The organism is Paraburkholderia sp. BR10141 (genome assembly GCF_056155635.1).
Map to the genome: position 1 here is coordinate 1 of NZ_JBMIQH010000035.1, position 57,671 is coordinate 57,671.

Consider the following 57,671-nt stretch of genomic DNA (forward strand, 5'->3'; position numbering starts at 1 on the left):
TCAAGAAACGGCTGAAAGAATCGATCCAGTTCCGTCTGTCAGTCGCGCTCTCGGTCGCGATCCTGGTCGTCGCGACCGCAGCGGCGGCCTTTTCGTTCTCGTCGGCGTACTTCGAGGCGCATGAATTCCAGGACGACGTGCTGCGTCAGATCGCGACGCTGCTCGATCGTCAAAGCGCGCCGATGTCTGCTTCGCCGACCGGCAGCGCCACACACACGCCCGAAAGCGACGAAGCACCACGCGTGATCGTCGAACCGCTGAAACGCGACGGGGCGCCGCTTGTTGCCGGCGACCGGCGACTCGCCGGTGCGGCGACGCTGCCGGACGGTTTCCATACGCTCGATGCGGACGGACGGGCGCTGCGCGTGCTGATTTACACGCTCGCGAACGGCGAGCGCATCGCGGTTGCCCAGGATGCGGGCGTGCGGGATGACACCGCGCGAGAAGGCGCATGGCGGACGGCGATGCCGCTCATCATCCTGCTGCCGATTCTGCTGCTGGTCGTCGCCGATCTCGTACGCAAGATGCTGCGGCCGGTCGCGTCGCTGTCGGCCGAAATCGACGCGCGCAGCGAGCACGACCTGCAGCCAGTCGAGACCGATCATCTGCCGGTCGAGGTGCGGCCGTTCGTCGTGGCGATCAACCGGATGCTCGGACGTGTGGCGCAGTCGGTCGATGCGCAGCGCCGCTTCGTCGCCGACGCGGCGCACGAGCTTCGCTCACCACTCACGGCGATGTCGCTGCAGGCGGAGCGGCTCGGCGAAACGGATCTGCCGGTCGACGCACGCACGCGCCTGACCACGCTGCGCGGCGGCCTTGAGCGCAGCCGCAATCTGATCGAGCAGTTGCTCGCACTCGCACGGATACAGGCGAAGACAGCGCGGCCCATGGAACCGGTGTCGGTCCACGCGACCTGGCGGCGTGTGCTCGAAGACCTGATGCCACTTGCTGAAGCGAGGCATATTGATATCGGCGTCGAAGATGGGCCGGATGTGCGAGTGAGCGTCGACAGCATCGAGCTGACGACACTGATCAAGAATCTCGTCGACAACGCGATTCGCTACACGCCAGACAGGGGACGAGTCAATCTGGCCGTCCGGGAGACAGGAAGTCAGGCGCTGTTGACCGTTACCGACAACGGCCCGGGCATCTCGCCGCACGAGCGTGCTCGTGTGTTCGATCCGTTTTATCGCATCCCGGGTAACGAGCAGATCGGCTCAGGGCTCGGACTGGCAATCGTCCGGACGATTGCCGAGCGGATGGGTGCCGAAGTGAGTCTGGCGCCCACCGACACCCATACGCAACGCGGCTTGCGCGTGTCAGTGCGGATTCCACCGCAGTCTCGCTGATCTCGCTGTGAGCGCACATCTTCCCGTCTCCGTCAGTCCATACTTGGGCTGTCGTCAAGATTCGGAAGTTTACGTACACCAACGGCGAAACCGTCATATTTGAGACTGAGGCGTCGAGGCAAGGATGTCAATTCATGCCGAAAATGATCTTACCCACGAACCGTGGATACCTTGAATTCGGCCTTGGTCAATGTTTCAAAGGGCAGCGGTGCCTCGTAGCCGATCGTTGAGTGGCGCCGCTGGCGGTTGTAGAACACCTCCATATATTCGAACAGACTGGCTCGTGCCTGATCGCGGGTCTTGAAGTCACAGTGCATGACCAGCTCTGCTTTCAATGTGTGGAAGAAGCTCTCCATCGGTGCGTTATTCCAGCAGTTGCCCTTGCGGCTCACACTTTGGCGAATCGCGTGCCTGCTGAGCAAAGCTCGGTATTCGACCGCTGAGTAGGTTGTTCCCTGATCGGAATGCAGGATACCTGGCGCGGGTCCGCAGTTGCTTATTGCCATCTGAAGAGCATCCATCGCGAGCTGGCAATCGAGTGTCCTGCTCATTGCCCAGCCCACCACAGCACGCGAGTGCAGGTCCAGAATTGCGGCCAGATAGAGCCAGCCCTCACGCGTCGGGATGTAGGTGACGTCGCTCAGCCAGCAGGCGTCCGGCCGGTCTGCCGAGAAGGTGCGACTCACGAGATCCGGTGAGGCCTTTCTGGTGTTTCGGGAATCAGTGGTGACGCGATACCGCTGGATGGCTTTCGGCATGATCTGCGCCTGTCGCCTCAATTTGGCTACCGTATTGAAGCAGCACACAACCCTTGTGCGCACAGCTCGGCATGCATACGTGGCGCGCCAGACGTGTGACGGCTTGCAACATGAATGGAGCGGAACTTCGAAGTCAGCAGCATTTGCCTCTGGCTGCGCTCGCTCGGCGCCCGGGTGCGCCAGGCGTAGTAACCGCTAGTCGATACGTTCAGCGCCCGACACATCGCCTTCACCGGGTAGCTATGCAAATGCGTAGCAATGAACTGATGCTTCACGTCGATCCCCGCGCGGAGTAGATGGCCGCTTTTTTCAAAAGCTCGTTCTCTTCCAGGAGCCGGGCGTTCTCATGTCTGAACTTTGCGACATCTTCCTCCTGAGCCGGCGCACGTTTCGGGGCGCCGATGCGCTCCTCTTCCTCGAACTCGAGCCGCCAGTTGCGCAACTGGTTCACACGAATTCCCAACTCACGCGCAATCTGCGCTTTGGGTTTCTCGCCAAGTGACGCCAGCCTAACGGACTTCAGCTTGAATTCACGGCTATACCGTTTGTATTGCTTGCGTTCCATGACACACCTCGCAGAGCTAGCATGCACCTTTCAAGGTGTCCACTGAACGTGGGTAAGATCAAAACGGCCACAGCCGGCCATTTAACATACCAGCGCGAATCTTCGACATTCGCGCGAACGCCGTATCACCGGGGGAAGAATTGAAGAAAGGCTTTGCGTTGCGCCTAACGGCCTTAGCAGGTGTTGTCTACGCGCTTGGCGGATGCGCCAACGTACCCTCTGAACCCAATACCGCTGCCGATTTGCAAGGCTCGCACGATGTCATCGATCCTTGATCACCTGTTCCAGATTCTGCACTCGCATGGCGACGTGAAAGCAGTCGAGTACCTTATCGCCACAATCGCCAAAGTCGAGCTGGGCGCGGCGCACGGTGTCGCCGCCGTCGGCCAGGAAAGTTACTGGCTGGTCCGCACCGACACCCTCCTGGGCGAGAAACGTCAGCATCCGATCGGCGGGCGCGTGCTCGAGTGTATGAACGTATGCGAAGTTGTGTCCGCCGCCGTCATTGTGCAGTGATTTTCCGACGATCACTCCGAACCAGCCGTCCTGCCGGCTGCTGTGTCCGGCCAGCCGAATATATCCGCGTCGATACCCACTGCGCGTACTGAACTGCATTGCGGAATAGCGTCGTTCCGCGCGCTATTTAGCGAAGGCTGACCATCGGCTCAAATTGACAGGGCTCGCGCATCCGCCATTCGAAATCGCGGCACTCTACGGCTCACTAACGGACAATGACGACGTCAAGGTGCAGAGCATGGGCTGCTGCGAGCCGGAATTTTCCAACTGAGACCGGCCCGGAATTTGGGCCAGCCTCACCGCATTGATCAACGAATAGGCTTCAACCCGCGGCCCATTCAGAGCCCGGCGGCGGCGGTTAAAGCCGTCTGTCACTTGAAACGCCGAAGTAGCAGAGCTTATCTCCCTGAGTCGGATTGCTATTCGGAAAGATGATAAAACCATCCCTCGGCGCCTTCAGTAAGGTGCCATTTGCTCGACGCGCGATAACTTGCCCCATTGCAACCGGCTCGCCATTCTTCCAGTCTCCTGCGAGAGCGTCTCCTCGCGAAATGCACAGCAAAACATCGACGATCTGGATTGTATTTTGAACAGCGCGCGCGGGACGAAGCCTATCGACGAGTCCGAGATGGGAAAGCGCGTTGACAATCGCGGCGTAGGCCACGTCTATCGATTTCGGCTCGTCGTGCGTTCCACACTCGACCGTCACGCCGAATCCTCCAACTGCACGCATGTACTCCGTCGTTCCACGGCCCTGCGAGACAGGGCCGCGTGTATATCCGTGATTTGCACGCACCTCAAGAAAGCGCGCGTAATTCTCCAGCCAGCCGTGAATGACGATTGACGGCCCCAATATTGCGGCGAACGAGCCCTCTGCATCAGCATGGCGGAACGGTTCCAGCGTGCCATCGTTGTTCTGCGGCCCGAGAAAGACAAACGGTTCGCCCTTGCTGTGGAACGAGTGGAGGTCGAGCAGAATGTCATGGTCTCGCATCAGCGCGCACAAGCGGTTGCCAATGCGGTCTTCGTAGTCCACCGGAACGTCTCTCTCGCGTAGATCGCGATTCAGATTGCGCTCACCCTCCCGTGTTCGTTGTCGAAACGCTTTAGGGTTGGCAACGGGAACGAACGTCACACTGCCTCGCCTGATGGCGAGCCGGCCACTGCGACAATCCGCAAGAGCCCGGTGGATGGCAGTGGTGCCGCAGGTCTCGTTGCCGTGCACCGCACCGAAGACCAATAACCGCGGACCGCTCTCGAGCGCGCTCAAGCGTATGCATTCGAGCACGTTGTCCGTATGGTTTTCGTGCTCTGATATACGGGGATGAGTAGGCTGCATCAAGGTTCTTCCCTGGTCCTCGCGCCGCCGCACGGCAACACACAAGTTCCCGACGGTTACTTGCTGGACACTGTTTTCGGGTCCACGTACTTGCTGGATGCGAGCAGCTTCTTGCCGCTGTCCGCGTCGATCGGCTCGATCTTCGCACACGTCATGTTCGGGCTGATCTGGAAATAGTTCGACTGATCCGCCGCGGCGACGAATTGCTTGCCGTCTTCTTTCCATGTCGGCGACGAGCCGCCGAAACATTTAACTGATACGGTGTGCTCACCCAAGGGTACACGGAAGCTCGTATTCTCGCCGGACCGGATGGAGAACACGTCCTTGCCGTCAAGCGAGACATAATAGCTATTCGTGGCGCCAATCAGGCTGCCCGAACGAATCAGGACCAGTTGAGAGGAGGCGGCGCCATCCGCCACAGCGGGAAGCTCACCGATACGTCCGGAGCTGGCACAGCCAACCAGGGTGGCGCAAAGTGCGCCAAGCGTCGTTTTTCTTAGCATGAGAGGGTCTCTTTCTAGTTGATGAACTGCGTTTCCGCGGAATGGACTGAGATTTCTACCTGTTGCTACGAAATCCGTGCGAAGTCGGGATCTTCAAAGAAACTGCGTAAAAGATCCTGAAATATCGCGCCTGTCGCGTTGTACGCGCTCGGCATTGCAACAGCCGCCAGGAACGAGGTGCGCCAACGAGAGTGCGCACGCAGTACCTTATCGTAGCCGACAACATGGTCACACTCGACGACAAAGTGAGCCGCGAGGTCAGCGTGACCGTCCGCAACATGGAACTCAAGCAGTTCCGCTTTTATGGTCCTTGTGGCCTCTGGCTTGTAGTTTCCCGATTTGGTCAGCTCCGTCTGTATAGCGTCTTTCAGATACGATGACCACGATGTTCCCTTCGGCGCCGTGATAAGCAGGTTACGCAGTTTGGTTTGCACATCGGCTGGATGGTCTTCTTCAGATATCACGCTGTACATTGCCAATTGAGGCAGGCGTGAAAGAGTCAGTTGATTGGTCAGGCTCGCCTGATATGGCGGCATTGCTTGTGTGACGCAGCCCGTGAGCATCAGGGCACTCACGGCCGTCGAGATCAAGACTGCTCGCCGGCAGATGGGACTACGCGTTCCGTTGAAGTGACTCATTGGGCGAGATCCGACGCCTCATCGATTTCTTCCAGGCTCTTGCCGATGACCTGCCGGATGACTATCTGGATTGCATCCCGAGGAGCCATGGGCCCAACACCCACAGGCGCGGATGCGTTTCCGATCGTGCTATAGATCGCGTGGTGCACTTCTTTGGTGACGAGATCGTGGCCTGGTTCAGCGTAGCTGACTTTGCAAACATATTCATCCGTCACCACCGTGCCGGCAATCCCGAAAGTCAGTTCAGTGGTAAACCCCTTTTTCGAAGCGTCAGCCTGTGGCACGTTACCGACGCTTTGAACAAGGTTCAAACCTTGACTTGGGAGCTTTACTATCACGGCATCCAGGCCCCACCCGATCTGGACCTTTTTCAACGTCTGGATAACGTGCTCAATCACCCCCTTCCCCTTGCGTCTCTCGTCACACGTCCGAGATTCATCGCCTCTATCAAACTACGGCCGAAGCGCAGCTTGGTGGACGCGCTCCACCGTCGGCCAATCGACATCGGCCGGAGCAACTTCCAACACCTTGAAGGCCTCTTGCTCAATGCCAGCATCGAAGCCATATCGCGCCTGGTATATCTTTGCGAACACCAGAGCCCAATAGTACGCGTTGTAGAACGCAACCAACTCCGACAGGTCGCCGACGCCCAACGCGGGACGTAGTTCTCGATGAAGCAGCGCGACCCGCCGTGCGTATGCGTCCCTCACGTCTTCGTCCAGCTCGTACCAGCGCACGGCGGGGAATTTCTCCACCAACCGCGCCAGTAATGCATCAGTAACAGGCAATTGGGCTTCCAAAATCAAGTCTTCCATCATTCCCCCGCCACTGGCAGATGAGTCACTGTAATTGGGATGGGTGTGGCTTGGTTGTTGAACAATGTTTGCAATTGTGACGCAGCCTGAACCGCCCCGGGAATCGTGGAGGCTGGTTGATTTAAGTTGATGCGGGTTCAGCGACAGCTGTTTCAAGTTGCCGATAGTAGTTTGCCTCAGCTTCGGCGGGCGGGATATAGCCGAGGGGTTCCATCAGCCGATGATGATTGAACCAGGCCACCCACTGCAGCGTTGCCAGTTCAACGGATTCCCGCGTTTTCCAGGTGCGGCGATGAATCAGTTCAGCCTTGTACAAGCCGTTGATCGTTTCAGCCAGGGCGTTGTCATAGCTGTCGCCCCGGCTACCGACCGACGGTTCGATGCCCGCTTCGGCCAGCCGTTCGCTGTAGCGAATGCTGACGTATTGGGCCCCTCTGTCCGAATGATGTATCAAGGTTCCGTCGTCGCCCGGGCGCCGCGCGTAAAGTGCCTGCTCAAGTGCATCCAGAACGAAGTCCGTGGTCATCGAACTGCTGACTCGCCAGCCGACGATACGGCGAGCGAACACATCGATCACGAAAGCCACATACAGCCAGCCCTGCCACGTCGAAACGTAGGTGAAATCCGAAACCCAGAGCTGGTTCGGCCGTGCCGCCTTGAACTGGCGATTGACCCGATCCAGCGGGCGCGGGGCTATGGCATCAGGAACAGTCGTGCGAACACGCTTGCCTCGCATCACGCCGCGCAAACCCAGTTGCTTCATCAACCGTTCGACCGTGCAGCGCGCCACCGCGATACGCTCCCGGTTCATCTGCTTCCAGACTTTATCCGCGCCGTAGACCTGCATGTTGGCTTGCCACACACGCTTGATCTCCGGCCGCAGACGTTCATCGCGGATTGCGCGAACAGAGCGCCGCGACGGATCACGAAGCTGCGCGGCATGGCGTCGGTAACCCGACGGGGCAATCCGCAAGACCTTGCAGATCGGCTCGACCCCGAAGGTGTCGCGATGCTGATCGATGAAGGCCTTCAGGACTTGAAACGGCGGTCGAGCTCCGCCTGGGCGAAAAACGCGCTCGCGACCTTGAGAATCTCGTTGGCACGACGCAACTCCTTGACTTCGCGCTCCAAGGCCTTAAGGCGTTCGCGCTCGTCGGTGGTCATGCCATCGCGCTCACCGTGCTCGACCTGGTCGCGCTTGACCCACTCGTGCAGTGTCACACTGCCGCGCCGGATGGCGAGCCGGCCACTGCGGCAATCCGCAAGAGCCCGGTGGATAGCGGTGGTGTCGCAGGTCTCGTTGCCGTGCACCGCACCGAAGACCAATAACCGCGGACCGCTCTCGAGCGCGCTCAAGCGTATGCATTCGAGCACGTTGTCCGTGTGGTTTTCGTGCTCTGATATACGGGGATGAGTAGGCTGCATCAAGGTCCTTCCCTGGTTCTCGCGCCGCCGCACGGCAACACACGCAAGTTCCCGACGGTTACTTGCTGGACACTGTTTTCGGGTCCACGTACTTGCTGGATGCGAGCAGCTTCTTGCCGCTGTCCGCGTCGATCGGCTCGATCTTCGCACACGTCATGTTCGGGCTGATCAGGAAATAGTTCGACTGATCCGCCGCGGCGACGAATTGCTTGCCGTCTTCCTTCCATGTTGTCGACCAGCCGCCGAAGCATTTAACTGATACGGTGTGCTCACCTAAGGGTAGCCGTCTGGCATGATCAAGCGGCCTGCGCTTGAGGAGCCGCTGTGCTTACAATCGCAGGGGTGCGTTCTAGAAAACAGTGCCCTTCAGTATTCGAACGCTCCGACATACTCCATTGTCGATCCTCCCGGAGCGGAAACTGTATTAGGGGGAAACACGCAAATAGCGGTGACGGCAACAAGATTCGCAGGAACACCGTGTACCGACAAGAGGTCGTTACTGGCAATTAAAACGCCTGGAGCATTTCTTAACTGTGCAGCCGAAAGCGGAATGTCACTCTCTGGTGCAATCTCCCCAATCGAACCCGCCACCCCACGCTCCGCCGGCGGCATCGCAAACGCAATCGCGCCGCTCTTTTGCGCCAGCGAAGATGCCATCTCCCCTGCGATCGACCCTACCCAACGCGCCGCAGATAGGCTCGAAAACAAAACAAACGCAGGTATGCGGTGCCACTGAGCTAGCTACGCTGATTCATTTTTTCTGGAAGCGCGCGACCTCTAGGCGGTTGTAGTCCATCATAGCCAAAAAGAACTCGCCGACATTCGTAAACCTATCTATTAATTCCCCAGCTAGCCATAACACTTCGCCGGGTGCTTCTGCTTTTGGCAGAGTAAGAACAAACAAGTCCCGGTCCTGCGTGGTGGCCGCGATTGGCAGCAGATCGTTCCGCCGATTTCTTGTCGCAGAAATCACATCATCGTCAACTGCGCCCAGTAACTCTCGAGCGGCAGACATCTTTTCGCTGCCGAGAAGATCAGCAGTTCCGAACAAGTCAACAGTCTGATAAAAACCGCGCCATCCATCGGCATGGAGCAGAAGCTCGGCATAATTTCTATCAAGTCGGGTACCTAATGCAGCTTCCACCGCCTCGATTTGTGCAGGAGTCGCTGCAACTGCCGGTAGATGATGTGGCCACAACTTCCGCTGATCAGCCTCTGCAAGTACTTGCTTTATGTAAGCAAGCTTAGCGATTTCCTGGATCCAGTTCATTCGGGTGAGCTATAAAGAAAAATCGTTGGTTTATACCCAAGTGGGTAACCGTTCGCTTGTCCGCCGATGCTCATGTTCACACGCGGCGATAGATCAAGCCAAGAGTGAGGCACCGGGTTTCCTGTCCAAGTCGTATCAGGAACGTGCCCCGCATTTCCCACATACGGGTCCCCCGCGTCAGCTGCGGCCTGCCGCTCAAGGGCAGCTTGATAGGAAGCCTGCGCTCGCAGCGCTCCACTTGTCGAGACACGACCCGAAGAAGAAAGGGCACCTGCTGCGATCGCTTCATTACTACCAGTAATGTAGGCATTTACTTGGTCAATCTCTTCCGGCGTCGCTCCTGGGACAGGCTTCACCCAGACAGGCCCCGTCCCTTCCGCGTAGGGCCCAACAAAGTCCGGGCCATTTACGCTTCCATTGTAGGGCTTGAACGTCCATCCGCTACCTAGGCTGTTTGGGGCAGTCCCGATGTTTTGGACACCCCCATTATCCACCATGGACAAACGCAGACCGGTCTGGTCGACATAGCTATCAACCATCCGTGCACCGACATCGCTGAAACTTCCTGCGAAGGCTCGCGCCGCTGGCGCCACCGCCTGGGTCATTTCGCCGGCGCCCATCAGGGTCAGACCAGCCTGCCCGAAAGCCTGCAGTTCATGGCCAAACGCCTCGACGTAATTCCCAGCATGAAACTGCTGGATTGCTTCGTCCTGGTAGCCAGCGCCGATCATTGTGTGACCGAAGCTCTCCAAGCTTTGCCACGCTTCGCCAGCGTACTGGCCCGCTGTCAAAGCAACTGATGGATTTGGCTCCAGTAAGCCGCCCCCACCTCCAGTTGCTCCTCGGATAAACGCGTCAAGCGGGGTTTCATTCATAACGGAGTTGCCGCCTGCTGCGAGGGAGCCTGGCAGAGCACTAGCGTCGTCCGGCGATGTACGTCCCACACCCGTTACAAGAATGTTGAGCCCCGAGTCCTGTACGTCCGCCGGTGTTTGCGCTTCTGTCATCAACGCTGCAATGCGCTGTGTCCGTTGCAACTCAAAGTCGGAGCTCGGCACATTGCCAAAGTTGCCCGCCGCGTCATAACCGGGTATATCGTTGGCCGCAGACCTGAACGCCGCTGCATTTAGATCGACATTTGTACTGTCGTCACCCGACCACGCGGACAGCGCACCATCATAGTTCGTCCCGTACGACGTAGCGCCCACATCAAATGGAGTGCGGCTTGCCTGCACCTGGATCACGCCGTTGGGGTCCATGAAGCTGCGTTCGTAGTTGTAGCCGTTGTTATCGCCACCAGCATCGGACGTCGCCGCAAGCTGGCCAGAGTCACCGATATCATTCGACGCCACCAGCACACCCGGCGCGCTACTGTAACTACCCTGCGCGTCGCTGAACGCTCCGACCATCTGGTTGTACACAGCATCGGTGTAACCATCCCCCGACGGCAGCGCCGCTCCCGCCCCCAACGGCCCAAACATCACCGCATCGCCCGGCATGCCCACATCGCTCGACTGCATCACCGCCGTCTGTGCCTGCGCCAGCGCATCCTGCTGCCCCGAACCCAATGCCTGCCCCATCAGATCCTCGCCGAGTGCGTTGCCAAACGCATCCGCCGCAATCGAGGCCAGTTCGACTTTGCCGCCAGTCGCCAGCGTCGTCACCGTATTCGACACCATCCCTGTCGTGAACCGGTCCAATGTACTGTTGACAAGCTGCGACGCTCCCGCATTACCCAGTGCGTTGCCCACCGCACTGCCTACCTCATTGCCGGCGGCTTGCGCGAGCGGCGCAGCCGCGGCCGACAGCGCCACTTGCGACCAGTTGAAGCTGTCCTGCTGATGCAGCGCCAGACGCACACCCTGAGTCGCGGCGTTTGCCAATGCTCCGCGCAATGCCTGCTGTCCGATCGCAGAGGCGTTAAAACCCACCGGCGCATCGGGCAAGATCATAGAAGTCCCCGCCGCCTCCAGCGTCTCCAGTAGATCGAAGCCCTGGTGCGTGCCCAGCGCATCACCCACCAGCTGACTTGCTGCATCGGTTGCCGCTCCGATCGCAGCCGCTGCCCCAAGTGTTCCTCCCAGCGAGGTACCGCCGCCGGCGGCGAAAGTGCCCAAGCCCACAGTGTTGACCCCTGTGAGTCCGGCATCCACCCCGGCCCCGACCCCAACGTTCATGCCGGCACCCACACCCGCATCGATGCCTGCGTCCACCCCCGCGCCAGCCCCGGTCTCAGCGGCTACCTCCCCAGGCACCGCGTCGTACTGCTGTGCGATCGCCGTCACCACAACCACGATCACCAGGATGATGATCCCAAGGATGGCGCCGCAACCCCCAGCGCTATCCGCCGGCGGCTGCGGCAAGTTCGGCTGCGTCCCGCCAACCACCGTGCTCGCGTCATACGGCCGGAAGTCGCCCGCGCTGTTGTGAACGTCCCCCACCTGATTCGGAATATTCAGCGTCTGACCGACACGCAGATCCTTGTCGCCCGAGAGCCCGTTCGCATCCGCGATCAGATACCACAGCTTGCTGTCGCCATACGCGCCCTGCGCGATGCTCTCCAGCGAGTCACCCGCGTTCACCGTATACGCACCGGGCGTCGGCGCCGGGTAATTGCTGTTAATCGGCTTATACGTCGGATCGAAATTAGTCAGGTCGACAAAGTTCGGCTGGTTGCCCTTTCCCGGCGCATCAGGACTCGTCCCCATGCCGGTCGTGCCCACCAGCTGACCATTGGCGATCAGCTCGCGCTCGACGCTGCTGCCCTGCGTCTTCTGCAGGATTTGCCCCGAGGCGTCGTTCACGAAGCTGCGGTTGTTCACGCTGTCCGTGGTGTCTGTAAGACCCGTCAGGTTGCCGTTCACGTCGTACTGGTAGTTCGTTGTGCCCGACTGCAACACCGTGCTCGTGCCGTGCTCGGATGAGATCTCGTAGTTCTCGTAACGCACCAGCGTGTTGGTATACGTGTTGGTGTACTGGTTACCCTGAGTATTGGTCTCCTGATACTGAATAACGTTGCCGACGTTGTCGTACTGGTTGTAGCTGACGTAGTCCTGCTCCGACATGTTCGCGTTGTAGTTGCGCTGATACAGCAAACGCCCCGCGCCGTCGTACTGGTTCAACTGGATCTGGTCGGTCAGTCCGAGCGTATCGAAGAACGACTGCGGCGTACCGTCCGGTCCGCTGCGCACCACGCGGCTATCGGCGTCGTAGAAGCGGTCGTCGATCAGCGTGCCGTTGTAGGTGGTCGTCACCAGACGGTTCAGCGCGTCGTACGTGTACTTCTGTGTCACCACGCCGGTCGTCTTCCCACCGCTCGAATTGAGCACGGCTCCGATCGACGTATCCGAGATCCGGTTGCCGTCCAGGTCGTCGGCCATGTAATGCCCTTGCGTCCCGGAGATGTCGTGGTTCGCGTCGTAAGCATCGGCCACCGTTTCGCGATTCATCGAGTCGTACGCAAAGTACAACGTGCTGCCTTCGTTGCCGTCGGACGTGTTCAGGTACTCGGTATGAATCTGCGTCCGGTTGCCGTTCGCGTCGTACGTGTAGACGATATTGACATTGCCGTCCTGCACTTCGCGCAAACGGCCGAGCGCGTCATACGCCAGATGGTTGTCCTGATAGATCACTCCGCCCTGGCTCGTCACCTCGCGAATGCGGTTGCCCGACGCGTCGTACGCGTACTGCGTGGTCTGGCCGAGCGAGCCGTCGTAAATTTGCGTGACGTGCCCGGCCACGTCGTAGTTGTAGGCGAGATACTGGCCGCGCGTGTTGGTCTGCAACGTCAGCTGGCGTGCGTTGTCGTAGTTGTACGAGTACTGCGCGCCGCCGATATCGACGTGACTCAGCAGTTCACCGAAATAGTCGTACTTCCAGGTCGCCGCATTGTTGTCGGCATCGACTTCCGCCATCTTGTGACCTTCGGCGTCGTACGCATCGCGCGTCACGGCGCCGCCAGGCGCGATGGTCTCCGTCACGTCGCCGCGCATGTCGTACTCGTACTCGGTCGTCTCGCCGGCCGCGTCGGTCACCGCGATCTTGTCGCCGCGCTGGTCGTAGGCAATACGCTCGGTCAGCGGGCCATTGCCCACCAGCTGGATGTCGCTGCCCGCACCGTTGTAGTTGTAGCTCGCGACCGCATTCGCCTGCTCGGTGCTGATGAGGCGCCCCATGTGGTCGTAGCTGTACAGCGTGGTCAGCCCGAGCGCATCGACCATCGAGGTCTTATCGCCGAGCGCGTCGTAGGTATAGCGGACCACGCCGCCGTCGGCGTGCAGTTCGGCCGTGACATCGCCTTGTGCGTCGTAAGTCAGGCCATTCACGTTGCCATTGCCGTCGCGCGTCGCAACCTGGCGGCCCATCGCGTCGTAGTAAATCTGCGTCGTCGCACCGGCTCCCTCCGCGCCGTCGGTGGAGGTCTGCACGGTCGAGACCAGCTGGTTGTTCTGGTTGTAGCTGAACTGCGTGATCCACGAAGCGGCACGCGGGTCGCTTTCGGTGAGCACGTTGCCCCAGCGGTCCACGGTTTCGTTGATCACCGGACGGCTGCTGTCGGCGACCGCGCCCGAAGCGGAGCCGCTGACCATCTCGCCGACCCCGCCCGATCCCATGCTCTGGATATACGGCGTCGAACCGGTCGTATCGCCCGAGTAATAGTGCGTCGGCTGCCCGGGAATCGTGTAGCCCGGCTGGTACGGCGGCGTGTTCTCCGACACCGACGGCGCGCTCGTGACCGGCGGGATCCACACGTTGGTCGCGCGCGTCTCCTGCTGATACGCCGTGTAAGGCACAGCCTCCACGTTGCCGACCGGCGACATGACGTAGCCTTGGCCGAGGTTGGCGGAGCCGTCCTCGTTGTAGCTGGTCACAACTGGCGGACCGTAGGTGGGCGCGCCCGATTCGTCGTAGCCCGTAATGTAGTTCGAGGCCGGCGGCGGGTTCACGGTGACGGGCACCTGCACCGTCACGGTCTGGGTAGTCCAATAACCCGGCACCCATACGTTTTGCGCCTGCTGCGTCGTGTACGGAATGGCAACCACGGTGCCGCCCACCTGCGCGCCGCTTTCGTTGGTGCCGGCGCCGACTACCTCGTAGCCTTGTCCGTAGATCGGCGAGCCGCTCTCGGTCGTGCCGACCACGACGGGCGGCCCGTAAATCGGCGCACCGCTTTCGTCGGTACCGATGATGTAATTGCTCGGGTCCGGCGGCGTGACCGTGACCGGCGTGTATTGCGTCGTGTAATGCCCTTCGACGTACACGCTCTGCTGTTGCTGCTCGGAAACCATCTCGGTGTAGGGCACCGCGACGATCGCGGGTCCGCCGGTATAGCCTTGCCCGAAGATCGGCGTCGAGCCGTTGTAGCCCACCACGACCGGCGCGCCGTACACGGGCGCACCGCTCGCGTCGTGCCCGGTGATGTAGTTCGACGGCGGCGGCGGAAACACGGTGTATGGCACGGAGACGGTCGTATACTGCGTCTGCCAGTGGCCCGGCACCGTCGAACCGATCGACAGGTTGCCGGTCGCGTGCGCATCGGGCGAGCTTTGTCCCGGCTGGTAATACAGCACCTGGTAGTTATAGTTGCCGGGCGGCAGGCCGCCGATATCGACACCGTAATCGGTAACCGCATTGCCGCTTTCGTCGACCGACGTCGGCAAACCGCTTTCGTCGTTCACGAGCCCAGCCGTGACGGGCAAGGTCACCCACGTCGAAGAGCCGGCCAGCTGGTACTGGAACACCGCCGTCTGGCCACCGGTGTCGGTCCAGTGCAGCACGTTGGTCGCGGTGGCGCCGGAGGGTGTCGCCGCATCGTAAATGGGGGCGCCGCCTTCATCGGTGCCCACCTGCCACTCGCCGCCCGTCACCCCGGCGCCGATGGAGATCGGCGCGGTAATCACCGGCAAGCCGACCGGCGGCACGTAGCGCGGCGCGACCGGCGCCGTGACCGCCACGTTGCCGGTGGAGTGGCCGAACGCCTGCCACTGGCCGTTGTGAATGTAGAGCACCTCGTACTGATACTGGCCCGGCGGCAGGCTGCTCATGTCGACGCCGTCCATGCCGTTGCCGAGGTCGGTCACCGGCAGCGTCTGCCAATTGTTCGACCCGGCCGCCTTGTAGTTGAACACGGTCAGCGTGCCGCCCGCCTGTGCCGGCCACGAGAACATACCGGTCGGCGTGCCGGGATTGTTGAAGCCCATCGGAATGTCGATCGGCGCCACCTGTGGCGTGCCGATCGTGACCGTACCCTGCCCGGTGATCGCTGCCTGCCCACCGGCCGGCGTGGTCAGCACGCGGAAGTCGTAGGACCCGTAACCGAGGCTGCTCGCGTCGAAGCGATACTGGTCGCCAAAATCGACCAGTTGCGACGGCGGCACCGTTTGCCACTGGCCGCTACCGGCCGGCGCGATCTGCAATGCGACGTTGGTGCTCGCATCGGGTGGCGCGGCGACGGCAATGTACGAGCCGTTCTGGTTCAGCACCGACTGGTTGAACACCTGCTGCCATTGGCCGTTTGCGTCCTTCTTCCAGACCGTCATGCCCGCGATCTGCGAAACACCGCCGGCCGAACTCGACGACGGATCGGACCAGTTCAGGACGGTCCCGCCGTTGGCCTGGGCGGCGGTAAAAATCTGGGTGACCGATTCGAGGGTCTGTGGAATCGTCACCGCAGTGGGCTGGCCGCTCTCGTCGACGCTGCCGCTCTCGCTGACGCCGCCGCTCTCGCCCGCGCCGCCGGTCGGCGCGCTGGCGCTTTGCGTGTAGTAGCTCAGCTGAACCTTGATGTCGCCGTTGCCCAGCCCCGCAAGGCTCGGCCACGATACGTTGACCTGATTGTTGCCGTACCAGGTGCCCCCGCCGTTGCCGTTCGGCACGAACGTCGCGCTCGAGGCAATTGCCGCCTGCGATTCGATATTGCCGACCTGCGCGCCGCCGTACACCACGGTCTGTTCCGGCTGGATCACCTTGATCGCGTAGCCGAGCGCGTTGTACACGGTGTCGGTGCGGCGCACGTCGGTTAGCGCAGCGGCCTGGTCCTCGCTGACGATGGTCTGCAAGTTGATGTTGTCGGACGCGCTGCCCGCGCTCGTGATCGCAGCGGTGCGATCGCCGGCGAGGTCGTACAGATAGATCGTGTCGGTGCCGTTGCCGCTGTTGGTCTTCCAGAGGTTGCCGGCGTTGTCGTAGTCGTAGTAGACCTGCGCGCCGCCGTCCATGCCTTTGCTGACCACATCGCCGAACGCGTCATAGCTCGTGCGCGCCACGTCGACGCCGGCCTGCTGCTGCGAGACCTGCGCGATGCCCGAACCGTTCGCCTGCGCGTTGCTGCCTTCCCACAGCACCTGCCAGTTGCCGGCCGCATCCTGCTGCCAGACGCGGACATAGGTGAGCTGGGAAATCCCGCCGACCGACGAGTACTGGTCGTTCCAGCTCATGGTGACGCCGCCCTGAGCCTGCGAAGCCGCATAGGTCTGCGAGCGGCTGGCGGGCTGGCTGGCCGAGCCGACGGTTTCCGGCACGCCGTCTTCGTTGACCGGTCCGCTGTTCTCGCCGACCGGCGTACCGCTTTCGCCGACCGGCACGGTGACCTGCGTGAGCGTCGAGGCGGTGTTGTAGTAGACGTCGACACGCACCGCGCCGCCGGTCGGATTGACGAGCGACGACCAGTTCACCGTGATGCTGTTGGTACCGTTGAGCACGGACGCCTGATTAGGGTAGCTGACCGGGTTCGACGACGAAAACGAGGTCGTGACACCGCTTTGCAGCACTGAAGTCGACGCGGGGTCGATGACCGCGGTGCGGTTGCCATCGGCGTCGTACTGGTACGCCTCGAACCACGTATGCGTGCTGCCGTCGACACCGGTGACCGCCTGCCATTCCTTGGCGAGATGGTCGTCGGCGGTGTACGACGAGAACATCGAATTGCCGTCGGCGTCGGTCGTTTCGATCGCATCGCCGCGGCTGTTGTATTCGGTGTAGGTCACGCGGTCGGCGCCCGAACTGATCGCCGAATAGCCTTGCAGGGTCGCGTAGTTCGAGCCTTGCGCGTGCTGCACCTCCGCCAGAATATTGCCGTACGCGTCGCGGTAGTACTCTGTCAGCGTCGCGGCGGCGCCCGCGCCGGCCGTGTTGCCCTGGGCCACCGCGGTGACGCGGCCGAGCGCGTCGTAATAGCTGATCGTCGAGGTGCCGTCGGGCGTCGTGGTGCTGGTCAGGTTGCCGACGCCGTCGTAGGTATAACGCGTGGTCAGGTTGCCGGTTGTGCTCGTCCCGTTGGACGCCGTGCTGTAAGTCGCGTTGACCTGGGTCTGGCTCGTCTTGCGGTTGTCCGCGTCGTACGTGTAGACGGTCGTGCGGTCTTGCGCCGACGCGGCAGGCGTAGCGTAAGCGCTCAGGTTCCACGAGTTCGTCGCGTTCGCGTACTCGGTCTGACGCACGAGATTGCCGGACGCGTCAAAAGAGCGGGTCGTCACATAGCCGAGCGGATCGACGCTCGCAATGTTGCGGCCATCCTGGTCGAAATATTGCGTCGTGACGTTCCATGCGTTGGTGAGCGGATTGACGAGCGCGCTCGTCTGGATCGCCTCGCCGAACGCGTCGTAGGTCGTGCGCGTGGTTTTGCCCGCCGTGAAGTACTGCGCGCCGGCCGGCGCCGCCGAATCGTAGACGTAGCTTTGCGGATCGACCACCTGCACGGCACGGCCGAGGCGGTCGTAGCTCGTCTGCACTGCGCGGTCGGCGCCGTGGTTGACGCTCGCCGCGTTGACCACCGCACTGACCTGGGCGCTCGTGAACGCAAACGCGCTGCCCGTCGTATCGGCCTGCAAAGCCGACGCGAGAGTGCCCGGCAGGCTCGTTGCCTGGGCGAAACGCACCAGCCGCGTCACGTCGCCGAACGCGTCGTGCGTATAGCCCGTCACATAACCGTCGCCGTCCACGGCATACGTCACATGGCCGAGCTTGTCGTACGCCTTCAGGCTGACGTTGCCGCCGGTGTCGACGTTGGCGACCGCGTCGCCGAATGCGTTGTAGTAGACGCTGTCGCTCAGCGTCACGTTGGTGTACTCGACCCGCGACGCCAACCCGCTCTGACCATTGGCGGCGAGGTTGTCATAGGGCGCGGCGTACACGTTGACCGGCGGATAGATCGTGCGGATCTGGCGGCCGGCCGCGTCGTACACGTATTGCGTCGTACGCTGCTCAGGGCGGCCGAGCGCCTCGGTCATCGCCACCACCTGGCCGTACGCGTTATACGCGTACGACGTGACGACCGAAGTGTTAGCCGAGGCCGACCAGTTCAGCGACAGCGCGCCGCCCGCGCCCGCTTGCACCGATGTCACCAGCACCTGCGGCGACGTCTGGCGGATCAGATCGCCGGCCGCGTCGTAATCGTAGGTCCAGGTGTAGCCGTCCTTGTTGGTATTGCTGAGCTTGTTGCCGGTGCCGTCGTAGGTGTACGTCTCGGTGTAGCCGAGGCCGTCAGTGCTCGCGACGAGCTCCCCGGACGCGTTATAGGTAAACGTCGAAGTGCGGTCCGCGCCGGGATCGGCCGTCAGCGCCGCGGCCACCTGCGCCGTGGTGGGGTTGCCGTTGAGCGTCACCGCCAGCGCGTAAGCCGTGGTCGCGACAATGTTGCCCAGACCGTCGTAGCGCGTTTCCGTCACATAGCCGAGCGGGTCGATCGCATAGCGCTGGCGGCCGTCCGCATCGTAGACGTAACGGGTCGTGCGGTCCTCGGCCGGATTCGGATGGATCTGCGCACTCAGCGCCGCGAGGCTGAGCGACGCGAGGCTCGCGCCTTCGAGCGAGCCGCCCGCGAGCGGCTGCGCGTACTGCGTTTTCGACAGAACGTGGCCGGCCGCGTCGTAAGTGACCTGCGTGACGTCGCCGAGCGCATCGATGCTCAGCACCTGACGATTCGCGCTGTCGTACGCGAACGTGGTGACCCGGTCGTTCTGCGTATCGCCGTACAGCGCGGCAGGCAAAGTCAGTGCGGTGTACGGTGCCGCCGACAGCGCCACTGGTGTTGCATACGCAATCGTCTGGATGACGTTGCCGTTGGCGTCGTAGATGTTCTGGGTGACGTCGCCGCCCGTATCGACCGTCCATTCCAGCCGGCCCGCGGTATCGTAGACCCGGTCGGAGGTGCGGTCGTTGACGCTCGCCGTCACGCTTGCCGGACTCGCCGAGGCGGCGATCGTCGTTGCGTAAGCGATGGTGCGCACCACGCGGCCGTCGCCGTCGTAGATGAACCGCGTCACCGCGCCAACGCCATTGGCGCTGTACGTCAAGCGGCCCGCGGTGTCGTAGACGTTGCGCACGCGCTTGTCGGCAGCCGGATTGGCGATTCCCGCAACCGCCGCAGCAATGGCCGTCTGAGTTGGCGCCGTTTGCGGCGAGATGCGAGTCGCGTAGCTGACCGATTGCACTACGTGACCGGCTGCGTCGTAGTCGGTTTCGGTTACCGCTCCAGTCGCGTCGAGCGTGTAGACGGGGCGGTTCTGTGCGTCGTAGACGGTTTGCGTCACACGGTCGTGCGCGACGTCCACCACCGGTTGCGGCACCGCCCCCGGCGCGCCGAGCTGCGCGACGTTGACACGGTTCGCGTAGGTGACGACACGTACGACATTTCCTGCGCCGTCATAGGTGCGGCTCGTTGCTGCGCCGCTGCCGTCCACGGTCCAGGTCAGCCGGCCATCGGCATCGTAGACGCGGTATTGCGTATCGTCGCGCGCGGCATTGGCGGACACACGCGCGGCGATAGCCGCTGCATTCGGCGTCAGGCCCGCCGTTGAAATCGGCGTGGCGTAGGTCGTCGTGCTGGTGATGCGGCCGTCCGCGTCGTAGCGGGTCTGCGTCACCGCGCCGGTTGGATCGACAGCGTAGATCTGCCGGTTGTCGGCATCGTACGCGTACAGCGAAACCTGGCCATTCGGATCGGTGCTCGCGAGCAGATTGCCGTTCGCGTCGTAGCGATAGGTCGTCGTGAGGTTCAGGCCGCCCGGATTGAGCGTCTGCGAGACGCGCCGGCCGAGGCCGTCGTACTGGTACTGCGTGACCGTGCCGCCCGGGCTCGTCACCGTGATAGTGCGGCCGAGGCCGTCGTAGGTATAGCTCGTGGTGAGGTTCAGTCCGGACGGATCGACCGTCTGCGACAGCGTCTGGCCGTCCAGATCGTAGCGCGTCACCGTCACGACGCCGGTTGGGTCGGTCGTCGACATCTCGCGGTCGAGCGCGTCGTACTGGTACAGCGTGGCAAGCTTCAGACCGTTGGGATCGACCACGCGCGCGAGCAGGCGGTTCGTCGCGTCGTAGCTGTAGGTCGTGAGGACACCGTTCGCGTCGGTGGTCGAGATAAGGTTGTTCGCGGCATCGTAGCTGCTGCTCGTATGCGAGAGCGCCGTCGATACGCCCGTCAGGTTGCCGTTCGCGTCGTAGCTGTACTGGGTCGCGTTGCCGTCGCCGTCGGTGACGGTCTGGGTCTGGCCAAACTCGTTGACCACCGTGCTGAGCTGGATACCTTCCGGCGTCGTCACAACGGTCGTGCGCGTCGCGTCGTTGTACGAGTACGTGGTCGTCGCACCCAGCGCGTCGGTGCGCGATACGACGCGGCCGAACGCGTCATAGGCCACCGACGTCGTGTTGCCGAGCGCATCGGTCGACGCGATCTGGTTGCCGTCGCGGTCGTACTGATAGCTGCGCACGTTGCCGGCCGGATCGGTCGTGCCGATCACGCGGCCGAATGCGTCGTAGCGCATCGTCGTCACCGCGGCGAGGCCGGTTGCGTCGTCGGTCTCGCTGGTCACGCGGCCGTCGGCGTCGTAACCGTAGTCGGTCACCAGCGTGTGAGCTGGATCGATTTGCCGCGTTGTCGACAGGCGGTCGCCGAACGCGTCGTAGGTGTAGCTCGTGACGTTGCCGTTCGCATCGGTGGACGATGCCTCGGTGCCGTCGAGGTTGTAGGTGATCGTGGTGGTCGCGTCGAGCTGCGGATTGCGCAGCGCCGCGAATTGCGCGCTGACACTGGCGGTCATCACCCCGCCGCTCAGCGCGTTCGCGTTGATACGCGTACCGTAGCGGATCGTCCCGGTTACGCGGCCGAACGCGTCGTATTCCGTCTGCGTGACTTCGCCGAGCGCGTCGACACTTGCGGTCAGGCGTCCGTCGGCGTCATAGAAGTATACCGTCCGATGGCCGTCCGCGTCGGTCGAACTCGTGCGCCGCCCCGCCGCATCGTACGTGTAGGTGATGCCGTACTGCGCCCAGACCGCATCGATCTGCGCCTGAGTAGTCGCCTGGGCAAGCTGCGCGCTGCCGTTGCCGGTCAGCTCGCCGATCAGCCGGCCCTGCGCGTCGTAACGCTCAGTGAGCGTGCGCACGTCGGCCGTGCCCGCGGCCGACACCGTCGTCACCAGACGGCCGAGCGAGTCATACACATATTGCGTGACGGTGCCGTTCGGCGCGGTCTGCGTCGCCACCTGATCGAGCGGCGTGTAGGTGCGCTGCGTGACCTGGTCGCGCGGCGTCGAAGCCGGCCGGACCGCGGCCAGCGTTGCGCCCGGCGTGTACGACACAGCAGTCGCGTAGCGGATCTGCCGGGTCGGGTTGCCGGAGGCGTCGTAGACCGTCTCGGTCAGGTAGCCGTCGCCGTCGATCTGGCCCACCACTTCACCGCGCGCATCATAGATCGTGTAGGTCGAAATATCGTGCTGCGGATCGACGGCGGGGATGTAGTCCGCCAGAACGGGATCGCCGGCGGCAGGATTTAGCGCGGCATTCGCGTACTGGGTCGTGCGCACCAGCCGGTCCGCGGCGTCGTAGCTGTACACGGTCAGCGCGCCAGTCGCGTCGATCGTGCCGGCCAGATTGCCGTCGGCATCGTAGAAGTGCCGCACCGTGCGGTCCGATGCGCTCGCCACGGGAATGCCCGACGCGCCGACCGGCGTCGCGTAGGTGGTTTGCGAAAGAACGCGCGAGGCGCCGTCGTACACGGTCACGGTCGCGATGCCGGCCGCCGAAACCGTCTCGACGAGACGCCCTTCGGCATCGTAGCGATAGGTGCCGGTCTGATCCGACGCGGTCGCCGTGGGCAGGACCGAAGCAAGCGACGGATTCACCGCATTGCCCGAGGCATCGACCAGCAGCGCGACGTTGACCGGCGTGGCGTAGACGGTCTGGCTCGTCACCCGGCCATCGATATCGCGCGTGTATTGCGTCAGAACCCCGTTGCCGTCGATGTCGGCCACCTTGTGGCCGAGGTCGTCATAGAGCGAATAGGTCCGCACGCCGGTCGGGTCCTGCGTCATCAGCAGGCGGCCGTCGGCGTCGTACTGGAAGAGCGTCGTGCCGAGCGCCTGGCCGCTCGGTGAAATCTGCGCAATGCTGACCACGCGGCCCGCGGCGTCGCGCACCGTGATGGTTTGCGTGCCGTCGGCGGCCGTCACCGAGATGCTGCGTTGCGCGTCGTCGTATTGAATAACCGTGACGTGGCCTTCCGCGTCGGTCTGGCTGAGCACGCGGCCCAGACCGTCATAGGTCGTCGAGCTTTGCTGTCCTGTCGGCGCGATGACCGACAGCAGTTCGCCACTCGGGCTGTAGACGTAGTGCGTTACCGACGCCGTCGCCGGGTCGCCCGCGCCGTTTGCCAGCGTAACGCCGTAAGTCGTAGTGCTGGCCAGTTCGCCGCGCGCGTCATAGCCGAAATCGGTACGCGCGACCTGCGAAAGGTTGGGCTGCGCGGCGACCCATGCCGCCATCGTGGCTGCCGACGGCGCCTGGTTCGATGCGTAGCCGCTCGTATTGAACGCGCTGCCCGAGTAGACCAGCTTGCTTTGCAGCAGACCGTTGCCCGCATACACGTACTGCGTCACGTCGCCTGACGGGCTCAGCTGGAACAGCAGGTTGCCGTTCGCATCGTAGACGTAGCGCGTCGTGAGCGGCCCGCTCGCGGCGATGCTACCGTCGACGCTGCCGGGGTTCTGGTACACGGTGCTCGTGAGCACCTTGCCGTTGGCCGCGACGGTGTAGCTAACGTTCGATTGCAGGGGCGTCGAGCCCGGCACGGTGGCGCCGAGCGCCGCCTGCCACTGGGTCACGCCGGTCAGCGGTCCGTTCGTGCCGCTGTACGTGTATTGCGTGACGGTGCCCGCGTTCCAGCTCTGCAGCAGGCGCCCGCTGTTGTCATAGGTGAAGCGCGACACCGGGGTCGACTGCATCGTCGTGCCGCCGGCCGAGCTGTCCGCCAGCACATTGGTCAGGTGTCCGTAGTTGTCGTACTGGTAGGTCGTGACGTTGCCGGCGCCATCGGTCACGATCGTCGTCAGGTTGTTCGGATCGTACGAGAACGTGGTGGTCGCGCCGTCGCCGTCGGTGACGCTCGCCACTTCATAGTTGCCGTTGATCTGAACGTACGTGAACGACAGATGCGTGCCGTCCGACTGGGTGACCGAGGCCACCCGGTTGCTGCTGCCGTCGTACGTGTAGGACGTCGTATAGACGTTGCCGTCGGCGGTCGAGTTGTCGAGCGGCGAGAGGTCGGTGGTGACCGACGTCAGGCGGTTCTGCGCATCATAGGTGTAGCTGACCACCTTGCTCGTCACGGTCGACGTGCCGTTGCCGACCACGCTGCGCAGGTCGATCAGATTGTTGCTGGCGTCGTAGTCGTAGTAGACGGTTTCGCCGTTCGCATCGGTGACGGACGCCAGCAGGCCGTTCGAACCATAGCTGTAGGTCGTCGTGTTGCCGTTCGCGTCGATCGAAGCCAGCAGGTGATAGCTGCCCGATCCCGCGTAAATCTGCTTCGCGCCGGTCGATCCGTCGGTCAGCACGTAGGTGCCGTCGGCCTGCTGCACCAGCGTGTCGGCCACGCCGCCGTTGAGGTCGGCCGCCGCATACGAAGCGCCGCCGACGTTGTTGAACGCGCGCTGCGACCCGTCGGCGTTATTGACGAGAATCACCGCGGGGTAAGTCTGGCCGTCCGCGACCGGACTCAGGCTCTGACTGCCCGCGCCGATGCGCCAGCTAAGCGCCCCCTCGCTGTTATACGTGCGCAGCGTCGAGATGCCACCGCCGATGCCAGCCAGCTGATTGTCGAGGTCCTGCAGGATCAGATTGCCGTTGGCGACGTCGACATACGCGCCCTCGTTGGCGCTGCCCTGTGACGCAGAACCGTATATGCCTTGCTGGCCGAGCCTCGCAAGCGACGAATTGTTAATCCCGAGTGTGCTTCCGCTAACGATGGCGACCATGTCCGACCCTATCAGTTGGCTATCCGGATCCCGTATGGCACGAGACCCGGCGCTGTCGAGGAAGTTATCCGGCCGCCGCGCGGGCGGTTTAGGGGTCACGTCGAGAAAATTTTTTGCCGGTGGCCCTAAACCGCTGCCGGCAGACGCGGATAACCTGATTGAACGTGGCGGAGAAGATCCAACGCTGCGCCGTCATGCCAGGGCCGCGTTCACGCGAGGCCGCCTCGTTGGGAGGCGCATTTGCATCCCTCTTTTCCGAAGGAACAGCGATGAAAAAAGAAGTCACGCCGCCGCAAGGCGCGAACAAGGACGCCAAGCGCTTCACGTGGTCGGCGACGTTCAAACAGCGCCAGGAGCAGGGCAAGCAGGTTCCGGCCGGCAGCGGCGGCGGCGGCAAGTAAGCCCCGCGTGTTGCAGGACTGGAATCGACGCGGCGCGCAGCAGCACATCGCGCGCCGCTTGCTGCCGTGTGTTCCACCTTGTTGCCGATGACCGAATACCTGATGCTGTCGCCACACGCGCGAGTCGCGGGCGACAGCTTGTGCATGTCCGTCGCGGGCAGTGAGATCCGCATCGATGCGCCACGTCCGCTGTTGCGCATGCTGACCGAGCACGCCGACGGCACCCGCCGCACTGACGACTGGCTCGACCAGATCGCGCGTCACTGGGCGCGCGCCGATCTCGAGCCGTTCGTCGCGAGCCTTGTCGAACAGGGTTTTCTGGTGGACAGCTGCGATCTGCCGGCGGCCTTGTGGCGCTTTGCGTCGAACCCGCGCCGCTTCGGCGCGCAACCGGACGACACCCAGATCGCGCGGCTCGTCACCGCCGCAGCGCTGCGCACGCTTGTCACCGAGGTACCCGCGCCGCCCGCTCACACGGCTTTAGCGACGGATGCGTATGCCGATGCCACCCACGCAAGCAGCCTGCGCATCGCGCCCGAAGCGACCTGGCTGACGCGCGCACTAAGCACGCGCACCAGCAAACGGCGCTTCGGCGCCCGGCCGGTCGCGCCGGAGAAGATCGCCGCGTTGTTGTGGGCCGGTTACGGCGCGAGCGCACGCCACGCTGAAGATGCGGCCGAACAGCCGCCGGTGCGAACCGTGCCGTCCGCCGGCGCGCTCTATCCGCTCGATCTCTATCTGGTGAATCTCCGTCCGCTCGAAGGCCTCGCCGCCGGTGCCTATTGGGCCCGCTTCGCGCCGGATCACTCGGTGCAACTCGATGCGCTGGACGCAAGCGCGCACGAAGCCGCGCGCGCGTTCGGCGATCCTGCCCTGGTCCATCAGGCGCAGGGTCTCGTCGTGATTGCCGGAGACTTCGCGCTGAGCGCCGCCAAGTATGGCCCGCGCGCCCTCTCGTATGTCGCGCTCGAAGCCGGGCACGCCGCGCAGAACGTCTTGCTGCAAGCTCAGGCGCTTGAGCTCGCGGCCGTCGAACTCGGCGGCTTCATCGAGAGCGAGCTGGCGCGCATCGCGGGGCTCACGGCGGCGAGCACGCCACTTATCACCATCGCCTTCGGCGTGCAGGACGACCACTCGCCGGCCGTGCCGGCCAAGGGCTGTGTGTTTGAATGGCTGGACCTGAATACGCCCGACTACACCCTGCCGTTCGCGATTGGCCAGGCGCGGGCAGACGGCGCCGAATGGTCATGGGGACGCGATCGGAACCCGTCGCGAGCCTGGCTCAAGGCGATCATGGAAGCGCACGAGCGCAAAGCCTGCATACGCCCCGGCGACCTCATCGACGCGCGGCGCGGCGATTGGGCCGACGCCCTCGACCCCACCGAGCTTGCGAGCTACGCGCCGCACCAATACCGGCGGCCGGATTTTCCGTTTGCGCCTTTCGATCCGCAGGAGCGCTACGACTGGGTCACCGGTATCGATGTCGCGACCGGCGAACCAGTCGGCGTTCCGGCCGACTGTGTGTACTACTCGCCTGCCTTGCGGCCTGGCCGTACAAAGCTGACGGCCGTTACGAGTTCCGGCGTTGCCGCTCACGACGAACACCATCGAGCACTTGAGAACGCCTTGCTCGAACTGCTGGAACGCGACGCCTTCATGCGTGCGTGGCTTGGCGGCCGGCCGCCGGCCGCCATCACGCCGGCCTCAATGCCGGCCGAATTCAGAGCACGGCTCGCGGCACTGAACGACGCAGGCGTGGAAGTCTGGATCCGTGCGCTCGACACGGCGCCGTTCGCCGGCGTGTTCGTCGCCGCGCAATCCGTGCAACATCATTTCACGCGAGTCGCGAGCGACGTCGCCGTGGATGCCCATACCGCGCTCGACCGCGCGTTGATGGAACTCGAAGCGGCCGTCGCGGCATCGCTCGCGTTCGCCGGGCCCGCCCCGCTCGCGCCGCGCGCCGTGGCAAGCTCGCAGGATCACGCGCGCCTGTACGCGCAGCCGCGCTACTTCAGAAGAGCCGACTGGTTTATCGCGGCCACCGGTGCCTCGATCGATTTCCGCGTGCTCGAACAGCACCATATAGCAGCCGATGCGGTCTGCGACACGCTTACCGCGCTCGGCCATCGCATCGTCGCTGTCGACCTGTCGCAGCCGGACGAAGCCGGACCGCATGTCGTGCGCGCGCTGATGCCGGGCCGCGTGCCGCTCTCGTTCGGCTACGGGCTGGAGCCCGAGGGCATGGCCGACACATCCGGGCAACGCCGCCGGCAAGCTCTTTTTCCTCATCCTTTCATCTAGGCAACTCAAGTGGAAACGCAAGCCGAAACCGCCAAGCCGGACGTCGATACACTCTGGACGAAGGCGCTGCAATGGAAATGGGCCACTCCGCTCCTGCACGTCAATCTGCTCGAGACCGCCCAGATGCCGCGAGCGCTTCACGAGGCACTGCAGCACTTCGCCGATCACAACGAAAACGAGCTCGTCTACGATCCGGCGCTGCTCAATGCGTCGTCGAACGCTTACACGCGCTACCGCTCCCAGGTGTTCTCACAGGCGACCGACCCCGCGCTGATCGAGGTGCGCGACCGCATGGATGCTCTGTGCGACCGCTATGTCGCCGAGTGCTACGGCACGGACCTGCCGCCGCATGTCAAACGCATCCAGATGTGGTTCGTGCTGCAGCACGCGAACGACGCCGCTGAAGCGATCCATGCGCACTATCACGAAGGCTCCGATATCGCATTCGTCTACTACCTGAACGTCCCCTCGGACGGTAGCGGCCAGCTGGTGTTCATCGATCCGCGCGGCCCGGTAGGACGCGGCGCGTTCGTACTGCCGCGCCACACGCTGACCACGCAGATCCGGCCCGCCGAAGGCGATCTGCTGATCTTCCCGCGCTACCTGATGCACTACACGACCACCAATACCGATCCGCAAACGCGCCGCGTGATCGCCGGCAGCGTGCGCTACGAAAAGGCCTGATGCACATGAGCCAAGCATTGCCCCGATTCCTCGTGCAGGACGTGCCGCCGGAGCGCACGATCATCCAGCACATCAAGGCCAGTTCCGATTTCGAAGCGCAAATGGCGCAGCATCCGTGCGCCCCCTTCGAAGGACTGATCCAGCTGAAACTGCCCGACGCCGTGTTCGCCGGCCTGCGCGACGCCGCCATGCAGGCGCTCGGCACCTTCGGCGCGTTCGGCTGGCTGTCGAGCGAGGGGCGAGACGCCGAAGACGCCTATCGCTCGCTGTCGCTGTCGTACAACCCCGACCTGCACGATCCCGGCATAGAGAACGTTCATCAGTCGACGCTCGGCACCTCGGTCAATACGGGCCGCGAGTTCTTTTACGGCAGCACGCAGAAATTCACCGCGCTCAAACATACCTACTTCGACACCTACGGCTTTCGCAAGCACACGCCGGCCGCTCGCACCGGTGGCCTCTGCGAGTTCCTGTCGAAGTGCGGACTGAGTCTGGTGCGTTCGCGCCTGTCGGTGATTTACGGCGAGCAGGGAGCGACTCGCGAATTCGCGACGGGCTGGCACCGCGACGAACGCGTCTTCGAAAATCTGCGCGTGAACATTCCGCTCACGTCGGATGCCGCCTACCGCATGCAGATCGAGCCTGCGCTGGAGCAGCCGGACGCCGGGTCCACGTCGATGCGCGAATATCATCTGCAGCCCGGCTACGCCTATTCGTTCAACACGAATCTGCCCCATCGGGTCTATGCGCGCGAGGCCTCCAACCAGCCACGCGTGCATCTGGTGCTCGGCTTTGCACCGTGGCTGTACTACGCCGAAGAAGACGACGCATGGGCGCCGAACCGGCACTACGGCCGAATTAACCCGCTCGACCTGCTGCGCCAGGGATTGTTGCATCCGCAAATGGAGTTTGACGGCTATGCGTCATAACGTGGTTCTGCTCGGCGCCGACGGCCGGGAAAGCAAGGCCAAGGTCAGGCACTATGCCGCCGCCGCGGCCACCCTCGGTCTCGATGTCGTCGATTACCCCGATGCGCGCACGCTCGGCATCGTGTCGTGCAGCGACTTTCGCGCCGCCGAAGCCAGCTGGCTCGCGCAAGCGCATGGCATTCCCTCGGCCGATCCGCTGGCGGCAACCATTGCCACCAGCAAGTCGCTCGTTTATCAGGCGATGCAGCGCGCCGGCTTCGACAGCCTGTGGTTCTGCATTCCGCGCCGCGACGAAGACCTGCTGCGCGCAAGCCACCGCGGCGCGGTGATCGTCAAGCCGGATCGCGGCAGCGGGTCGTTCGCCGAGCACCCTTGGGCGTACCGCATCTTCGATAGCGTGAGCGCATTTCGCGAGACGCTGATCGAGGAGGACCTGCTCGAAGCATTCCTCGCCTATCAGAACGACCCGCCGCTGCATCACGGCGCGTACCTCGTGATGGAATTCGTCGACAGCCATCTGAGCACGACCGCCGCCGTGGTCGGCCCGCAGGACATCGTGTTCTACGAATCCGGCACGGTCGAAATGGCTCACTCGGCGTGGCGACTGAAGGGCGCGTGGAACACGCTTGGCTGGCCCGACCCGGCGCATCCGGCGCGCGCGTTCGTCGAGGCGCTGGCCCATCATGGCCTCACGCGTTCGGTGGTCTACGTGCAATCGGTCGAGAAAAACGGCCGTCTCTACCCAATCGACTTCAACTTGCGCCCCAGCACGATGGGCGACTACGCGATCGATGCGCTCGGCCTGCCGTTTTACGAGGCCGCGCTTGCGTTTCAGCTCGGCCTGTCGGCACGCCTCGAATTCCAGTGGCCACAGCGCTGCATTGCGATCCGCCGCGTGCTGGTGCCGCTCGTACACGGCGAGCGGAGCGTCGACTACGGCCCCGATTGCGTGCCGCTCGTGCACGCGGTGCACTACGACGACAGCCGCCCCTACGATGTCGGCGACGCGTGGCCGATGTTCGCCGTCACGGGTGATTCCGTCGAAGCCTGCCGGGCGCGCGCTGAAGCGATCGCCCAGGCAGTGACCGCGAGTCTCACACCCGGCGCGCCGGTCGAGCGCCCGCGATGAAAGTCGATCCGTACGCGCAGATTGTCGCGCTTGCGCGTCAGCAGGCGTCCGAGGCGTCTCACGCCGCGCCGAACGCCGGCGCCCGCGCGAGCGCGCGCAAGCGGACCGACGGTCAACGTACGCCTCAGTTCGACTTGGGCCGCAGCATCGTCGAACGGATTCGCGAAATCGCGCCGGACGATCCGCGCCGGCCGCGCAAAGCCTTTCGCGTATTTCTCGAGGGCGTGCTCGCGCAGGAGTTCGGCAACACCACGCTTACCGATCCGGGCTACCAGCAGCTTGTCGACAACGTTATGGAACAGATGGAAGCGGAGCCATCGCTGGAAGGTCCGCTCTCGCGCGCCATCAACCTGCTGTTGGGCGGCGCCACCGTCTAGGCAGCGCAGGACGGCGCTGCGCACCTCAGCGTTCGGCTTTCGCGTTCTTCAAGAGTCCAGCTTTTCGCCGCGACGCGCCAGGGCGAACAGCGCCTTGGCCGGCAGCGCCGCGTTGCGCTGCCTGACGCCTTCGAGAATGTGTTCGACTGTCACGCGCGAATTGCCGTCGAGACGGGTGCCGCTCATCAGCGCTTGCACGTAGCGCGCCGTCGGGCTGCGCCGGTCGAGCCGCAGCGCGCGCGCAACGGCTTGCTCCGCCGCGTCGCGCCGGCCCTGCGCATACGCGGTCAGCGCCAGGCCGCCATGCGTTTCCGCAAAATTGCGGTCGCGTTGCAGCGCCGCTTCAAACGCGGCCTCGGCCCCCTTGTGATCGTTCATCGCCAGGCGGCTCCACGCGAGGCCGTGCCATGTGCCGACGTGATCGCCGCTGAGTTTCAGCGACGCTTCAAATGCCTGTGTCGCGCCGGCGGATTCGCCGCCAAGCAGGCGCGCGAAACCGAGGCCGGACCACGCGCGCGGCTCCGTGGCGCGCACCTGAACTGCCGCCTCGAAAAGCGCGCAAGCGCGCGCGCCGTCACTGTCGTTGAGCACCGCAAACCCGCTCACGATCAACGCCTCGCACTGCTGCGGCTCGAGTTCGAGCGCGCGCGCGGCCAGCGCAGCCGCCAACCGAAGGTCATCGGCATCGAGGCAAAGCAGGCTCGCCGCACCGAGACTCGCGGCGTCGCCTGCGAACGCGTCGTGCTGCTCGCGCACCAGAGCCAATGCCGTATCGAACTGGCGCTCATGATGCAACGCGCGAATCAGCAGCGACCACGCACCGGGCGGCAGAGAACCTTGCGCAGCGTAAGGCTGCAGCAGCGCCACGCAGCGCGCATGATCGCCCTGCGCCGCGCAGGCCGCCGCGAGATGGGTATCGACGCCGGACTGCGGGCCGGTTCGCGCACGCACGGTTTCGAACAGTGCGCGCGCCTCGCCATGCTCGCCCTTTGCCAGATGCCAGCGCGCCTCGCGAAACAGCAATCCGGGGCTCGTCGCATCGACGGCTCGCTCGCGTTCGAGGAAGCGCTCCGCAAAATCGAACGCGCGCGCACGCAGTGCAATATCGAACGCGTCCGCGAGCAGCGCGGTGTTGCGAGGATCGGTCGCCGCAAGCTGTTCGAACCGGACGAGCCGGCTCAGATCAGAGTCGGAAGGGATGTTCATCTGATGCACTCCGTGGAATACGCTGCGTTATGCCCTGCCATTGTGCCTACCATTTCGCGTCTATTTCGCTCGTTGCCAGCAGCGCCTCGCGCAGCCGTTGCAACGCGCGCCGGTGCAATTGCGAAATCCGCCCTTTCGACAGTCCCATCTGTTCGGCAATTTCGTCGAACGGTACGCCCTGCAGATAATGATGCCGGACGATCCGGCGCTCGGGTTCCGGCAGACCGGCGGCGAGCTCGCGCACGCGGCGCTGCATCTGACGCAGTTCGAGGCCGTCGTAGGGATTCGGCGCCTGCGCCTCGACGCCGCTGTCGACCATTCCGAGGCCTTCCAGCAGCACGCCGAGCGCCAACCCGATGCCCACACCCGCCATTTCCTTGAGCAGCGCGGCATCGCGCACCGAACCGAGCCCTTCGGCGAGCGACGCCGCCCGCGCATCGCGCGCGCGCATGCGCTGCCGCAGCGCGATCTGCTGCTGGCGCTCGCTCAGCTTTTCGAGGCCGTCGAGCACCGCGCCCATCATGCGGGTGCTCGCATACGTGCGAAACTGCGCGCCACGTTCGGGCTGATAGCGTTCGAGCGCCTCCAGCAAGCCGATCGAAGCGAACTGCAGATAGTCGTCGAACTCGACTTCGTCGTGCGTCCTGCCCGCGTAGAGCTTGCCCGCGATCACGCGCGCGTACGGCATATGATGCGTCAACAGCGCCTCGCGTGCCGCCGCGTCGCCGTGCTCACGCAACGCGCGCCACAGCGCCTGTTCGCGCTCGGGCTCGAGCGCCTGGCGGTCCGCTTCAAGATGCGCGTCTTGCACGTATCACGCTCCGTCAGTGGAAGGAGCCGACCAGCGCCTTCACGACCAGCTCCCAGCCGTCCACCAGCACGAACATCAGGACCTTGATGGGCAGTGAGATCGTCGCCGGCGGCATCATCATCATGCCGAGCGCCATCAGGATGCTGGAGACGATCAGGTCGATCAGCAGAAACGGCAGCAGAATGACGAACCCGATCTGGAACGCCGTGCGCAGTTCCGAGAGCATGAATGCCGGAATCAGCTCGACGTTGCTCACGTCCGCCTCTTTCTCCGGTACCGGTGCCTTGGCCAGTTCGATCATCAACGCAAGGTCCTGCTCGCGCGTCTGGCGAATCATGAACTCGCGCAACGGCGCCATACCCGTCTGGTAAGCGGACTGCATCGACATCTGCCCCGCCATGAACGGCTCGAACGCGGTGCGGTCGACCTTTTCCAGCACCGGCGCCATCGTGAACAGCGTCATGAATAGCGCAAGACCGATCAGGACGGAATTTGGCGGGGTTTCCTGCATACCCAGGCCCTGGCGCAGCATCGACAGTACGATGACGATGCGCAGAAACGAGGTCACCGAAACCAGCAGCGCAGGAATCAGGCTCACCAGCGTCAGGCCTATCAGCACCCGCAACGCCAGCGCTGTGCTGCCGGTTGTCCCGTTCGAACTGCCGAGCGCGTCGAGCGCGCCGGCGACACTGTCGCTTGCCGGACCCGCGCCGACTCCGTGACTTGCCGCCACGCACGCACCGCTCATGAACAGGGCGGCCAGGCCCAGGCCGGCAAGCGATGCGATGCGCGCGGCCCGGGGACTGCAGCGCAGGCTGCCCGATGCGTTACGCCACATCGTTCGCACTCCCTGGCTGCGCCGCTGCAGCGGCATGCGGCTCGTCGATCAGGCATGTCGCGCCTTGCGATCCGTCCGCAATGAGAAGCCGTCTGCCCTCGTAATCGATAACGTGCAGCGTCGAATGCGCCGAGAGGCGCTGCGACACCACCACTTTCAGCAACGGCCGGTCGCGCCGCGCCAGCCCGCCGAGGCGGCCCGGGCCGTCGCGCCGCAGCTTGCGCGCCGCATACAGGACCGCGCAAAGCAGCGCCGCCAGAAGCACCAGCGCGGCCGCCGAACGGCCCGTGATCCACGCATCGTCGCCGCGTTGCAGCGGGATGCCGGACGGCAGTTCAACCTGCGTGGTACTTGCCACGCTCGCCCCCAACGTGCTCACAGCTTGAGCCCGACCGGCACTTCGGTGAGGCGCACGCCATAGGCGTCGTCGACGGCGACCAGTTCGCCACGCGCGATCACGCTCCCTTCGAGCAGGATGTCGACCGGTTCGTCGACGAGCCGGTCGATGGTCAGGACATCGTCCCGGCGCGCGTTGAGCAGTTCGCCAATGCTCAATTCGATGCCGCCGACGCACACCCGCAGCGTCGCCTTGACGTTGCGCAGCGGATGCAGCGTGCGCACGAGCGCATCGGATTCGGAGGGCGCCTGCGGCGCGTCGCCGGTCTCGGCGAACTTCAGGGGATGCGCCACGGTGGCGGAAGGACTGTCGTGCATAGCGTTCTACAAGCAGGAGTTAGCGGTTCGATTCCGCGTGAAGCTTCAGCACCTTGCGCGCGTCACGCGCGTGCAGAAAGCCGCTGAAAAGCGTGTTGCCGGATGCGTCGATGACGTTCAGCGGCGCATCGAGCCGGTGCCCGAGCGAGATGACGTCGCCGACGTGCAAGCCGGCCAGTTCGCCAAGGCTCAACGCGACCGGTTCGGTTTCAACCGCCAGCGTGAGGCGGCCGCCCGCGAGCGCATCGGCCAGCGGCACGACCGTCTCGCGTACGGCCGCAGCGCGCGACTTCTCGCGCGCCGCCGCGGACGGCAGCAAGCGGTCGGCGGTCGCGGCGCTCAGCAGCCATTGCACCGCCACGCCCGAGCCGCTCGATGTGAGTTGCACCGCGCCGTTCCATGCGCGCAGCGAAGCACGGCAGGCGTCGCCGGCAGGTGTATCGCCGGTGGACACGCAACCGATCTCGACCGCCACCGCGGTCAGCAACGCGTCGTAGGCACGCTGCGCAAGTTGAACGCTCAACGGCACGGCTTCGGCAGAGGCCCGTTGCACGCCCTGTGCGGGCAGGCCAAGCCACGCGGCGGCCAACTCTTGCGACGTGGCGCCTGCGAGCCGATAGAACGCTGCTGGCGCTCCGTTCGCATCGAGGCCGAGCGTACGCCAGCCTGCGTCGTGCTCGCTTGCCACGCTAGCCGCGCGTGACGTGCTACGCGTGCCTGGCGCGGTCTGCCGCGGCGCCACGCCGACGCGCCCGGCACTGTGCTCGAGAACAGCCGCGTCGAGCGACCATGCGCTCTGCCAGCCGTCGAGCACCGCCGCGAAACGCTGCAATAGCGCTGCGTGCTCGCCGGCCGTACGATAGCGCAACTTGCTGACGTTCACGCCTGGCCATCCATGGAGAAGAGCTGCTGGAGCATCTGGTTAGCTGTCGAAATCAACTGCGACGACGCCTGGTAGCCACGCTGCATCACGATCAGTTCGCTGAATTCGCTCGACAGATCGACGTTGGAACCCTCGTATTCATTCGCCTGAATGGAGCCGAAACCGTTGTCGCCGGCGTGACCGAGCTGGAGCAGCGCGCCGTTGGCCGCATCGAATTCGTTGTTGCCGTGGTCCGTAAGATCCGACGCCGAGCCGTAGGTGGCTAGCGCCAGTTGCGGGCCGGTGCTGCTCTGGCCGTTCGAGTAAGTCAGCGACAGCGCGCCGGTGTTGTTGAAGGTGGTGTTCGTCAGCGTCCCGGCTGTGTAACCGTCCTGCTGGCCGACCGCCAGCGTCGACGAAGTGCCCGCGGCAAACGACGTGACGTTGGTGCTGAAGTCGAGCGTCACGTTCTGCGCCTGCCCGCCGGTCGGCGTATAGGTGAAGCTGATCTTCGACTGGGCCGGCACCGGTTCGCCGTCGCTGAAGGCAATGTTGCCGGTCGCCACAGTCGTGCTGCCGTCCGACACCGTCACGGTCCACGTGTTGGCCGCGCCGCCCGACGCCGGCGCGAACGCGAGCGACAGATCGTGCGCGCCGCCGCCTGCGTCGTACACCGGCACTGAGTTGATCGCATCGGTGGTCGCCGTGCTCGACAGATTGCCGGTGAAGCTCACCGTGGAAGTGGCGTGCGGCGCGCTCGACTGCACCGAGCTGAGCGTGATCGGCGACAGCGCGCCATTCGCGCCGAGCGACATGACGCGCGTCGTGCCGTCCTGCATCGTCAGATAGCCGGCCGCATTGAACTGGAAATCGCCGTCGCGCGTGTAGTGAACGTGGCCCTGCGCGTCCTGCACGACGAACAGGCCGTTGCCGTTCACGGCCACCGCCAGCGGATTGTTCGACTGCACCGGCTGCCCCGACGACAGATCGAGCGCCACCGCGTAAGCGTTCAGGCCGCCACCGTCGCTGGAGCCGGCCTGCTCGTCCGGGCTCGACAATTGGTCTTCGAACTGGATGTCCGAACCCTTGAACCCCGGCGTGTCCATATTCGTCACGTTGTTGCTGATGACCTGCAGCCCTTTCGTGAAACCGTTCAGGCCCGATACCGCAGTGTTGATCGCGTCGATCATTGTGGTGCTCCTTTTATTTAACGCTTGTTAGTTGGGATACCGAAATTCCATTGGTCACGGTGCCGTCGCTGGCCGTGATGGTCATCGTCGGTGTCCCGTTCGACAGCGAAATGGACGTGACCTGGCCCGAACCGCTCGAAGTCGACGAAACGGTGTAGCCGACCGTGCGACCCAGCAGGCCGACCGACTGCGTCAGCGACTCCGAGGCCACTAACTGCGTGATGCTGTCGGCCATCTGCTTGGTCTGGTCGAGTGTTGCAAACTGCGCGATCTGCGCGACGAACTGTGCGTTGTCCATCGGCTGCGTCGGATCCTGGTATTGCAATTGCGTCAGCAGAATCTTCAGCAGGTCCTGCATGCCGAGCGTTGTCGACGCAGGCGACGCGCCTCCGACGGACGTTACTGAACTGGTAGTCATCGTTCTCCTTCCGTGGCGAATTCTGTTTGCCCTTGCGCGACTGAGGTACCTGCCGCGCGAAACACGGTTCTTCCATTGCAGATCACCGCGCCGAGTTTCATGCCGGCGGCGCGCGCCCACTGGTGCAACGCGGCGACCAGCGGGCCGGTTTTCGCGTCGGTGAACGACGCGTCGCGCACCCACAGCGTCAACCCATCGCGGCCGAGATAGGCATGCGTGACGCGCCGCAGCCAGCGGCCGGCACGCGCCGGACTGCGTGGCAGCGCGAACGCGTCGCGGCCGGCGGCATCGGCGTCGCGCTCACTGCGCGGACGCTTGAGAGCGGCCAGCGTTGCACGCGCGATCAGGCGCGCCGACGCCGGGTAGACGATCTCGCCTGGCTGCGGCAACAGTGGCACGCCGATTTGATTTGACGACCGCCGGGTGGCCGGAAGCATGAAATCGCCGACGGCGCTGCCGTGCCGCGCTGCCGTGCCCGTCACCCCGGCGACCGTCGCCGCGCCAGCGTCATCGCCGCCAGCAACGCCGCTGCCCGTCATCCACAGTTGCGCCGGACGGTCGTGCGTGGTGCGATGCGCGTGGTGCCCATGCGTCGGCCGGGTCAGTTCGTCATGCGGGGCCGCGTGCGATCGGATCGCGCCATGGTGAGCGCTCACGTGCGGCCGCTCCACGCCGGTATCTGCGCTGGACGGTCGCGGCGTGTTGGACAACACCGGCTGGTCGCGGGTGCTCGCGGATCCTGTGCGCGACGGTGCACCCGAATGCGCGTCTTGCGGCAGTCCGGGCGGGTTCTCCAGTGCACGCTCCTGCTCCTGCGACCGTTCCGTGCTGGTGCCTGTGCTGAACGGCAGCGGTAAGTTCTCCAACCCTTTCCACACGAGGCGGTCACCGACCGCCTTCCATGCTTCCAGCGCCGCATCCGTGTCGGACTGGGCAAGCATGCCCATCACGCCATCGTGTGCGCCCGCGCCCAGTTCGGGCGCGCGCATGGACTTTTCGACAGAGACAGCCAGCACCTCTTCCAGCAAGTCCCGCGCCGTCGCCTGTTCGTCGGTCAGACCAGCGGCATCCGCGAGAGCGCGCGACCAGCCCGCGCCGTCGGACTCGCTTGCGAGCGCGCCCCCCTCGTCCTGCGTCGGCGGCGATGCACGGTGAACCAGCACCTGCCGCAGCACCAGATCAAACTCGATGATCGTCATAAGCGTCATCCCCTAAGCCGCGGCGGGTGATCCAGTCGTCGTCGGCGCGCGCGAACTCGCGCGAGGCATGCTCCTGCCCATAGGCTGCCGCTGCCGCAGCACGGTGCGCATCGATCTGCTCGACGCGCAGCCGGCAAGTATCCCAATGCTCGAACGCGGCAACGCGCTCGCGCTCCAGCGCCGCACAACGCATTTCGTATGTCTGCACCGCGTGATTGAGCCGGGTAACGTAGCGCGTCGTCATCTGGCTCAACGCCGGGTCAAGCCGGTCGCTCGCACGGTCGGCCGCCAGCCCGGCGATAAAACGCTGCACTGCCTCGCGTGCCTGCTGCAATGCCAGTTCGGCCTGCTTGCAACTCGCGCTCGCGCGTGCCAGATCAAGTTCGGCGATCTGCAGGCGCGAGGCCGCCAGCTCCGCCAGCGGCCCGAGTTCGTAGCGAAAGCCGCGCAGATCGGCAGTCACGAGGCCGCCTTGCGTGTTTCATTGCTGCCCGCGGCCGCGCCCAGCAGCAGCGTCTGCAAGGCGGCATAGGCCTCATCGCGTCCCGCCGTTTCGTCGACGCGCTGGCGCAGCCACGAATCGAGCGCCGGAGCGATCTGCAGCGCGCGGTCGAGTTGCGGATTCGAACCATGCTGGTAAGCGCCGATCTCGACGATCTGCCGGTTACGTTCGAGCATCGCCAGCACGCGCCGCGTTTCGCTCACCAGCCCGCGCTGCGCCGGCGTGCACAGTTCGCCGAGCAGACGGCTCGCGCTCGCCAGCACATCGATGGCGGGAAAGCGCCCCTGGTGCGCAAGCTGGCGCGACAACACGAGGTGGCCGTCGAGCGTTGCGCGCAGCGCATCCGAGACGGGTTCGTTGAAGTCGTCGCCTTCGACCAGCACTGTGAGCAACGCAGAAATCGACCCGCCACCGGGCGCAGTGCCGCACCGTTCGCACAGCTCCGGCAACTCGGCGAACACGGAAGGCGTGTAGCCGCGTGCGGTAGGCGGCTCGCCGGCGGCGAGGCCGAGCTCGCGCCGCGCCATGGCAAAACGTGTAATCGAGTCCATCGTCAACAGAACGTCGGCGCCCGCTTCGCGGAAATATTCGGCGATGGCGAGCGCGAGATACGTCGCGCGCACACGCGCGAGCGCTGGTTCGTCGGAGGTCGCCACCACCACGACCGAGCGCGCAAGACCTTCCTCGCCAAGCTGCCGCTCGATGAATTCACGCACCTCGCGGCCGCGTTCTCCAATCAGCGCAATGACATTGATGTCTGCACGAACCGTCCTCGCGATCATGCCGAGCAAAGTGCTCTTGCCGACCCCGCTGCCCGCAAAAATGCCAACCCGCTGGCCGCGCCCGAGCGTCAGCAAGCCGTCGATGGTACGTACGCCGGTCTCGAGCACCTGCCCGACAGGGGGCCGCTGCAAGGGGTTCTGGCGCACGCCCGCGAGCGGCCGCGTCTCGCGGCAAGCCGGTGCGTCGAGGCCGTCCAGCGGCCGGCCGAAGCAATCGATCACCCGGCCGAGCAACGCGTAGCCGACCGAGGCGTCGGCGACACGCCCGAGCGCCTGCACCACCGCACCCGCCGCAAGACCCTGGGTGGAGCCATACGGCATCAGCGTGACGCGGCCCGCGCGCACGCCTACCACCTCGGCCATCATCGGTTCAGCGGTATGCCGCGCGGCAATCGAACACAGTTCGCCGACCGCTGCGTCCGGGCCATCGGCTTCGATCGCCTGACCGACCAGCTGACGAACAGTGCCGGTACGGCGCACGAGCGACGCCCGCTCGATGGCCTCGACCCATGCCGCGCCGATCATCGCGCGCTCGCCGCTGCCGTGGCAGAAGAAGCTGACGAGACGGCGCGAGCATCGCGCAACACCTGCAGCAGCATGTCGAGCTGGGTTTCGATGCGGGCGTCGAGGGTGCCGTGGGTCGTTTCCACAAGACAGCCGCCCAACGTGACACGCTCGTCCGCTTCGATCGTGACGTCGCGCGGCAAACCGCTCAGGAGTCCGGAGGCTTGCGCCGTCCCGCCGAGCAGCGCCAGATCCTGCGGCGCGACGCGAATCGCGATCACGCGCTGGGCGTCCGCCTGGGCTAATGCCTGAGCGATGGCGCCTTGAACCCCGTCGCGCGAGACCAGCGCCGTGCCAAGCAGTTTGCCAAGCGCGGCGAACGTCAGCTGCAGCGCAAGTTCGGCCGATGCCTCGGACTGACGCGTCATCGTGGCACGCAATTCATCGAGCGTTGTCTGGGCGCGCACAGCGAGGGCCGACCATTCACGCTGCACCGCCTCGCGCGCGCTTTCGGCACCGCGTGCGTAACCTTCTTCATGCGCCGCCGCCAGCACTGCGTCGCGCCGCTCGCGCAACAATGCATCGGCGAGTTGCGCGGCGCGCCGCTCGATCTCGGCTTCGCGGGCCGCGGCATCGATCGCGGCCACGTTGGCGGCGTTGGCAGCGGCGGCAGTGCCTGCATCCGGTGCGGCGGCTTCGGCGCCCGGCTGCGGCTGAAGCAAAGGGTCGGCAGGTGCCGTCGCAAGGCCGGGCACCCGTGCCTGTGCAAGCAGCGTCGGCTGCCGCAGTACGCTCGCCACGTGGCGGCTAGGCGCGCTCATGTGGTCCCCCGCAGACGCAGCAAACCGCGCCAGATCGACCGGCGGCGCACGGCCGGCGCGCTCGCTTCCGCGCGGCGCAGACGTTGTGCGAGTTCGTCCAGCAGCGCATCGCGCAGGCCGCGCGCGACGGGCTTGCGCGAACCGATGCGCGCAGCGGCGAGGCTCTCGACCTGCTCGCGTTTCGCCCGGCCGAGGCCGTCGAGCAACGCGTCGCGCCAGGGCCATTCGTGAGCGGCGAGCACCAGCTCGATCATCCCGGCCGGTTCGTCGCCCAGCACGGCGGCAACCGCGCGGGGCGACGCCGCGGCAATTTCGGGCAGCGGATCATGACCGGCTTGCACGCTGCCGTGCCCGACCAGTTCGCGAACCAGCGACGGATCGCGCACCACGCCGAGTTCCTCGAGTTCACCGAGCAGACCCTGCAAGGTCGTGCGCTGCGCCGGCGCGAGGCGCGCGAGCAGCCACTCGCGATCACGCGTGTCCAGCGCGTAAAGGACCAGTGCCGCTCTGCGTGGCGCGCTCATTGCGGCGTCCCTTTAGGTGTCTCCGCCGCCAGCCAGCGCTGCATATCCGCCAGCAGCACAGCCCGCTGCGCCGAGTCGAGCGGGCGCGTGGCATGCGCCGCATGATGGCTGCGCGCACCGAACAGCCGCACGGCAAGAATTCCGGCGAGCCCGATCACGAGCGCCAACCCGCCCAGCAGCCAACCAAGCGACGTGCCGAACCCGTGCGCCCGTGCAGCGGCGGCGGTCCGCACAGGCACCTGGGGCGACGACGCGGGCAGCATCCCCGTACCGGGACTCGCCGCATCGGCAACAGGTGCGCCACCTTGCGGCAGCGACGCCAACTGAGCAAACGGATAGAGCGCGATCGTGTCGCCGCGGGCCGGGTCATAGCCGGCTGTTGCCGCCAGAATGTCTTTCAGACGAGCGACCTGGGCGGCGTCGAGCGTATCGTTGACCACGGCGGCAATTGCGATGCGACGCACCGTGCCTGGCGTCGAAACGCTCTGCTCCACATCGCGGCCAACCTGGTACTCGCGCTCATGGCGCTCGCTCGCCGGCGCGGACGGGCCTGCGCTCGCGCCGGCACCGGGCAATGGCGGCAGCGGGGCAGCACCGCCCCCTTCGCCTTCGCTGCGCTCCTTGACGAGCACGCCCGTTGCACCGTCCTTGCCGGCAGGCAGCAACTGCTCACGCGTGCGTTGTACGCGGTCCATATTGAGCGTTACGTCGACCCGCGCGATCGCCTTGCCGGGACCGAAGGTCTGATTCAGCACGTCGTTGAGCTTGCGCGCGAGATACGTCTCGGTCGATTTCTTCAGCTCGAGCGCCGCGCCCGCGGCGCCGTCGGCCTCTGGATCAGCCGAATTCGACGCCACGCCGGTCAAGGTGATACCGTGCTGATCGACGATTGTGACGTCCTGCAACGCGATGTCCGGCACAGCGGCCGAGACCAGACGCGCAATGCCGTTCACCTGGTCGTGCGACAGCGACTCACCGGGCTTGAGCACGAGGTTGATCGACGCCTTGGGCTTGCTGTCGGATTTCTTGAACAGCTGCTGCTCGGGCAGCGCGAGAATGACGCGCGCCGACTGAATGCCGTCGACCGACAGGATCGTGCGCGTGATTTCTCCTTGCAGCGCACGCTGATAATTGACCTTCTGGGCGAAGTCGGTCATGCCGAAATCCGCACCGTTAAACAGCTCGAAGCCGACCGCGCCATGCAGAGGCAGATTCTTTGCCAGCAGCTTGAGGCGCGTCTTGTGTACCGCCTCCGGCGCAACAAGAATTGCCGTGCCGTCGTCGTTGAGCTTGTACGGCGTCTTCATGCGGTCGAGTTCGGCCGTCATCACCGCCGCGTCTTCGGCGGCAAGGTCGGAGAACAGCACCTGATAGCGCGGCGTGACGACCCACACGATACCGGCCACCGTGGCAAGTGCGAGCGCGCTCACGATCACCGCCAGCACGACCCGGGCGCGTGTATCGAGCTGACGCCAGAATGAAACGATGAACATCGGTCAGGCCTCAGATCTGCATCTTGACGACGTCCTGATACGCGCTCAGGACCTGGTTGCGCACCTGCGCGACGAGCTGGAAAGCGAGCTTCGCGCCTTCCATCGAGACCATGACCTCGTGCAAGTTGCCCGCGCCGCCTACCGCGAGCGATTGCAGCGAAGTTTCCGCGCTGGCCAATTGCGTGTTGACCGATTCGAGACCCTGCGAAACGATCGAGCCGAACTGTGCGGCTGGCGCGGGCGACCCGGTCACGGCAAGCGCGTCCGCGCCGCGCGGCGACAGCGATGGCAGCGCGTGAGCCGCCGACAGGGCGTCGGAGATGGCGGCCACGGGTTCGAGGGTGAAGGCGTTGCTCATGACTGGCCGTCTCCGATTTCGAGTGCTTTGAGCGCGAGGGTCTTCGACGTATTGAATGCCGCGACGTCGGCCTGATAGGCGCGCACTGAGACCATTATCGTGGTCATTTCAGTAACCTGATCGACTCCGGGATAGCTGACGTAGCCATTGGTATCCGCCAGCGGATGGGTGGGCTCGTAAACCTTCAGCGGCGCGGCGCCGGTCGGCACGACCGCAGCCTCGGACGGCGCGCGCAGCGTCGCGTCGACCAGCGCAGCGAAACCGTTCGCGGAACCCGAAAGGTTCGACAGCGGCGCGACCGATGCCGCGACGCGCAACGGTTGGTAGCCGCCCTGCGCGCCGATCAGCGTGTGGGCGTTGGCCAGGTTCAGCGCGGTCACGTCAGTGCGCAGCTTTTCCAGACTCATGCCCGCAGCGCTGACACCGAGGATACTGTTGTAGTCCATCTCATTTCCCTTCGTTAAGCGCTGCCGACAGCAGCTTGTATTCGTCGCCGAGCCCCTTGACCAGTGCCTGATAGCGCACAGAATTGGTCACCATGTCGCTCATCTGCTGATCGAGTCGGACTCCCTGTTCGACGTTCGGCGTAAGCGAACTGACCACGACCGGCGCCCGCAGCATCGACGCGTCGAGCGGCTCGCCCTGGCCGAGTGCCTCCTGTGCCTCGCTCAGGCGCGACTCGAACTCGACGCGCACCGGCTTATAGCCAGGCGTGCCGGCATTGGCGACGTTGGTCGCGATGGCTTGCTGACGCAGCAGGGTCGCGTCGAGCGCTGAAGTAACGGCCTGCAAGGTGATCGAATCGAACATGGCAAATTCTTCAGAAAACGGGTTACTGAATGATCAGGTCGGCATGCAGTGCGCCCGCGGCCTTCACGGCCTGCAGGATCGCGATGATGTCGCGCGTGTTGGTCTTTACGCGGTTGAGCGCTTCGACGAGATCGGCCACGGTATTGTGCTGGGCGGCTATGAACGTGCCACCCGCCGGCTCCTCCACCGAGATGCGCGAATTCGATACGACTGCCGTGCGCGCGCCGGGCAGATAGCCGCCAATCGCGAACGGCTGCGACACTTCGTTGTCCGTAACGATCGAAATCTTCAGGTCGCCGTGTGCGATCGCGACTTTCGACAGCGTCACGTCGCCGCCCGACACCACCGTCCCGGTGCGCTCGTTGATGACGACTCGCGCTCGGCGGTCCGGCTTCACCCAGACGTTCTCCACTTCGGCAATAAAGCGCACGAGGTTGTCGCGGTTCTCGGGAGGCACTTCGATCCGAATGCCCTCCGCGTCTTTCGGCTGCGCCAGCGGGCGGCCGAACGCCTCGTTCAGAGCGGTCGACAGGCGGTCGGCTGTCGTATAGTCGGGTTCGGCCAGCACGAAGGTCACCGAGCCGTCGGCGGCCATCATCGACGTGGAGACGCCCTTTTCGACCGTCGCGCCATCAGGGATCATGCCGGTGGTCGGGTGGTTCTTCTGCACGACATTGCCGTTCATGTCGTAGCGGTAGCCACCCACCGACAACGGCCCTTGCGCGAGCGCGTAGACCGCGCCGTTAGGCGCCTTCAACGGCGTGACCAGCAGGCTGCCGCCGACCAGGCTGCGGGCGTCGCCCATCGAGGTGACGAGCACGTCGACGTTGTCGCCTTCGCGCGCGAATGCAGGCAGCGAAGCGCTCACCATGACCACCGCCACGTTGCGGCTTTGCACCTGGTCCGGTGTGATCGACACATTGAATTGCGACAACACGTTGGCAATGGTCAGACGCGTCGTCTTGTTGGTGGGCGAGTCGCCGGAACCGGCGAGACCCGTGACGATGCCATAGCCGACCAGCGTGTTTTCGCGCCAACCCTTGAGCTTGCCGAGGTCCTTCAGGCGCACCACGCCGTCGGCGCCCGGCGTCGCTGCGCTTGCGGAACAGGACAGGCCGGCGCACACGGCAACACCGAGCATCGCGTAGAGAATGCCGCGCCAGACTCGCGCGAATCGATTCGCCTTCATAGTCCAAACCAGTTGAGCAACCGGGCCCACCAGCCCGGACGCGTGCGGTCGGCCAGATCGCCGACGCCGACATAAGTGATGCGCGCGTCCGCCAGACGCGTCGAAGGCACGGTGTTGGCCGTCGAAACGTCCGCGGGACGCACTCGCCCTTCGAGGTGAATCTTTTGGTCTTCGCCGTTGATCGTCAGCAACTGGTCGCCCGACACAAGCAGATCGCCGACCGGCGTCACCTTGTTGACCACCACGGTGATCTGTGCGATCAAACGACCGCTGCGCAGCGTCTTTCCACCGCCGTCGAAATCGCTGCTGGTTTGCAGTCCGCCGCCCTTGCTGTTCGGATCGGTGACCTTGCCGGCCGTTGCATCGTAATCGGATTTCCGGTGCGTCGCGGTGTCGGCGCTCGACGTCGCGCTCGAGTTTTCGACGATCTGCACGGTCAGCGCATCGCCGACCGAGCGCGCCTTTGCGTCGCTCTCGAGAGCACGATAGGTATCCGCATCGAAGAGACTTTCGGCATGCGCAGGCGTGCCGCTGACAGTAGAGGCTAGTGCCGACAAGACGAGCGCGAGGGCGCGCAAGGAGTGAAGCTGGTTCATGATCCGCTCGCCTCCACCATGCCGGAGCCGATCACGCGCGCCGACAAGCTAACGCCGGCCGCGGACTTGACGTGCACGGCCGCACCGAGCTGGCCGTCTTCGAGTGCTTGCACGCGTTCCTCGATCCGTACAGCGCCGGCGCCGACACGCAGCGTCACCCAATCGCCGCGCGCGACCGCCGGCGGCGTGCCGACATCCGCCCACGTGAGCGCCGTGCCGGCTGGCAATTCGCGGCGCACATGCAGGCCGGCAGCCAGTGCGTCGGCGGGCAGCAGCTTGTCTTTCACGCCGGCTGCATCGACGTCGTGCACCGAAGCTGCGTCAGCGGCAAGCGGCTCGTCGTGCGTCAACTCACGCCCGGCGACCAACGCTTCGGTTTGCGCGTGGATCTCGAACGTGACGGGCACGGACCGGTATAGCCGTCCGTCAACCGAGATGTCCACCCACTGCGCCATGCGGCGCGGCAAGGGTCGCGGCGCATCCATTGGACGAGCGCGATAATCGATCCGCCCAACCGGCAAAGCAAGCGCTGCCGGCGCGTCGAGCGGGGTCAGCCTGATGTTGCGATAGGCGGTGTTGAGCGAGTCGACGAGCGACGCCGTCGCGCAATGCAAGAGTTCGTCGCTACCCACCTGCTGGCTCGCCACCCGCACCACGGTAACTTGCGCGCCGGAAAGGCCAAGCGGGTTGCCCGAACTCCAGCCTTGCGCATGCAACGCGCGTTCGATGTCGCTGCGGCGAACCTGACGCTCGAAGCCGACCCGCGGCGCGGGCCCCAGATCGATACCGGACAGCAGGGTGCGTTGCGCGCCGTCCGGCGCATCGACGTGCGCGATTTCGCCAAGCTTGACGTCCGGGCCGTTGACGGTCGCAGCCGGCGCAACGTCGAGCGACGCGGCGATTGCGCAGCGCGCCACCGCCGATAAAATCAGCGCGAGTCTGGCCGGTGTGGAATGGAACAACAAGATGAGCTCCCCGGGCCTGTCAGCGGCGCAATCCGTTGACAGTACTGAGCATGTCGTCAGCCGCCTGCACGAGCTTTGCATTGGCCTGGTAGCCCCGCTGCGCGACCATCAGGTTGACCATCTCGTCGACCATATTGACGTTCGACTGCTCGACGTAGCCCTGTGCCAGCAAGCCGGAGCCATTCTCACCGGGACGCAGCGTGAGCGCGTCGCCCGATTGATCGTTCGGCTGATAGAGGCCCGAACCCAACGGCGTCAAATCGCCTTCGGACGCGAAGCGCACGAGCTCGATCTGGCCGGCTTCGGTCGGGGTTGAATCGCCGGCCGAAATAATTTGCACGGTACCGTCACTGCCGATCGAGATGCTCTGCGCATCCGCGGGCACCGAGATGCTCGCTTTCAACGGATAGCCGTCCTGGGTCGCCAGCATGCCGTCCGAGTTCACCTTCAGCGTACCGCCGCGGCTATACGCCGAAGTGCCGTCCGGTAACACGACTTCGAAGAATCCGTCGCCGCGAATTGCGAGGTCGTAGGGCGAATCGGTTTCCTGGAACTGACCCGCGTCGAACATTTTCTGCGTGGCGCTCACGCCAACACCCAAACCCGCCGAAGCGGCTGTGGCGGCCGGAGCAGTGGGTTGCATCGACTGCACGCCCCCGACCAGATCGCTGAATTGCACGCGCGACTTCTTATAGACGGGCGTATTCATGTTCGACAGATTGTTCGAGATACTCTCGACGTTCTGCTGCTCTGCCTGTAATCCAGTGGCAGCGATATAAAGTGCATTAAGCATATGACTTATACGTCCCCGATCTTTTGAATAGCGCTCTGCATCATTTCGTCGTCTGCTAAAGCAGCTTTTTGCATGCTTTCGAAATGCCGCATCGTGACCATCAGGCTTGTCATTTCATTCATCGGGTCAACGTTGGAATTTTCCAGATAACCCTGAAGCACATGCGAAGCCGCAGGTGCCGCGCCAACTGAAGAAATCGAATACAAACCGCCGCCGATCGGATCGACAGCAGAAGAACCAGCGGCGCTCACCAGCTTCACCTGGCCGGCCGCACGCCCGTTGTCCGTGACATGGCCGGCAAGATCGATCTTCACCGCATTGGAGGACAGCGTGATATCGCCGTCGACGCCTTGCACGGGGTTGCCCGTGGAATCGGCCAGGCGCCCCTGCGCGTCGACGTGAAAGTTGCCGGCGCGCGTATAAGCTGGTCCATGCGCGGTCATGACCTCGAAATAGCCTGTGCCGCCCACCGCGAGATCGAGTGCATGACTGGTCGAGATCATGGCGCCGGTGCGCTGATCGACCATGTCCGACTGATCCGCGGGCGCAATGTTTGCCGCGGCGTTGAGCGAGCGCTCGAACGAGCGCCCGACGCTGGATGCGTGAGATGCAGTTGCGCCGGCGCCCGCGACTGTGCGGCGATATCCCACTGTGCCGAGATTGGCAACATTGGTACTGATGCGATTGGCATCGGCAATATCGCCCTGCATCGCGGACGTCACGATGGTAATTGCGTCTTGCATCTCACGAAACCCCGTATGCTGTAATATTTTTGTTAATTGTTAGTAATGCTACATTGAAGCTGTACTTATTTATTTTGTCTGCTCATTCTATAGATTCAACGAAACCGTAGCAAACGCTTTTAATTCGATCGTGCGCGGAATTTCGCCCATTGAGACTACGCGTAATTGGGGAATAAGCCGCTCGGATAGTGCCCTTAAATGCCGGCGCAAATCGGGCACGCAAAGCAGTACTGGCGTCAAATTCGACTTCAGCATTTTCTCCGATTGCTGTGCGAGCCTCGACATCACCACTTCCGCGAGTTTGGGGTCGAGCGACAGATTCTTTTCCACGCCGTCACCGAGTGCCTGCAGCAGACGCGCCTCGATGCCCGCTTCGATCGTCAACACGTTAAGCGCGGGCGAATCGCCCATCAGACTCTGGCAGATCGATTGTCCAAGCCGCTGCCGCACGATCTCGGTCAGCAACACGACGTCGCGCTGCTGACGGCCTGCGTCGACCAGTGTCTCGAGAATGGCTTCCAGATTTCGCACGCTGACCTTTTCTCGCAGCAGGTTCTGCAAGATGCGCTGTACGTCTGAAACAGTCAGCACGCTGGGAATCAGTTCTTCGACGAGCCCCGGTTGCGCCTGGCGCACGCGCGCGAGCAGGCGGTCCGTCTCCGCGCGGGTCAGGAGCGTACCGGCCTCGCGGCGCAGCGTTTCGGTCAGATGCGTAAAGAACACCGTAGTTGCGTCGATCAGCGTATAGCGGGCCGCCATCGCTTTCGCGCGCTGCGACTCCTCGATCCACCAGGCACGCAGTCCGTACGCCGGATCGCGCGTCTCGATGCCACCTGTCGGCGGTGGAACCTCTCCGCTCGGATGAATCGCGAGAACACGCTCGGGCAGTACTTCGCCGCGCGTGACCGTCGTGCCGAACAGATCGATGGTGTAAGCATGACCGTTGAGCCGTGGATTGCTCTTCAAGCGCACGGCAGGCAGCACTAGACCCATTTCCGTGGTGAACTGCTTGCGAAACACCGCAATCCGCTGCCCCACGAGTGCATTCCATTCGTTCGCGAGTGGCGCGAGGCTCAGGCCGATCTGCACTTCGATTGGCTCGACGGTGAGCAGCGCGTAATCGTCCGGCGCGCCGCCTGGCTCGGCATCGGGCACCACCTCGTCGTCGCTTTGCGCCGCGCGCCGGCGGGAAATCCACCACGCGCCGGCCAGCAGCGCAAAGGCCAGCGTGCCGGCCGGCGCCGCCGGAATCCCGGGCAACGCCATCAAACCGAGCAGCACCAATCCGACCACGACGAGCGGCTTCACATAGGCGGTCACTTGGCGCAACGCTTCCACGCTCAGGTTCTGATCGCCCCCCGAGCGTGTAACGATAATCCCCGTGCCGACCGCGATCACGAGCGCGGGTGCCTGGGTAACGATGCCGTCGCCGATCGTGAGCAGCGTATAGGTCTGCAGCGCCTCGACCCACGGCATGCCGAGCTGCACCACGCCGATCACGAGACCGCCGACGATATCGATCATCAGAATCAGAATGCCGGCAATCGCGTCCCCCTTGACGAACTTCGACGCACCGTCCATCGCGCCGTAAAACTGCGCTTCTTTCTCGAGATTCTTGCGGCGGCGCTGCGCTTCCGCTTGATCGATAAAACCCATGTTGAGGTCGGCGTCGATGCTCATCTGCTGGCCCGGCATGCTGTCGAGGGTAAACCGCGCCGCCACTTCCGAAACCCGCTGCGCGCCGCTCGTCACCACGACGTATTGCACGACGATCAGGATCAGGAAAACGATGATTCCGATGACGTAGTTGCCGCCCACCACATACGAGCCGATCGCACTGATCACACGCCCCGCATCGCCCTCCGACAGGATCAGCCGGGTTGCCGCGACGTTCAGCGACAGACGGAACAGCGTCGCGACCAGCAATAGCGACGGGAACGTCGAGAACTCCACCGGCCGCGCCATATAGAAGGTCAGCAGCAGCACCAGGAAAGCGAAGCTGAAATTCGTCAGGATCAGCGCGTCAAGCGCTACTGCGGGGATCGGCATGAACAGCACGACCAGAACGCCAATCACAAAGCCGACGAGAACGATGTCGCGGCTCCCGCCGAACAGGCGACCAAACGCATTCATGAAGCGGACTCCTGGGGATTCGGTCTGGCCGCGCCTTTCTTCGGCGCCGTGCCGCGCGTATTGCGGCGGCGCATGGCCAGCACCCAGACTATGATACGGGCGACGTCCGTGAACAGATCTTCCGGAATCGCCGAGTCGATGTCCACGCGTCGCAGCAGCGCGCGCGCGAGTTTGCGGTTTTCCACGATCGGAATGCCCCGCTGGGACGCGTATTCGCGCATCTTGCGCGCGACCGCGCCGACGCCTTTGGCCACCACGCGTGGCGAGGACATCGCACCGTGTTCGTAGTGCAACGCGATCGCCACGCGCGTCGGATTGACGATCAGCACGTCGGCCTTCGGCAAGCCGCGCGACGAAGTGCTGCGCTTGTACGCTTCCATGCGCAACTCGCGCAGACGCGCGCGGATGCGCGGATCGCCTTCCCGATGCTTGTGCTCCTCCCTCATCTCGCGGCGGCTCATGCGCATACGGCGCGCGAAATCGAAACGCACATACCAGAGATCGATGAGCGCTAGTAGCAGCAAGGTCGCGCCGACCTTGATCGCGACCGCGCCGATGCTGTGCATTAGAAGCTGCAGGTAGTCGCTCGCGGACAATGCGGCGAGCTGCATGAAACTGGGAATTTCGGCGACCACCGCGCTGTATCCGACGCCAATCAGCACGACCAGCTTCGCGATGGTGCGCAGCGCATGGTAAAGCGACTGCAGCGACACGAGCCGCTTGAAGCCGGCCACCGGATTGATGCGCGACCAGTCGGGCTTGAGCGGATCGAAGCTGGTCATCACGCCAATCTGCACGACGCTTGCAATCACCGCGACCAGCACCAGCGCACCGAAAAACGGTGCAAGCCAGGTCGTCGCGTCGGTCGCCATCCGGGCGAGCATCGTCCAGATGGTGTCGAAGCTGCCGCCCGCCGCACCATAACTGCCCGCGTCACGCAGCAGGCGCGCGTCGAACGCGAACGCGCGGCGCAGCAAGTCGTCAGACTTGGCATAGAGCGCGAGCGCACCACATAACAGCACTGCTGCCGAGACGAACTCGGCACTGCGTGGCGCCTTGCCCTGGCTACGCGCACGCGAGAGCTTGTAGGCCGATGCGTCGAGCGTTTTGTCGAGATCCTGATCAGCCATCAGTTGATCGACCTCCAGAACAATTCGAAGCTCGACCCGAACGCGCGCCCGATCGGCTCACGCGCACGCGGCATCCACAGGGATAGCGCGGTCAAGCCGGTCACGATCTTGAGCGGCATGCCCACGGCGAACACGTTCATGCGCGGCAGCCCGCGCGCGGCGAGCGTCAAGGCCGCCTCCACGATCAGCACGCACAGCACCACGGGCGCCACGAGCGCGAGGCCCGCGACGAACAGCCTGCCGGCGCCGTTCAGCAGCACCTGCGGATCGAAATGCGGCAAGCCGGCCGCGCCGGGCGGAGCCAGCTCGACCAGGTACACGAACGCGCGCAGCAGGACGAGATAACCGTCAGTGACGAAAAATGCCAGCACGGCGAAGTTGGCGAAAATGGCGGACAGGATCGGGGTGTCGCGTCTCGTGAAAGGATCGAAGACCTGACTGATGCCGAAGCCGATCTGCACGTCGATCAGTCGCGCGCCAATGCTGAAGGCGGCGAAGCCGATGTTGATGCAGAGCGCCAGCAGCCCACCCGCGAGCGCTTCCTGGAACACCCAGCGGATCAGTTGACCGGCGCCGGGGTCGCGACCCACCCAATACTTCGGCAGCGCGGCCGTCAATGCCGCAGCCATCGCAAACACGAAGCACGCGCGCACCAGTGGCGGCACCGGAAACTGCTCGAACACGGGCGTCGCGCCGAAAACGACGGCGAGCCGCACCGCGAGCAATGCCCACGTGATGACGAAGGGGAAAAGAATGGACACGTGGAGGCTCGCTCAGAACATTTGCGGAATGCTGGTCCACAAGCGAATCGTGAAGCTCATTAGCTGGCGCAACATCCACGGTCCGATCAGAAGCAGCATCACGACCGCAATCGACAGTTTCGGCAAGTACGTGAGCGACATTTCCTGGATCTGCGTGACCACCTGGAAGATGCTGACCACGAGGCCGACCACCAGCACGGCGACCAGAATCGGCGTGCTGATCTTGACGGCGCTCGTCAGCAGCGAAGTCATCAGCTGCAATGCAAGATCCATGTTCATGCACGCGCTCCCGCAGACTCCAACGCGACGCCTTCGAACAGCGACTCGAGCATTGGACCATATACGGCCGGGTGGATCATCGGATGCGAATTCATTTCGAGGAACCACACGCGGTCCTCGGCATCGATCACCGCATCAACCGTGAAGGCAGTATTGTCGCGGACTTCCGCATCGATCTCGTTATGCAGGATGCGGCCCGCGACCTCAAATTGCCGCCGGACCGACTGCGACACCTGACTGAGAACATCGCGGTTTTTCAGCGTGACGCGGTCGTAGGGCGTCGCATAGCGGAAGTCGAGCAGCACCTCGCGGCCCTTCTCGGCGACCGAATCGGCAGTTAGCCCCTGCCAGCGAAAGATGTCGGCGCTCGGCTCCAACGCCAGTTTCAGGTCGAAGTTACCGCGCTTGTCCTCGGCGAGTTGCCGCAGCGTGCGTACCCCGTCGCCATATAGCTTCGGCGGGGTGAGTACTTCAAGCGCAACCAGCGTGCTATTCCAGAACCACGCCTTGGCGCTGGAGCCGACGATAAACTGCTCGAAAAACTCCGGCTGACCTAGCGGATTCGGGTTGTCGTACGGATAGAGGGGACCGAACGGACCGCGCATACCCAGCCCGAACGAGCCGCGCGCGGGCTTCACGATGTAGTTGTCGGCCAGGGGCGAGCCGCCACGCCAGCCGGCCGGCACACGCAAGCCGCGCGCACTCGCAATTCGCTTGAATTCGATCTTGTCCGTGGCCAGTTCCCAGCGGCGCAGCCGATAAGGCAGCCAGCCAACAAACGACGATTCGCCTGAGAAGTAGTCGAAGTAAGCCGTGCGCCCGGCGTGCTCGCCGGCAAAGCGCGGATGCAGCGTTACCGACCGGCCACCCGATTCGAGCGTGAGCATGAAGGTGGCAAAATCGAGCGACATCTTCGCTTGATGTTGCAGCATCCAGCGTCGGATTGGATCGACCTGTTTCGTGAATCTGGAGAAGAAGAACACGGCCGCCTACCTGGTCGCGTACAAACGATGGCGCGTCGCGACATACTCGCGCCGCGAGACCACGAATACATATGAATGAAATTGGACGGCGCGCTTCATGCGCCTGCTCCACCGGCCACCGGATAGCCGAGGTCCGCCGGGTCCATCCATTGATATGCGTTCGGGTCGCGCTCGACCGCTTTGACATGGAGGCGCGCGGTATGGCTGAACGCATGGCGCCCCGTCACGGGCCGGCGTGCATCCGGCCCGCAGGCGGTCACGCGCTCGACGAGCCCGCTCAACGAAGCGACGGCCGACAGCCGGACGCCGCACTCAATATTCTCGTAAGCGAGGTTCGCTGCTAGCGCAGCCGTATCGGTGATCCCGCAGCGCTCGCCGATTCCGTTGACTGAACACGAAACGTGCGTTGCGCCGGCTGCAATTGCACTGAGCGTATTGGCCATTGCGAGGCCGCGATCATCGTGAAAGTGGACTTCGAGCGGCGTCTGCGGAAAGGCCGAGCGTAATTCGCCGATGCCCGCGGCCACTTCAACCGGCGAAAGCACGCCGACCGAATCCGCGAAACAAAGACGATCGGCACCGGCGTTGAGCGCAACTTCGTAAGCACGGCGCAGCATGGCAAACTCGGTTCGCGACGCGTCTTCAATCGTGAGTCGCACCGTTAAATCGTGGCTTCGTGCCAGCCGGACACTGCTGTCGATCATCGACAGGATCTCGCGCTCGTCGCGCCGCAATCGTGCCGTTTGCGAGATGTGATTGACGCCGACGAAAATCCCGACTGCATCAGCGCCGGTTCGCGCGACGGCACTAATGTCGCGCTCGACAGCTCGCGCGTGCGCCAGGACCTTCGCACGCAAACCGAGCCTGACAAGCCGCTCGACGCGTTCGAATTCGGCATCGGAGGCGCAAGGGTGTCCCGCCTCGACAATTGCAACGCCAGCACCGTCGAGAGCCTTGGCAATCTCGACGGTGGTCTCCGCACTGAATTTAATCCCCGGCGCCTGCGCCCCCTCGCGCAACGTGCAGTCTACGAGATGAACGGTGTCGCTCGGAGCGACGGCTTTGCTCTTCATTCAATCACAGCTCAAATAGCTTACAACGCGGTTAGATATGAGTCTTCGGGCGTGGCGCCCGCAATCTTCATATCAATGTCGGCACGCTATTTCCGTTTCTTTAGTAATTTTTTGGAAGAATTTTCTTTCAAATTCATTTCAAATCAGCATTTCGAATATATTTATTCGAAATGCATGAATTAAGGCTAAGTTGGCGAGGGGGTGATGCAGAGAACTTCAAAGTCGACCTTTTCTGCCGGGATGCGACGAATGCCGTTCCTCAGACCTGACTGAATTGCATGCGCTCCCAAATCGGTCTCAACGCGCAGCGTGATTTGATCAGCCATAAGACCATGCAATGACGTGTGATAGCGATTAAATAAACGGGCGATCTCGTGAAGCGTATCGCCGTGGCGCCAGCGCTCCCACATCAGCGCCTTCTGGCTCTCGCTGTAATAGATCCGGGTTCTATACTTCATTTGCAACACCTCCGCTGCTCACGCAGGTTGTAGTGTGTTGCATCGACCGGTTGAATCCGCCGCAGCTGCGGTCATTCGACTTCGACGCCCAGATCGTTCACAATCGGCATCGCACATTCTCGCCCGAGCCGACCATGCCCACGCTACGCCTAATCGACCGCCAGTCGTCGAACGACATAGAACGTCTGCAAGCTGTGCTCGAAGGTGCTCCAGGCTATAGCCTTGCCGTGGAAGGCATGCTGCCCTCTCCGAACGCCGCCATCGAGGTACTTGATGCGCTGCCGCCCGGCAAGAGCCACTCGGACAAAGTCGTCTACGAAATCTCTCACGATGTCGAGGCGGTTGGATGTATGGAAATGGTGCGTGGCTATCCAGAGGTCGACATCGCTTTCATCGGCCTGTTGTTGTTCCGGGAAAGTTCGCAGGGACGGGGCTTTGGCCCGCAAGTTCTGCGTCTCGCCGAAGCAATCGGCATGGGTTGGCAATGTCGCGCATTACGCATTGCCGTCATCGATACAAATCCGAGAGCGTTCGAATTCTGGAAACGCGAAGGTTTCATTGAGCTGCTTCGCAAACCAGCGATGGATTTCGCCGGCCAAGCAATCGTGATGGAGCGTGAGCTAGCGGGCGCAATATCTGTCTAAGACAGGTCGTTGCCCCATTGAGTTCGATACATCGCGTCTGTTCGTCATCGGCATCAGACGGCCGAGGCCGTTCGACAAGAGTGCATGAATCGTCAACAATCCGAGAAAGCGGCCTAGTTTTTACTGCCGCTAACAAAGGCGGCCCATCCCGCGGACAGTCAATAAAACACTCTCGAAAATGCTGTTTAACAAAAGGCCTGAATTTCGACGCCGACCGCCGAGTCCCTATCGCGAAGGGGGGCTGGTCAATCGTGCGACCACTCTGTTCTCGTGCCTAGGTCGCGGAATATTCGGTCTCTTGAGCATTGTCTTGTTACTCGCCACAGCGGCGGCAGGGCCTGGAGTAGACCTGCCAACATCGAAGAGAGGGTGGTTCGCATTGGCTGCCATCATCGCTGGTGGCGTCCTTATTTGTATAGTTGTAGTTCGCTTGATGCACACTCCGGTTACTCTGCGAAGGTAATGACGTGCGCATGAGGGCTCGCCTCGGATCGGGATTTGCATAGAGGCGCTTGCGAGGAATGCTGGGGCTCATGAGCCTGGGTTCGGCCAGTTTGAGACGTTCGACTACATCGATCAAATCGTCGACAATTTCACGAGTTACTTTACAAATGACCGAGTCCTAGTAAGGAAAAGCGATGATTCGTTTTGGAAAATTAATAAGCCTGGTGATTTCCACGTTCGTAACTTTGACCGTAATTGCCAATTCGACAAGCGAGGCTGCACAGCTAGTCGCGAAGAATGCCTCAGTGGCCGTGCTACCCAACCAGGAAGACGCATTTGAGTATGTCCGTGTGCACGATGCGTCGGCGTTGTCTGCACTTCAGCAGGGGAAGGTACTGCGCTCGGACTTCCACGATGTCTGGCCGACCAAGGATAAGACCTACATTCTCGACTACGAATACATCAACATTGACGGGCACAATGGCGGATTGGTGTTGAATTCGGTCCTGTATGTGACAACCGGCCCAGACGCAGCCAAGCGGGTTCTCGCCGAAGTCGCACGCGGCACGCAGATTGGCGCGAAAAACTCTTCGGGTTCGGGGGCACAAGTCTCACCCCTAAGCGGGTTGGAGGGGTGGCAGCAAGACGTAACGGCGTTTCAAGTCACTGTTGCCGGCAAACCGGTCGGCATCATTGCCGTATTCCGACGCGACGCCAATGTCGGAATGGTAAGCGTGGTTGGGCGGGCCGCTCCGAAGAGCGCCCAGGCGTTCAAGGTATTTATGCAACCCAAGGCTGACAAGATGCTGGGTTTTGTTCCACAGTTCTGACCAACCATGTTCGTGTAGCCGCGCACGGGGGTAGTTACCGCATCGAGTCGAATGGTCGCTTATTGTGGGTTTCCGCATGAACCCCGTGTGTTGCGTTTTGCATGCACGATGCACAAAGGAAAACGGCCTGGCATTCGCAGGCGAACGCGAGTGACCGCTTTGAAGAAGGACGACCGTCTCTTCTGGGTCGGTTATGCCTGTTGCATGAGTCGTGGGCCGGGGGCGAGCGGCGTGCCCGATCGTGGGACGCAGTGCGGCCACAACTGGTCACTCGACGAACGAAACAAAATCGTCAACAATTAAACATCGCTACTCGGGCATTACTACGCAATCGAGATGAACCTTCAGGTCGACTCTTCTTCTACGCCCATCACTCCATTGCAGGAGTATCTGAACGCCATAGGCCTTCCCTGGCAATCGTCACGTGCCTCGCTGCAGGAAAGATTCGGCATACGGTTACACCCTGCATATAACTGGGAGATAATCGAGATCGACACGCCGCGCCCGTTCGTGCGCGGTCTACTTTGGCCGCTTTCGACTGCGATTCTTCCTCAATTCTCTCCGAGGATGCCGGCTATCGAGTATTCAGGTGCGTCTTATTTTACCGAGGACGCTCGCGACAATCTTCATCTCACCAGAGCGCAACTGATGCCGCTCCTCGGGGAGGGCAAGCCAACGCAAACTTCAAACAGCCTTGGCCATGAGTGGAGGTTCGGCCCCGCATCTGTGGAACTGCACGTTTGGCCACCCGAGATGCAACGATTTTTCGGGGCTAATCCAAGTCATTCTCGAGAACCCAGACTCAAAGTGGCGTGCTCGATAGGCGTCAAGACCGGATACCGCCCGGTATGCAGCACGAAAGAGAAAGAACTGATCGAAAGCTTTGTTCCGGTGGCCCGCATACCTAGTGATCCATCCGCTACGAACCATGTCCAGCATCGACCAGCGTTGCAAAGTGAACTGGAATTCATTCGATTGCTTGACTCGAAAGAAAAAAGCAAATATGGACGGATCGGCCTTTCGGCTGACCATTCCGCTTTGATTTTCTTCGGTCCGGAGCTTTATTGTGTGCCGATGACGGACATCGTTCAATTTGAAGTTGAACGAGTGCAGCCGGCAAAAGGTCCAGGTGGTTCTTGGTTACGATTGCGGTGCCGATGTAACGAGGAGGTGGAGAGCACCAAGACGCTGACGATCTGCTGTGCGACAGGGCCTGACGATCTGAGCGCACTCTGCGCCGACATCGCAAGGGCTACCGGAAAGCCATTTGTGTTGCTGCCTTACGGGGCCGATTACTAGCGGCTCCCAATCCGCTGAACCGAGCTGCAGCGCTCGTGAATGGCCGCTTTGGGCAAACCCGAAGGTCCCTTG

General features: G+C 63.5%; 48 protein-coding genes, 3 pseudogenes and 1 other annotated feature. Of the genes and pseudogenes, 10 read left to right on the forward strand and 41 right to left on the reverse strand.

From position 1 onward, the window contains the following. The coding region (locus ACOJB8_RS33190) for a sensor histidine kinase (protein WP_475016327.1) at nt 1-1,349 on the forward strand (1,349 nt) is incomplete at its 5' end. Between the two features lie 149 nt (nt 1,350-1,498). On the opposite strand, the gene ACOJB8_RS33195 is transcribed toward ACOJB8_RS33190, so the two are convergent. The 12 genes and pseudogenes from ACOJB8_RS33195 to ACOJB8_RS33250 all read right to left on the reverse strand — a co-directional run bounded on the left by ACOJB8_RS33195 (nt 1,499) and on the right by ACOJB8_RS33250 (nt 24,426). Further along, a complete protein-coding gene (locus tag ACOJB8_RS33195) occupies nt 1,499-2,170 on the reverse strand; it encodes an IS3 family transposase (RefSeq protein ID WP_342946545.1) in 672 nt (223 codons plus the stop codon). 208 nt (nt 2,171-2,378) lie between these two features. After that, nucleotides 2,379-2,672 (reverse strand): transposase, encoded by a 294-nt coding sequence (locus tag ACOJB8_RS33200; RefSeq protein ID WP_342946546.1) that lies wholly within the window; start codon nt 2,670-2,672, stop codon nt 2,379-2,381. Between the two features lie 270 nt (nt 2,673-2,942). Further along, nucleotides 2,943-3,313 (reverse strand): annotated as a pseudogene (locus ACOJB8_RS33205) (ISKra4-like element ISBte1 family transposase); the annotation flags it as partial. Between the two features lie 233 nt (nt 3,314-3,546). Beyond that, the gene (locus ACOJB8_RS33210; RefSeq protein ID WP_342946547.1) at nt 3,547-4,458 is read right to left on the reverse strand and encodes a M14 family metallopeptidase; all 912 of its coding nucleotides are present in this window, start codon (nt 4,456-4,458) and stop codon (nt 3,547-3,549) included. A 125-nt stretch (nt 4,459-4,583) separates the two neighbouring features. Then, a complete protein-coding gene (locus ACOJB8_RS33215; RefSeq protein WP_342946548.1) occupies nt 4,584-5,030 on the reverse strand; it encodes a hypothetical protein in 447 nt (148 codons plus the stop codon). A gap of 65 nt (nt 5,031-5,095) precedes the next feature. Further along, entirely contained in the window at nt 5,096-5,620 is a 525-nt protein-coding gene (locus ACOJB8_RS33220) for a hypothetical protein (RefSeq protein ID WP_342946549.1), read from the reverse strand. A 44-nt stretch (nt 5,621-5,664) separates the two neighbouring features. Then, nucleotides 5,665-6,066, reverse strand: a complete 402-nt coding sequence (locus tag ACOJB8_RS33225; protein ID WP_342946550.1) for a hypothetical protein — start codon at nt 6,064-6,066, stop codon at nt 5,665-5,667. 54 nt (nt 6,067-6,120) lie between these two features. Beyond that, nucleotides 6,121-6,486: a hypothetical protein gene (locus ACOJB8_RS33230; RefSeq protein ID WP_475016330.1), complete on the reverse strand. Its 366-nt coding sequence runs from the start codon at nt 6,484-6,486 to the stop codon at nt 6,121-6,123. Nucleotides 6,487-6,604: 118 nt separating this feature from the next. Beyond that, a pseudogene (locus tag ACOJB8_RS33235) lies at nt 6,605-7,701 on the reverse strand (IS3 family transposase); the annotation flags it as partial. Next, nucleotides 7,442-7,558 (reverse strand) — a sequence feature (AL1L pseudoknot). (Overlaps the previous pseudogene by 117 nt.) 573 nt (nt 7,702-8,274) lie before the next feature. Next, a complete protein-coding gene (locus ACOJB8_RS33240; RefSeq protein ID WP_342946552.1) occupies nt 8,275-8,565 on the reverse strand; it encodes a hypothetical protein in 291 nt (96 codons plus the stop codon). 94 nt (nt 8,566-8,659) lie between these two features. Beyond that, on the reverse strand, nt 8,660-9,178 hold the full coding sequence (locus ACOJB8_RS33245) for an SMI1/KNR4 family protein (RefSeq protein WP_342946553.1): 519 nt from the start codon (nt 9,176-9,178) through the stop codon (nt 8,660-8,662). Further along, entirely contained in the window at nt 9,175-24,426 is a 15,252-nt protein-coding gene (locus ACOJB8_RS33250) for a LysM peptidoglycan-binding domain-containing protein (protein ID WP_475016331.1), read from the reverse strand. The genes ACOJB8_RS33245 and ACOJB8_RS33250 overlap by 4 nt, the downstream gene beginning before the upstream one ends. Nucleotides 24,427-24,695: 269 nt before the next feature. Between ACOJB8_RS33250 and ACOJB8_RS33255 the strand changes: the two genes are divergently transcribed. The 6 genes from ACOJB8_RS33255 to ACOJB8_RS33280 all read left to right on the forward strand — a co-directional run bounded on the left by ACOJB8_RS33255 (nt 24,696) and on the right by ACOJB8_RS33280 (nt 30,247). Continuing rightward, entirely contained in the window at nt 24,696-24,827 is a 132-nt protein-coding gene (locus ACOJB8_RS33255; RefSeq protein WP_342946555.1) for a hypothetical protein, read from the forward strand. Between the two features lie 102 nt (nt 24,828-24,929). Beyond that, nucleotides 24,930-27,128 carry a YcaO-like family protein gene (locus ACOJB8_RS33260; RefSeq protein WP_342946556.1) on the forward strand — a complete coding sequence of 733 codons (2,199 nt, stop codon included), beginning with the start codon at nt 24,930-24,932 and terminating at the stop codon, nt 27,126-27,128. A 9-nt stretch (nt 27,129-27,137) separates the two neighbouring features. Continuing rightward, the gene (locus ACOJB8_RS33265) at nt 27,138-27,812 is read left to right on the forward strand and encodes a putative 2OG-Fe(II) oxygenase (RefSeq protein ID WP_475016333.1); all 675 of its coding nucleotides are present in this window, start codon (nt 27,138-27,140) and stop codon (nt 27,810-27,812) included. 5 nt (nt 27,813-27,817) lie between these two features. Further along, a complete protein-coding gene (locus ACOJB8_RS33270) occupies nt 27,818-28,741 on the forward strand; it encodes a hypothetical protein (protein WP_342946558.1) in 924 nt (307 codons plus the stop codon). Further along, nucleotides 28,731-29,870 carry an ATP-grasp domain-containing protein gene (locus ACOJB8_RS33275; RefSeq protein ID WP_475016334.1) on the forward strand — a complete coding sequence of 380 codons (1,140 nt, stop codon included), beginning with the start codon at nt 28,731-28,733 and terminating at the stop codon, nt 29,868-29,870. The genes ACOJB8_RS33270 and ACOJB8_RS33275 overlap by 11 nt, the downstream gene beginning before the upstream one ends. Beyond that, nucleotides 29,867-30,247 carry a hypothetical protein gene (locus ACOJB8_RS33280; RefSeq protein WP_342946560.1) on the forward strand — a complete coding sequence of 127 codons (381 nt, stop codon included), beginning with the start codon at nt 29,867-29,869 and terminating at the stop codon, nt 30,245-30,247. Before ACOJB8_RS33275 ends, ACOJB8_RS33280 begins: the two co-directional genes overlap by 4 nt. A gap of 48 nt (nt 30,248-30,295) precedes the next feature. Here the strand turns inward: ACOJB8_RS33280 and ACOJB8_RS33285 are convergent, their stop codons facing one another. The 29 genes and pseudogenes from ACOJB8_RS33285 to ACOJB8_RS33425 form a co-directional block, all read right to left on the reverse strand. Continuing rightward, complete coding sequence (locus tag ACOJB8_RS33285; protein ID WP_475016336.1) at nt 30,296-31,453, reverse strand: tetratricopeptide repeat protein; 1,158 nt, start codon at nt 31,451-31,453, stop codon at nt 30,296-30,298. Nucleotides 31,454-31,499: 46 nt separating this feature from the next. Continuing rightward, a complete protein-coding gene (locus ACOJB8_RS33290) occupies nt 31,500-32,264 on the reverse strand; it encodes a sigma-70 family RNA polymerase sigma factor (RefSeq protein ID WP_342946562.1) in 765 nt (254 codons plus the stop codon). A gap of 13 nt (nt 32,265-32,277) precedes the next feature. After that, nucleotides 32,278-33,012 carry a flagellar type III secretion system pore protein FliP gene (fliP, locus tag ACOJB8_RS33295; protein WP_428995935.1) on the reverse strand — a complete coding sequence of 245 codons (735 nt, stop codon included), beginning with the start codon at nt 33,010-33,012 and terminating at the stop codon, nt 32,278-32,280. A gap of 79 nt (nt 33,013-33,091) precedes the next feature. Continuing rightward, on the reverse strand, nt 33,092-33,472 hold the full coding sequence (locus ACOJB8_RS33300; protein ID WP_475016338.1) for a flagellar biosynthetic protein FliO: 381 nt from the start codon (nt 33,470-33,472) through the stop codon (nt 33,092-33,094). 5 nt (nt 33,473-33,477) lie between these two features. Continuing rightward, nucleotides 33,478-33,816, reverse strand: coding sequence for a FliM/FliN family flagellar motor switch protein (locus ACOJB8_RS33305; protein ID WP_342946565.1), 339 nt, complete (start codon nt 33,814-33,816; stop codon nt 33,478-33,480). A gap of 19 nt (nt 33,817-33,835) precedes the next feature. Further along, a complete protein-coding gene (locus tag ACOJB8_RS33310) occupies nt 33,836-34,699 on the reverse strand; it encodes a FliM/FliN family flagellar motor switch protein (protein WP_475016339.1) in 864 nt (287 codons plus the stop codon). Further along, the gene (locus ACOJB8_RS33315; RefSeq protein WP_342946567.1) at nt 34,696-35,868 is read right to left on the reverse strand and encodes a flagellar hook protein FlgE; all 1,173 of its coding nucleotides are present in this window, start codon (nt 35,866-35,868) and stop codon (nt 34,696-34,698) included. Before ACOJB8_RS33315 ends, ACOJB8_RS33310 begins: the two co-directional genes overlap by 4 nt. Before the next feature lie 13 nt (nt 35,869-35,881). Beyond that, nucleotides 35,882-36,286: a flagellar hook capping FlgD N-terminal domain-containing protein gene (locus ACOJB8_RS33320; RefSeq protein ID WP_342946568.1), complete on the reverse strand. Its 405-nt coding sequence runs from the start codon at nt 36,284-36,286 to the stop codon at nt 35,882-35,884. Then, nucleotides 36,283-37,485, reverse strand: a complete 1,203-nt coding sequence (locus ACOJB8_RS33325; protein ID WP_475016342.1) for a hypothetical protein — start codon at nt 37,483-37,485, stop codon at nt 36,283-36,285. The genes ACOJB8_RS33320 and ACOJB8_RS33325 overlap by 4 nt, the downstream gene beginning before the upstream one ends. Continuing rightward, nucleotides 37,466-37,948 (reverse strand): hypothetical protein, encoded by a 483-nt coding sequence (locus tag ACOJB8_RS33330; protein ID WP_475016344.1) that lies wholly within the window; start codon nt 37,946-37,948, stop codon nt 37,466-37,468. The genes ACOJB8_RS33325 and ACOJB8_RS33330 overlap by 20 nt, the downstream gene beginning before the upstream one ends. Next, nucleotides 37,945-39,294, reverse strand: a complete 1,350-nt coding sequence (locus tag ACOJB8_RS33335; RefSeq protein WP_342946571.1) for a FliI/YscN family ATPase — start codon at nt 39,292-39,294, stop codon at nt 37,945-37,947. Before ACOJB8_RS33335 ends, ACOJB8_RS33330 begins: the two co-directional genes overlap by 4 nt. Then, the gene (locus ACOJB8_RS33340) at nt 39,291-40,094 is read right to left on the reverse strand and encodes a FliH/SctL family protein (RefSeq protein WP_342946572.1); all 804 of its coding nucleotides are present in this window, start codon (nt 40,092-40,094) and stop codon (nt 39,291-39,293) included. The genes ACOJB8_RS33335 and ACOJB8_RS33340 overlap by 4 nt, the downstream gene beginning before the upstream one ends. Continuing rightward, nucleotides 40,091-40,618, reverse strand: a complete 528-nt coding sequence (locus tag ACOJB8_RS33345) for a hypothetical protein (RefSeq protein WP_342946573.1) — start codon at nt 40,616-40,618, stop codon at nt 40,091-40,093. Before ACOJB8_RS33345 ends, ACOJB8_RS33340 begins: the two co-directional genes overlap by 4 nt. Continuing rightward, a complete protein-coding gene (fliF, locus tag ACOJB8_RS33350) occupies nt 40,615-42,111 on the reverse strand; it encodes a flagellar basal-body MS-ring/collar protein FliF (RefSeq protein WP_342946574.1) in 1,497 nt (498 codons plus the stop codon). The genes ACOJB8_RS33345 and fliF overlap by 4 nt, the downstream gene beginning before the upstream one ends. Before the next feature lie 10 nt (nt 42,112-42,121). Beyond that, nucleotides 42,122-42,469, reverse strand: a complete 348-nt coding sequence (fliE, locus tag ACOJB8_RS33355; protein ID WP_342946575.1) for a flagellar hook-basal body complex protein FliE — start codon at nt 42,467-42,469, stop codon at nt 42,122-42,124. Next, nucleotides 42,466-42,915: a flagellar basal body rod protein FlgC gene (locus tag ACOJB8_RS33360; protein ID WP_342946576.1), complete on the reverse strand. Its 450-nt coding sequence runs from the start codon at nt 42,913-42,915 to the stop codon at nt 42,466-42,468. Before ACOJB8_RS33360 ends, fliE begins: the two co-directional genes overlap by 4 nt. 1 nt (nt 42,916) lies before the next feature. Then, entirely contained in the window at nt 42,917-43,279 is a 363-nt protein-coding gene (locus ACOJB8_RS33365) for a flagellar basal body rod protein FlgB (protein ID WP_342946577.1), read from the reverse strand. A 22-nt stretch (nt 43,280-43,301) separates the two neighbouring features. Beyond that, on the reverse strand, nt 43,302-44,468 hold the full coding sequence (locus tag ACOJB8_RS33370) for a flagellar basal body P-ring protein FlgI (protein ID WP_475016347.1): 1,167 nt from the start codon (nt 44,466-44,468) through the stop codon (nt 43,302-43,304). Further along, nucleotides 44,465-45,064: a flagellar basal body L-ring protein FlgH gene (locus ACOJB8_RS33375; RefSeq protein ID WP_342946579.1), complete on the reverse strand. Its 600-nt coding sequence runs from the start codon at nt 45,062-45,064 to the stop codon at nt 44,465-44,467. Before ACOJB8_RS33375 ends, ACOJB8_RS33370 begins: the two co-directional genes overlap by 4 nt. Further along, nucleotides 45,061-46,029, reverse strand: coding sequence for a flagellar basal body P-ring formation chaperone FlgA (gene flgA / locus ACOJB8_RS33380; RefSeq protein ID WP_342946580.1), 969 nt, complete (start codon nt 46,027-46,029; stop codon nt 45,061-45,063). The genes ACOJB8_RS33375 and flgA overlap by 4 nt, the downstream gene beginning before the upstream one ends. A gap of 19 nt (nt 46,030-46,048) precedes the next feature. Then, nucleotides 46,049-46,822 carry a flagellar basal-body rod protein FlgG gene (gene flgG, locus ACOJB8_RS33385; protein ID WP_342946581.1) on the reverse strand — a complete coding sequence of 258 codons (774 nt, stop codon included), beginning with the start codon at nt 46,820-46,822 and terminating at the stop codon, nt 46,049-46,051. Nucleotides 46,823-46,827: 5 nt separating this feature from the next. Further along, complete coding sequence (locus ACOJB8_RS33390; protein ID WP_342946582.1) at nt 46,828-47,565, reverse strand: flagellar hook-basal body protein; 738 nt, start codon at nt 47,563-47,565, stop codon at nt 46,828-46,830. A gap of 87 nt (nt 47,566-47,652) precedes the next feature. Continuing rightward, entirely contained in the window at nt 47,653-49,698 is a 2,046-nt protein-coding gene (locus tag ACOJB8_RS33395) for a flagellar biosynthesis protein FlhA (RefSeq protein ID WP_475016350.1), read from the reverse strand. Continuing rightward, a complete protein-coding gene (locus tag ACOJB8_RS33400; RefSeq protein ID WP_342946584.1) occupies nt 49,695-50,828 on the reverse strand; it encodes an EscU/YscU/HrcU family type III secretion system export apparatus switch protein in 1,134 nt (377 codons plus the stop codon). The genes ACOJB8_RS33395 and ACOJB8_RS33400 overlap by 4 nt, the downstream gene beginning before the upstream one ends. Continuing rightward, nucleotides 50,828-51,589 (reverse strand): flagellar biosynthetic protein FliR, encoded by a 762-nt coding sequence (locus tag ACOJB8_RS33405; RefSeq protein WP_342946585.1) that lies wholly within the window; start codon nt 51,587-51,589, stop codon nt 50,828-50,830. The genes ACOJB8_RS33400 and ACOJB8_RS33405 overlap by 1 nt, the downstream gene beginning before the upstream one ends. Nucleotides 51,590-51,601: 12 nt before the next feature. Beyond that, nucleotides 51,602-51,868, reverse strand: coding sequence for a flagellar biosynthetic protein FliQ (locus ACOJB8_RS33410; RefSeq protein WP_342946586.1), 267 nt, complete (start codon nt 51,866-51,868; stop codon nt 51,602-51,604). Continuing rightward, nucleotides 51,865-52,851: a hypothetical protein gene (locus ACOJB8_RS33415; protein WP_342946587.1), complete on the reverse strand. Its 987-nt coding sequence runs from the start codon at nt 52,849-52,851 to the stop codon at nt 51,865-51,867. The genes ACOJB8_RS33410 and ACOJB8_RS33415 overlap by 4 nt, the downstream gene beginning before the upstream one ends. A 95-nt stretch (nt 52,852-52,946) precedes the next feature. Continuing rightward, entirely contained in the window at nt 52,947-53,924 is a 978-nt protein-coding gene (locus ACOJB8_RS33420) for a LeuA family protein (RefSeq protein ID WP_342946588.1), read from the reverse strand. A 320-nt stretch (nt 53,925-54,244) separates the two neighbouring features. Next, nucleotides 54,245-54,382, reverse strand: a pseudogene (locus ACOJB8_RS33425) (IS30 family transposase); the annotation flags it as partial. Between the two features lie 134 nt (nt 54,383-54,516). Here ACOJB8_RS33425 and ACOJB8_RS33430 point away from each other — a divergent pair. The 3 genes from ACOJB8_RS33430 to ACOJB8_RS33440 all read left to right on the forward strand — a co-directional run bounded on the left by ACOJB8_RS33430 (nt 54,517) and on the right by ACOJB8_RS33440 (nt 57,599). Continuing rightward, nucleotides 54,517-55,026 (forward strand): GNAT family N-acetyltransferase, encoded by a 510-nt coding sequence (locus tag ACOJB8_RS33430; RefSeq protein ID WP_342946589.1) that lies wholly within the window; start codon nt 54,517-54,519, stop codon nt 55,024-55,026. Between the two features lie 638 nt (nt 55,027-55,664). Then, the gene (locus tag ACOJB8_RS33435) at nt 55,665-56,300 is read left to right on the forward strand and encodes a hypothetical protein (protein WP_342946590.1); all 636 of its coding nucleotides are present in this window, start codon (nt 55,665-55,667) and stop codon (nt 56,298-56,300) included. A 336-nt stretch (nt 56,301-56,636) separates the two neighbouring features. Beyond that, on the forward strand, nt 56,637-57,599 hold the full coding sequence (locus tag ACOJB8_RS33440) for a hypothetical protein (RefSeq protein WP_342946591.1): 963 nt from the start codon (nt 56,637-56,639) through the stop codon (nt 57,597-57,599). The last annotated feature ends 72 nt before the right edge of the window (nt 57,600-57,671 follow it).

Bases quoted from the DNA above. Each gene is read 5' to 3' on its own strand.
- ACOJB8_RS33360 (WP_342946576.1), bottom strand. From the start codon at position 42,915: ATGGACTACAACAGTATCCTCGGTGTCAGCGCTGCGGGCATGAGTCTG.
- ACOJB8_RS33315 (WP_342946567.1), bottom strand. From the start codon at position 35,868: ATGATCGACGCGATCAACACTGCGGTATCGGGCCTGAACGGTTTCACG.
- ACOJB8_RS33370 (WP_475016347.1), bottom strand. From the start codon at position 44,468: ATGAAGGCGAATCGATTCGCGCGAGTCTGGCGCGGCATTCTCTACGCG.
- ACOJB8_RS33340 (WP_342946572.1), bottom strand. From the start codon at position 40,094: ATGAGCGCGCCTAGCCGCCACGTGGCGAGCGTACTGCGGCAGCCGACG.
- ACOJB8_RS33430 (WP_342946589.1), top strand. From the start codon at position 54,517: ATGCCCACGCTACGCCTAATCGACCGCCAGTCGTCGAACGACATAGAA.
- ACOJB8_RS33250 (WP_475016331.1), bottom strand. From the start codon at position 24,426: ATGGTCGCCATCGTTAGCGGAAGCACACTCGGGATTAACAATTCGTCG.
- ACOJB8_RS33440 (WP_342946591.1), top strand. From the start codon at position 56,637: ATGAACCTTCAGGTCGACTCTTCTTCTACGCCCATCACTCCATTGCAG.
- fliF (WP_342946574.1), bottom strand. From the start codon at position 42,111: ATGTTCATCGTTTCATTCTGGCGTCAGCTCGATACACGCGCCCGGGTC.
- ACOJB8_RS33435 (WP_342946590.1), top strand. From the start codon at position 55,665: ATGATTCGTTTTGGAAAATTAATAAGCCTGGTGATTTCCACGTTCGTA.
- fliP (WP_428995935.1), bottom strand. From the start codon at position 33,012: ATGAGCGGTGCGTGCGTGGCGGCAAGTCACGGAGTCGGCGCGGGTCCG.
- ACOJB8_RS33365 (WP_342946577.1), bottom strand. From the start codon at position 43,279: ATGTTCGATTCGATCACCTTGCAGGCCGTTACTTCAGCGCTCGACGCG.
- ACOJB8_RS33245 (WP_342946553.1), bottom strand. From the start codon at position 9,178: ATGAACTGGATCCAGGAAATCGCTAAGCTTGCTTACATAAAGCAAGTA.
- ACOJB8_RS33255 (WP_342946555.1), top strand. From the start codon at position 24,696: ATGAAAAAAGAAGTCACGCCGCCGCAAGGCGCGAACAAGGACGCCAAG.
- ACOJB8_RS33275 (WP_475016334.1), top strand. From the start codon at position 28,731: ATGCGTCATAACGTGGTTCTGCTCGGCGCCGACGGCCGGGAAAGCAAG.
- ACOJB8_RS33325 (WP_475016342.1), bottom strand. From the start codon at position 37,485: ATGACGATCATCGAGTTTGATCTGGTGCTGCGGCAGGTGCTGGTTCAC.
- ACOJB8_RS33375 (WP_342946579.1), bottom strand. From the start codon at position 45,064: ATGAACCAGCTTCACTCCTTGCGCGCCCTCGCGCTCGTCTTGTCGGCA.
- ACOJB8_RS33400 (WP_342946584.1), bottom strand. From the start codon at position 50,828: ATGGCTGATCAGGATCTCGACAAAACGCTCGACGCATCGGCCTACAAG.
- ACOJB8_RS33240 (WP_342946552.1), bottom strand. From the start codon at position 8,565: ATGGCATCTTCGCTGGCGCAAAAGAGCGGCGCGATTGCGTTTGCGATG.
- ACOJB8_RS33335 (WP_342946571.1), bottom strand. From the start codon at position 39,294: ATGATCGGCGCGGCATGGGTCGAGGCCATCGAGCGGGCGTCGCTCGTG.
- flgG (WP_342946581.1), bottom strand. From the start codon at position 46,822: ATGCTTAATGCACTTTATATCGCTGCCACTGGATTACAGGCAGAGCAG.
- ACOJB8_RS33390 (WP_342946582.1), bottom strand. From the start codon at position 47,565: ATGCAAGACGCAATTACCATCGTGACGTCCGCGATGCAGGGCGATATT.
- ACOJB8_RS33270 (WP_342946558.1), top strand. From the start codon at position 27,818: ATGAGCCAAGCATTGCCCCGATTCCTCGTGCAGGACGTGCCGCCGGAG.
- fliE (WP_342946575.1), bottom strand. From the start codon at position 42,469: ATGAGCAACGCCTTCACCCTCGAACCCGTGGCCGCCATCTCCGACGCC.
- ACOJB8_RS33260 (WP_342946556.1), top strand. From the start codon at position 24,930: ATGCTGTCGCCACACGCGCGAGTCGCGGGCGACAGCTTGTGCATGTCC.
- ACOJB8_RS33410 (WP_342946586.1), bottom strand. From the start codon at position 51,868: ATGAACATGGATCTTGCATTGCAGCTGATGACTTCGCTGCTGACGAGC.
- ACOJB8_RS33285 (WP_475016336.1), bottom strand. From the start codon at position 31,453: ATGAACATCCCTTCCGACTCTGATCTGAGCCGGCTCGTCCGGTTCGAA.
- ACOJB8_RS33395 (WP_475016350.1), bottom strand. From the start codon at position 49,698: ATGAATGCGTTTGGTCGCCTGTTCGGCGGGAGCCGCGACATCGTTCTC.
- ACOJB8_RS33215 (WP_342946548.1), bottom strand. From the start codon at position 5,030: ATGCTAAGAAAAACGACGCTTGGCGCACTTTGCGCCACCCTGGTTGGC.
- ACOJB8_RS33280 (WP_342946560.1), top strand. From the start codon at position 29,867: ATGAAAGTCGATCCGTACGCGCAGATTGTCGCGCTTGCGCGTCAGCAG.
- ACOJB8_RS33305 (WP_342946565.1), bottom strand. From the start codon at position 33,816: ATGCACGACAGTCCTTCCGCCACCGTGGCGCATCCCCTGAAGTTCGCC.
- ACOJB8_RS33320 (WP_342946568.1), bottom strand. From the start codon at position 36,286: ATGACTACCAGTTCAGTAACGTCCGTCGGAGGCGCGTCGCCTGCGTCG.
- ACOJB8_RS33230 (WP_475016330.1), bottom strand. From the start codon at position 6,486: ATGATGGAAGACTTGATTTTGGAAGCCCAATTGCCTGTTACTGATGCA.
- ACOJB8_RS33200 (WP_342946546.1), bottom strand. From the start codon at position 2,672: ATGGAACGCAAGCAATACAAACGGTATAGCCGTGAATTCAAGCTGAAG.
- ACOJB8_RS33345 (WP_342946573.1), bottom strand. From the start codon at position 40,618: ATGAGCGCGCCACGCAGAGCGGCACTGGTCCTTTACGCGCTGGACACG.
- ACOJB8_RS33420 (WP_342946588.1), bottom strand. From the start codon at position 53,924: ATGAAGAGCAAAGCCGTCGCTCCGAGCGACACCGTTCATCTCGTAGAC.